Origin of the sequence: Stutzerimonas nitrititolerans, assembly GCF_003696285.1 — a bacterium.
Classification (GTDB): domain Bacteria; phylum Pseudomonadota; class Gammaproteobacteria; order Pseudomonadales; family Pseudomonadaceae; genus Stutzerimonas; species Stutzerimonas nitrititolerans.
On sequence record NZ_RFFL01000019.1, the window covers coordinates 1 to 43,099 of the forward strand.

At 62.5% G+C, this 43,099-nt stretch carries 50 protein-coding genes; 28 read left to right on the forward strand and 22 right to left on the reverse strand.

The genetic code is table 11. The annotated features are described in order from the left end of the window. The 12 genes from EA795_RS19130 to EA795_RS19180 form a co-directional block, all read left to right on the forward strand. A partial coding sequence (locus EA795_RS19130; protein WP_122078988.1) for a helix-turn-helix domain-containing protein occupies positions 1-296 on the forward strand: 296 nt, incomplete at its 5' end. 23 nt (positions 297-319) lie between these two features. Then, complete coding sequence (locus tag EA795_RS19135; protein WP_122078989.1) at positions 320-664, forward strand: hypothetical protein; 345 nt, start codon at positions 320-322, stop codon at positions 662-664. Between the two features lie 463 nt (positions 665-1,127). Beyond that, positions 1,128-1,520 (forward strand): hypothetical protein, encoded by a 393-nt coding sequence (locus tag EA795_RS19140; RefSeq protein WP_122078991.1) that lies wholly within the window; start codon positions 1,128-1,130, stop codon positions 1,518-1,520. Beyond that, positions 1,517-1,708 carry a hypothetical protein gene (locus tag EA795_RS19145; protein ID WP_122078992.1) on the forward strand — a complete coding sequence of 64 codons (192 nt, stop codon included), beginning with the start codon at positions 1,517-1,519 and terminating at the stop codon, positions 1,706-1,708. The genes EA795_RS19140 and EA795_RS19145 overlap by 4 nt, the downstream gene beginning before the upstream one ends. Next, positions 1,698-2,081 (forward strand): hypothetical protein, encoded by a 384-nt coding sequence (locus EA795_RS19150; RefSeq protein WP_122078994.1) that lies wholly within the window; start codon positions 1,698-1,700, stop codon positions 2,079-2,081. The genes EA795_RS19145 and EA795_RS19150 overlap by 11 nt, the downstream gene beginning before the upstream one ends. Next, positions 2,078-2,206 (forward strand): hypothetical protein, encoded by a 129-nt coding sequence (locus EA795_RS21545; protein ID WP_276310940.1) that lies wholly within the window; start codon positions 2,078-2,080, stop codon positions 2,204-2,206. Before EA795_RS19150 ends, EA795_RS21545 begins: the two co-directional genes overlap by 4 nt. A gap of 69 nt (positions 2,207-2,275) precedes the next feature. Next, positions 2,276-3,043: a recombinase RecT gene (locus EA795_RS19155; RefSeq protein WP_122078996.1), complete on the forward strand. Its 768-nt coding sequence runs from the start codon at positions 2,276-2,278 to the stop codon at positions 3,041-3,043. 2 nt (positions 3,044-3,045) lie between these two features. Further along, the gene (locus EA795_RS19160) at positions 3,046-4,764 is read left to right on the forward strand and encodes a YqaJ viral recombinase family protein (RefSeq protein WP_122079041.1); all 1,719 of its coding nucleotides are present in this window, start codon (positions 3,046-3,048) and stop codon (positions 4,762-4,764) included. A 56-nt stretch (positions 4,765-4,820) separates the two neighbouring features. Further along, a complete protein-coding gene (locus tag EA795_RS21470) occupies positions 4,821-5,186 on the forward strand; it encodes a hypothetical protein (protein ID WP_240645050.1) in 366 nt (121 codons plus the stop codon). A gap of 367 nt (positions 5,187-5,553) precedes the next feature. Then, the gene (locus EA795_RS19170) at positions 5,554-6,201 is read left to right on the forward strand and encodes an HNH endonuclease signature motif containing protein (RefSeq protein ID WP_122078998.1); all 648 of its coding nucleotides are present in this window, start codon (positions 5,554-5,556) and stop codon (positions 6,199-6,201) included. Further along, positions 6,185-6,421: a hypothetical protein gene (locus EA795_RS19175; RefSeq protein WP_122079000.1), complete on the forward strand. Its 237-nt coding sequence runs from the start codon at positions 6,185-6,187 to the stop codon at positions 6,419-6,421. The genes EA795_RS19170 and EA795_RS19175 overlap by 17 nt, the downstream gene beginning before the upstream one ends. Continuing rightward, the gene (locus tag EA795_RS19180; RefSeq protein WP_122079002.1) at positions 6,418-6,666 is read left to right on the forward strand and encodes a hypothetical protein; all 249 of its coding nucleotides are present in this window, start codon (positions 6,418-6,420) and stop codon (positions 6,664-6,666) included. Before EA795_RS19175 ends, EA795_RS19180 begins: the two co-directional genes overlap by 4 nt. Positions 6,667-7,703: 1,037 nt before the next feature. Here the strand turns inward: EA795_RS19180 and EA795_RS19190 are convergent. After that, entirely contained in the window at positions 7,704-7,928 is a 225-nt protein-coding gene (locus tag EA795_RS19190) for a hypothetical protein (RefSeq protein WP_122079006.1), read from the reverse strand. An 81-nt stretch (positions 7,929-8,009) separates the two neighbouring features. Between EA795_RS19190 and EA795_RS19195 the strand changes: the two genes are divergently transcribed. The 7 genes from EA795_RS19195 (at position 8,010) to EA795_RS19230 (ending at position 12,995) form a co-directional block, all read left to right on the forward strand. After that, positions 8,010-8,204, forward strand: coding sequence for a hypothetical protein (locus EA795_RS19195; protein ID WP_122079007.1), 195 nt, complete (start codon positions 8,010-8,012; stop codon positions 8,202-8,204). 87 nt (positions 8,205-8,291) lie between these two features. Beyond that, positions 8,292-9,149 carry a hypothetical protein gene (locus tag EA795_RS19200; protein ID WP_147456322.1) on the forward strand — a complete coding sequence of 286 codons (858 nt, stop codon included), beginning with the start codon at positions 8,292-8,294 and terminating at the stop codon, positions 9,147-9,149. Between the two features lie 301 nt (positions 9,150-9,450). Then, complete coding sequence (locus EA795_RS19205) at positions 9,451-9,948, forward strand: hypothetical protein (RefSeq protein WP_122079010.1); 498 nt, start codon at positions 9,451-9,453, stop codon at positions 9,946-9,948. Between the two features lie 343 nt (positions 9,949-10,291). Next, positions 10,292-10,612, forward strand: a complete 321-nt coding sequence (locus EA795_RS19215; RefSeq protein ID WP_122079014.1) for a hypothetical protein — start codon at positions 10,292-10,294, stop codon at positions 10,610-10,612. A gap of 24 nt (positions 10,613-10,636) precedes the next feature. Continuing rightward, positions 10,637-10,900, forward strand: a complete 264-nt coding sequence (locus tag EA795_RS19220; protein ID WP_122079015.1) for a phiTE_015 family protein — start codon at positions 10,637-10,639, stop codon at positions 10,898-10,900. Between the two features lie 194 nt (positions 10,901-11,094). Further along, complete coding sequence (locus EA795_RS19225) at positions 11,095-12,285, forward strand: tyrosine-type recombinase/integrase (RefSeq protein ID WP_122079017.1); 1,191 nt, start codon at positions 11,095-11,097, stop codon at positions 12,283-12,285. 77 nt (positions 12,286-12,362) lie between these two features. Continuing rightward, positions 12,363-12,995 (forward strand): TetR/AcrR family transcriptional regulator, encoded by a 633-nt coding sequence (locus EA795_RS19230; protein WP_058075364.1) that lies wholly within the window; start codon positions 12,363-12,365, stop codon positions 12,993-12,995. 33 nt (positions 12,996-13,028) lie between these two features. On the opposite strand, the gene EA795_RS19235 is transcribed toward EA795_RS19230, so the two are convergent. The 7 genes from EA795_RS19235 to ppc all read right to left on the reverse strand — a co-directional run bounded on the left by EA795_RS19235 (position 13,029) and on the right by ppc (position 20,980). Beyond that, on the reverse strand, positions 13,029-13,805 hold the full coding sequence (locus EA795_RS19235; protein WP_122079018.1) for a class I SAM-dependent methyltransferase: 777 nt from the start codon (positions 13,803-13,805) through the stop codon (positions 13,029-13,031). 123 nt (positions 13,806-13,928) lie between these two features. Further along, positions 13,929-14,621 (reverse strand): extensin-like domain-containing protein, encoded by a 693-nt coding sequence (locus EA795_RS19240; protein ID WP_122079020.1) that lies wholly within the window; start codon positions 14,619-14,621, stop codon positions 13,929-13,931. A gap of 55 nt (positions 14,622-14,676) precedes the next feature. After that, positions 14,677-15,534: a DUF72 domain-containing protein gene (locus tag EA795_RS19245; protein ID WP_177431836.1), complete on the reverse strand. Its 858-nt coding sequence runs from the start codon at positions 15,532-15,534 to the stop codon at positions 14,677-14,679. Positions 15,535-15,548: 14 nt separating this feature from the next. Further along, entirely contained in the window at positions 15,549-15,911 is a 363-nt protein-coding gene (locus EA795_RS19250) for a hypothetical protein (RefSeq protein WP_122079024.1), read from the reverse strand. A 64-nt stretch (positions 15,912-15,975) separates the two neighbouring features. After that, complete coding sequence (gene tsaB, locus EA795_RS19255) at positions 15,976-16,647, reverse strand: tRNA (adenosine(37)-N6)-threonylcarbamoyltransferase complex dimerization subunit type 1 TsaB (protein ID WP_122079025.1); 672 nt, start codon at positions 16,645-16,647, stop codon at positions 15,976-15,978. A gap of 790 nt (positions 16,648-17,437) precedes the next feature. Then, complete coding sequence (adk, locus tag EA795_RS19265; RefSeq protein WP_014853489.1) at positions 17,438-18,085, reverse strand: adenylate kinase; 648 nt, start codon at positions 18,083-18,085, stop codon at positions 17,438-17,440. Positions 18,086-18,343: 258 nt separating this feature from the next. Further along, positions 18,344-20,980 (reverse strand): phosphoenolpyruvate carboxylase, encoded by a 2,637-nt coding sequence (ppc, locus tag EA795_RS19270; RefSeq protein ID WP_122079027.1) that lies wholly within the window; start codon positions 20,978-20,980, stop codon positions 18,344-18,346. A gap of 312 nt (positions 20,981-21,292) precedes the next feature. Between ppc and EA795_RS19275 the strand changes: the two genes are divergently transcribed. After that, on the forward strand, positions 21,293-21,688 hold the full coding sequence (locus EA795_RS19275; RefSeq protein WP_181814015.1) for a DUF4398 domain-containing protein: 396 nt from the start codon (positions 21,293-21,295) through the stop codon (positions 21,686-21,688). Positions 21,689-21,728: 40 nt separating this feature from the next. After that, positions 21,729-22,511, forward strand: a complete 783-nt coding sequence (lptF, locus tag EA795_RS19280; protein ID WP_014853486.1) for a lipotoxin F family OmpA-related lipoprotein LptF — start codon at positions 21,729-21,731, stop codon at positions 22,509-22,511. Positions 22,512-22,580: 69 nt separating this feature from the next. Here the strand turns inward: lptF and EA795_RS19285 are convergent, their stop codons facing one another. The 3 genes from EA795_RS19285 to EA795_RS19295 form a co-directional block, all read right to left on the reverse strand. Further along, entirely contained in the window at positions 22,581-22,907 is a 327-nt protein-coding gene (locus tag EA795_RS19285; protein WP_014853485.1) for a PA3694 family proteiin, read from the reverse strand. Between the two features lie 76 nt (positions 22,908-22,983). Next, positions 22,984-23,730 (reverse strand): TIGR00266 family protein, encoded by a 747-nt coding sequence (locus EA795_RS19290; protein ID WP_122079029.1) that lies wholly within the window; start codon positions 23,728-23,730, stop codon positions 22,984-22,986. Positions 23,731-23,765: 35 nt separating this feature from the next. Next, positions 23,766-25,061: a flavohemoglobin expression-modulating QEGLA motif protein gene (locus tag EA795_RS19295; RefSeq protein WP_043942636.1), complete on the reverse strand. Its 1,296-nt coding sequence runs from the start codon at positions 25,059-25,061 to the stop codon at positions 23,766-23,768. A gap of 159 nt (positions 25,062-25,220) precedes the next feature. Between EA795_RS19295 and paeA the strand changes: the two genes are divergently transcribed. Then, complete coding sequence (paeA, locus tag EA795_RS19300) at positions 25,221-26,540, forward strand: polyamine export protein PaeA (RefSeq protein WP_122079030.1); 1,320 nt, start codon at positions 25,221-25,223, stop codon at positions 26,538-26,540. 81 nt (positions 26,541-26,621) lie between these two features. Here the strand turns inward: paeA and lysS are convergent, their stop codons facing one another. The 7 genes from lysS to EA795_RS19335 form a co-directional block, all read right to left on the reverse strand. After that, complete coding sequence (lysS, locus tag EA795_RS19305; RefSeq protein ID WP_122079032.1) at positions 26,622-28,124, reverse strand: lysine--tRNA ligase; 1,503 nt, start codon at positions 28,122-28,124, stop codon at positions 26,622-26,624. 179 nt (positions 28,125-28,303) lie between these two features. Next, a protein-coding gene (prfB, locus tag EA795_RS19310; protein WP_122079034.1) for a peptide chain release factor 2 occupies positions 28,304-29,399 on the reverse strand; the annotation gives its coding sequence in 2 pieces (ribosomal slippage) (positions 28,304-29,326 and positions 29,328-29,399; 1,095 coding nt in all). A 191-nt stretch (positions 29,400-29,590) separates the two neighbouring features. Beyond that, entirely contained in the window at positions 29,591-30,319 is a 729-nt protein-coding gene (locus tag EA795_RS19315; protein ID WP_122079035.1) for a tellurite resistance TerB family protein, read from the reverse strand. Between the two features lie 28 nt (positions 30,320-30,347). Then, positions 30,348-31,457 (reverse strand): NADH:flavin oxidoreductase/NADH oxidase, encoded by a 1,110-nt coding sequence (locus tag EA795_RS19320; protein ID WP_115028046.1) that lies wholly within the window; start codon positions 31,455-31,457, stop codon positions 30,348-30,350. A 106-nt stretch (positions 31,458-31,563) separates the two neighbouring features. Further along, complete coding sequence (recJ, locus tag EA795_RS19325) at positions 31,564-33,279, reverse strand: single-stranded-DNA-specific exonuclease RecJ (protein ID WP_115028048.1); 1,716 nt, start codon at positions 33,277-33,279, stop codon at positions 31,564-31,566. A gap of 33 nt (positions 33,280-33,312) precedes the next feature. Further along, positions 33,313-33,852 (reverse strand): YaeQ family protein, encoded by a 540-nt coding sequence (locus EA795_RS19330; protein ID WP_014853476.1) that lies wholly within the window; start codon positions 33,850-33,852, stop codon positions 33,313-33,315. A 60-nt stretch (positions 33,853-33,912) separates the two neighbouring features. Continuing rightward, positions 33,913-35,052 carry a GGDEF domain-containing protein gene (locus EA795_RS19335; protein WP_115028050.1) on the reverse strand — a complete coding sequence of 380 codons (1,140 nt, stop codon included), beginning with the start codon at positions 35,050-35,052 and terminating at the stop codon, positions 33,913-33,915. A 214-nt stretch (positions 35,053-35,266) separates the two neighbouring features. On the opposite strand from EA795_RS19335, the gene EA795_RS19340 reads away from it, so the two are divergent. Together EA795_RS19340 and bfr are read left to right on the forward strand one after the other, a co-directional pair. Beyond that, positions 35,267-35,485 carry a bacterioferritin-associated ferredoxin gene (locus EA795_RS19340; protein WP_014853474.1) on the forward strand — a complete coding sequence of 73 codons (219 nt, stop codon included), beginning with the start codon at positions 35,267-35,269 and terminating at the stop codon, positions 35,483-35,485. Between the two features lie 194 nt (positions 35,486-35,679). Beyond that, the gene (gene bfr / locus EA795_RS19345; protein WP_014853473.1) at positions 35,680-36,150 is read left to right on the forward strand and encodes a bacterioferritin; all 471 of its coding nucleotides are present in this window, start codon (positions 35,680-35,682) and stop codon (positions 36,148-36,150) included. Between the two features lie 59 nt (positions 36,151-36,209). Here bfr and grxD read toward each other — a convergent pair whose 3' ends face one another. Further along, the gene (grxD, locus tag EA795_RS19350; RefSeq protein WP_014853472.1) at positions 36,210-36,536 is read right to left on the reverse strand and encodes a Grx4 family monothiol glutaredoxin; all 327 of its coding nucleotides are present in this window, start codon (positions 36,534-36,536) and stop codon (positions 36,210-36,212) included. A 253-nt stretch (positions 36,537-36,789) separates the two neighbouring features. Here grxD and argF point away from each other — a divergent pair, with 253 nt between their 5' ends. Together argF and EA795_RS19360 are read left to right on the forward strand one after the other, a co-directional pair. Further along, a complete protein-coding gene (argF, locus tag EA795_RS19355) occupies positions 36,790-37,710 on the forward strand; it encodes an ornithine carbamoyltransferase (RefSeq protein ID WP_014853471.1) in 921 nt (306 codons plus the stop codon). Beyond that, a complete protein-coding gene (locus tag EA795_RS19360) occupies positions 37,707-38,813 on the forward strand; it encodes an ABC transporter ATP-binding protein (RefSeq protein WP_014853470.1) in 1,107 nt (368 codons plus the stop codon). Before argF ends, EA795_RS19360 begins: the two co-directional genes overlap by 4 nt. A 24-nt stretch (positions 38,814-38,837) precedes the next feature. Here EA795_RS19360 and tadA read toward each other — a convergent pair whose 3' ends face one another. Both tadA and EA795_RS19370 read right to left on the reverse strand, forming a co-directional pair. Beyond that, a complete protein-coding gene (tadA, locus tag EA795_RS19365; RefSeq protein ID WP_014853469.1) occupies positions 38,838-39,323 on the reverse strand; it encodes a tRNA adenosine(34) deaminase TadA in 486 nt (161 codons plus the stop codon). 42 nt (positions 39,324-39,365) lie between these two features. Then, positions 39,366-40,736 (reverse strand): multicopper oxidase family protein, encoded by a 1,371-nt coding sequence (locus EA795_RS19370; protein ID WP_122079037.1) that lies wholly within the window; start codon positions 40,734-40,736, stop codon positions 39,366-39,368. Here EA795_RS19370 and EA795_RS21475 point away from each other — a divergent pair. Beyond that, positions 40,735-41,493: a cupredoxin domain-containing protein gene (locus EA795_RS21475; protein ID WP_240645051.1), complete on the forward strand. Its 759-nt coding sequence runs from the start codon at positions 40,735-40,737 to the stop codon at positions 41,491-41,493. The two genes, EA795_RS19370 and EA795_RS21475, sit on opposite strands and share 2 nt — an antisense overlap. A 119-nt stretch (positions 41,494-41,612) precedes the next feature. Here the strand turns inward: EA795_RS21475 and EA795_RS19380 are convergent, their stop codons facing one another. Continuing rightward, positions 41,613-42,434: an AraC family transcriptional regulator gene (locus tag EA795_RS19380; RefSeq protein WP_122079039.1), complete on the reverse strand. Its 822-nt coding sequence runs from the start codon at positions 42,432-42,434 to the stop codon at positions 41,613-41,615. 118 nt (positions 42,435-42,552) lie between these two features. Here EA795_RS19380 and EA795_RS19385 point away from each other — a divergent pair, with 118 nt between their 5' ends. After that, positions 42,553-42,981 carry an organic hydroperoxide resistance protein gene (locus EA795_RS19385; RefSeq protein WP_058077350.1) on the forward strand — a complete coding sequence of 143 codons (429 nt, stop codon included), beginning with the start codon at positions 42,553-42,555 and terminating at the stop codon, positions 42,979-42,981. Positions 42,982-43,099: the final 118 nt, after the last annotated feature.

The window sequence follows — 43,099 nt, forward strand, 5'->3', positions numbered from 1 at the left end:
CGATCTACGCGGCGAAGGACATGACGGCGAAGGAGATAGCACGCCGCATGGATTGCAGCCCTTCGACGATCAAGAAGCAGCTGGACACGGCGCGCTTCAAGCTGGGCATGCAGCGCACCATTCGCGGCCTGTGCCTTGAGGCCATGCGACGCGGAATCATCGCCCCGCTGATGGTGGCCCTGCTGATCGGTGGCGGCAACGTCCAGCAGATTCAGCCAGTGCGCCGCCCGGACGCGCCGAGAGTGCAGACGGCTGTACGGATTCAGAGAATCCAAGACGGGCTGCTGGCCGCATGAGTCGGGACAGGAAGGAGCGCGATATGAGTGAAACCAAGACGATTTACGTTGTTTGGACGAACACCGACCTAACAGAAGGTCGCGGACACCAGGTACCGATTGCCTACGCCGATTCAGTGGCTACTGCGGCGCGCCTGGCAAAGAATCGAGGCGTCATGGGCAGCGATGCCGACTGCAGGCGTTTTGAGGCTGTAAAGCATGGCGGCCACTGGTGTGCGCCGGTCAGCATTGAGCCACCAAGCGAAGATGACAAGTTGAGAGACGAAGCGAACGCGCGCAAGGCAGCAGCTCTTGCGAAGGCACGCCAACTCGGCCTGACGGACGACGATCTTGAGGCCCTGCAAGCCAAGGGCTACCGAACCAAATAACGCATCACATCCGCGCGCGGCGGACCTTCGGGATACCCGCGACGAGGAATAGCCGGCAGTGCCTCGATTGCTCAAAACACCGGCAGCCGTTGGCGGGCTCTCACAGCTTGCCCGTTGAGATGGCCGTCTTGCCGCCGATAGCGGCCCATCTATCGAGGATCACATGCTCATTCTAATCCTGATCGGCGCTTCACTCGGGCACGAGCGGCCAGACACTGCTGTGCCCGAGCTAAGCGGCGCCGACTTACCGCCGTATCAGCCGTGGAAGCCGCGAATATCCTTCGGGGTCGTTTGAAGGTCTGGCTTCAGCTTCCCCGCCAAGAACCCCCGAAACATCGAAAGCCCGGCGATCGTCGGGCTTTCATCTGCACCCAGCACTCACCGCAAAGCCTCCCCTTGTAACCACTGGTCCTGCGATACAGGACGGGGGCTTTGCAGTGGGTGCCATATCGAGGAAATCCCCATGAACGCAGCGTTACGCAACGCCCGCGCCCTTTCGGCTGGGCAATTCGCGTGGGACAACGCCACGCCAGAGGACAGCATCGGCCCGAAAGAGCTGATCGAGGAATCCATCGTGGAGCAGATCGACAGTGGCGAGCCGGCAGTTATCGACGCCTGCGCCGAGCACTGCGTCCAGCACCTCGACGCAGCGATGGCATTCAAGCTCACGGCCGCGATGATTCTCCAGCTGAGCCTGACCGCAAACTGGGAGCGCCTGAGGGGTGATATCGCCAAGACAAACCCTCTGCTGGCCGATGCGCTACAGGACGTTGCCTGGATGATCGGCAAGCGTCAGCCGGAGTTCGTTGAACAGGAGGCCGCGCGGCGGCTGGAAAAGCAGGAGAAGGCGGCATGAGCACATCCCCCGTTAAATCACTCATCGACGAGCAGCTCGAAGAAATCATAACCCGCTTCCAAGCCTGCAACGTCGGGAACATGTGGCACATCCACGACAGGGTTACCGGCAAGACAGCGGGTTTCTGCGTCAGCCATAGGGCGGCGCTGGTTAGGGCACAGCAGCTGGAGGTGATGCATGGGCGTTGAATCTGACCGCGAACTGCTGGAGCTGGCTGCTAAGGCGGCTGGTAGGCCTATTCACGACTGGAATGGAGGCTGGCCGGTTGAGTACGTCGAGCACTGGAGCGGGAGTCCCAACGAGCCGCCAGAGCAGGAGGTTGTTTACTGGAATCCGCTTGAAGACGACGGCGATGCGCTAAGACTGGCCGTAACTCTAGGGTTAACGGTTGAGTGCGACTTCCATGATAGCGACACCTGCGCCGCATACCAGACAAGGGGCGAGATTGTTGCGGATGAGCAGAGCGGGATGCTTGGAGAAGTCATAGGTAGCCCCGAGTTCGCCGCCACCCGCCGCGCCATCGTCCGCGCCGCTGCGGAGATCGGGAGGGCGATGCCATGACAACCCAGCCAGAAGACCGCCACTCCTTCGCCGCCGCCTGGCTCGCCATGTTCGCATTCGGCGCCCTTGCCCTGTTCGGCCTCGCTATCGCAGCAATGTGGATGGTTGAACACCTGTTCGCCTGATCCATTCCTTCCCTTTCAATTCATACCGCTGCGCGCAGCCCGCAGGGCTCTGTGTGCCTGGAGAAACATATGACCGACCTCGCCGTATCGCCCAGCAAGGGCTTCAGCCTCACGCCTCAATCACTCGACGAGGCCATGCGCTTCGCCGACATCCTGGCCAAGTCCAGCATCGTGCCGAAGGACTTCAACGGCAATCCCGGCAATATTCTTGTGGCCATCCAATGGGGCCTGGAGCTTGGCCTGCAGCCCATGCAGGCCATGCAGAATATCGCGGTGATCAATGGTCGCCCAGCGCTCTGGGGTGATGCGGTGATCGCTCTCGTTCGAGGATCGCCGCTGTGTGAGTACATCTACGAAACGGACGATGGCCATACCGCTACCTGCCGGGTGAAGCGCCGCGGCGAGGACGAGCAGGTCCGCACTTACAGCATGGATGACGCAAAGCTCGCCGGCCTGCAAGGCAAGTCCGGTCCCTGGACGCAGCATCCCAAGCGTATGCGCCAAATGCGCGCCCGCGCCTTTGCTTTGCGCGACGTATTCCCTGACGTGCTGCGCGGCATGCCTGTGGCCGAGGAAGTGCAGGATATGGTCTCGGAGCGGGACATAGGGGCTGCGCATCGGCCGGATCCGCAGCAGCAAGCGTTGCCCACATCGCTGCCGGCCTACCCCGACGAGAAGCTGGCCGAGATGCTGCCGACCTGGCAGACCGCCATCGCCGAAGACAAAACCACCCCTGAGCGGATCATCAAGATGGTGCAGTCAAAGCACGTTCTGACTGATGAACAGCGCCAGAAGATCATGGAACTGCAGCCAGCCCTGGAGGGCCAGTCCGAATGAATATGACCATCCACGAAGTTGCCCAGGGCTCGCCCGAATGGCTCTCCCTGCGTACTACGCACTTCACCGCCTCCGAGGCGCCGGCCATGCTTGGCGTCTCTAAGTACCAGAGCCGCAGCGATCTGCTGCAGCAGAAAAAGACCGGCCTTGTGCCAGAGGTTGACGCCGCCACTCAGCGCCTGTTCTACAACGGCCACGCCACCGAGGCCGCAGCGCGCCCCATCGTCGAGCGGCTGATCGGCGAAGACCTCTACCCCGTGGTCGGCACTCTCGGCAACCTGCTGGCCAGCATGGATGGCATGACGATGCTGGGCGACACGCTGTTCGAGCACAAAGCGCTCAACCAGTCGCTGATTCAGCAGATCGATGCCGGTGAGCTGGAGGCGCATTACTGGGTACAGCTTGAGCAGCAGCTGCATGTCAGCGGCGCCGAGCGGGTGATCTTCGTTTGCTCGGACGGCACCGAGGAAAATTTCCATCACCTCGAATACCGCCCGGTACCAGGCCGCATTGAGCAGATTCTTGCCGGCTGGAAACAATTCGAGGAAGACCTGGCAGTGTTCGAGCCGGTCGCCCCCAAACTGCCGGAAGCAGTAGGCCGTGCTCCAGAAAACCTCCCCGCTCTTCGCATCGAAGTAACCGGTATGGTTACCGCGAGCAACCTGGCCGCTTTCAAGGAACATGCCCTGGCTGTCTTTGAGGGCATCAACCGCGACCTGCAGACCGACCAGGACTTTGCCAACGCCGAGTCGACGGTCAAGTGGTGCGGCGAGGTCGAGGACAAGCTGAAGGCGGCCAAGGCGCACGCCCTGAGCCAGACCGCCAGCATCGACGAACTGTTTCGCGCCATCGACGCCATAAGCGACAGCGCTCGGGCCACCCGCCTGGAGCTGGACAAGTTGGTTAAGGCTCGCAAGGAAAGCCGCCGCCTAGAGATCAAACAAGGCGCCGAGCAGGCCTTGGCTGCGCATATCGCCACAATCAACAAGCGTCTTGGCAAGGTTCAGCTGCCCCACATCGCCGCGGACTTTGCCGGTGCGATCAAGGGCAAGCGCACCATCAGCAGCCTGCAGGATGCCGCCGAGAGCGAGCTGGCACGTGCCAAGATTGAGGCGAACCGGATTGCCGAAAGTATCGAAACCAACCTAGCCAGCCTGCGCGAGCTGGCGAAGGATCACGCCTTCCTGTTCTCGGACGCCCAGCAGTTGGTGCTCAAGGACAACGAGGCGCTGGAGGCGATCATCAAGGGCCGCATCAATGAGCATGAGGCCGAGGAGAAGGCCAAGGCCGAAGCTCGCGCAGAAGCCGAGCGCGAGCGCATTCGCAACGAAGAACGCGAGCGTCTGGAGAAGGAGGCGAAGGCCGTACAGGCCCAGCCAGAAGCGGAGCCGGCGCCTGAGCCGGAGTCGCATGCCCAATCCCTGGCTTCCGCCCCGCTTCAAGCTCAAGCAAAAGAACTGGCAGGCAATCTGGTGCAAGTGGCACGCAGTCTCGACCAGGACGCCAAGTCCACGCCCGACGACGGCCAGCGCATCAAACTCGGCGACATCAATGCCCGCCTGGGCTTCGCGCTGACAGCTGAGTTCCTGCGCGGACTGGGCTTCGAGCCTGCCGGTCGCGACCGCGCCGCCGCGCTTTACCGGGCCATGGACTTTGCCGGTATCTGCGCGTCACTCATAGCGCACATAGGCCGCATCGACCAAGGCCAGCGAGCGGCATAAGCAACCTGCCCAGGGCCTTCTTGTGGAGGCCCTGGGCACTCTCCCCGGACAATCCCATGCAGAACTACGCCTACGACCGCGTTAACACGCTGGCCGCGCACGAGGCTGCGCGCCAAGAAATCGCCCGCAAGATGGAGGAGTTCGAGGCCGAGCACGGCCCTGTCGAAACTCTGCCAATCCTCAACCACGACAAGCGCGTTCCCTTCCGGTTGACCTGTCCCGAGAAGAAGCAGGCGCTGAGCGAGAACCAGGCCCAAGCCCGCTCCCGTACCAGGAACAACAGCCGGAACGCACAGATACGCGCCACCAATCGCGAGCGAGTCCTCGCCCTTGCCAAATGCACGCTGGGCGCCAAGGCCATCGCCGAGCGGACCGGAATCTCCGTGACGACTGTGCGCTCGATCTTGAAAGAGGCCACCTAGTGCTTTCTGCTTTTGCCTAACCCGTAGGCGCCGCCCGAAACCAGCAAGGGCTTCCGGCCTTTTCCCTTGCTTCTCCTCTTCTTCGGCCTTGCTTTGAGCCTTTCTCGCTCGATCGATTCGTAAAGCTTCGCTCGGTATTCAGGCTCCACGGCCGCCAGTTTGTCGGCCAAATACCTATACGGCGACCCCTCTGGTGCCCGTCCTGATTTACCCATGCTGCGAGATCCCTCTTCCGGCCCCATGCCGGCCCCTGACCGTATCCGATACCCGAACCAATGAACAGACCGACCTACTGCCGATCAAGCGGAAAGCTCATCGGCACCTGTACCTGTATGCGCTGCCAGCCTGCGGTTATCGTGAGGTGAGCATGACAAGCCCGCTAAAAGGCCGGCGGCGGCTGGTATATCGCCACTGGTCGCCCGAAGAGGACGCCCTGCTAACCGAGCTATATCGCACCAAGCCCATCACCGAGATATCGACAGCAATGGGGCGCGGTACAAGCTCAATCCATAACCGGGTGCAGAAGCTGGGCCTGAAGCGCACCGAAGAGTTCAAGGCCATCACCGGCAGCGGCAGGTTCAAGCCTGGCGACACGACATGGAACAAAGGCCTGAAGGGCTGGCAGGCCGGGGGCAGATCAAAAGACACGCAGTTCAAACTTGGCGGCAAGCCCTCGAACACTTGGCGGCCCATCGGCTCAGAGCGCACCACGCGAGACGGCACCCTAATGCGCAAGGTCTCCGACCACGGCGGCAAGCAGGACTGGAAGGCCGTGCCGCAGCTGATCTGGGAGGAACATAACGGCCCGCTGCCTGACGGCCACATCGTCGTCTTCAAGGATCGCAACCGGGAAAACCTAAGCCCGGAAAACCTGATCGCTATCACCCGCGCCGAGAACATGCGGCGAAATTCAATCGACCGCTACCCGCCAGAGTATCGGCAGGCCGCGATAACCCTCGGATGGTTCAGGCGCAAATTGAACAAACTGGAGAATGGAAATGCAAAACCTGACTGACCTTCGCGCCATCCTCGGCGAGACAATGCGCAAGGTGCTGGACGGCCAATGCTCGGTTGAGCAGGCCCGCGCAGTTGCCCAGGTTGCCGCCGAAGTGAATTCCACGGCACGGCTTGAGGTGGACATGGCCCGCGCGACCGATGGCGACTTCCGGGGCTCCGGCTTTATCGACGTCGAGCCGCGCATCCCGCAACGGCCTGCGCTGGTAGGGCGGAAATGACCGCCAAAACCCCGGCCGAGCGCAAGCGCGAGCAGCGACAGCGCGACAAGTTGACCGAAGAGGAGCGGCTGTCACGCCTGCTGTCACGCTCAATAAGGCTCGATCTGTACAGGGCGACCGACATGGCACTGATCCGCTGCATGGTCCGCGCCGGAATCGAAGAGCCGCAGGATCTGATTACCCGCCTCATTCACGGAGCCGACCGGCTCGATGACGAAACGCTGAATGAAATAACGAGAGCGTGACGCGCAGGCGTGACGCCAGAGTAAATCTAACAAGCCCAACGCCAGCGGAGCAGCGGGCTACTGTTGCCTGGAGAAGCATCATGACCAAGCGTCAGGCGATTGAGCTTTGGCGGTGCTGTGAGTGCGATGCAACTCACGATGATGAGGACGGCGCTCGAGAGTGTTGCCCGCCATCTATCGAAGAATCTACGGCTGCCCGGATTGCGACGAGGTCTACAGCAGCGAGCGCCAAGCGCTTGAGTGCTGTGAAGACAAAAGCTTTACGCGCTGCCCTTGCTGCGCCCGCGATTACAGCGAGCACGACATAAACCACTTCGCAGTGACGGCTGCAGGCCACTGCAACACCTGTAACCCACTGTATTCAGTTGAACAGCAGCTGGAAATTGAGGATCTGCACTGGCAGCACTCCCCATATCAGCCGCAGAGCTTGCTCGCATGAAGCCTCAGCCAGACAGCCCAAACTGGCACTGGGAGCGACTGGGTTACAACGTCGAGCGGGCGCCCGTGATTCACCCGCGAACCGGAGACCAACGCAGCACCGCCAGCGCGTCATTCGCCGGCCGGATAGTTCGGTGGTGGAGATAGATCAGCGGCCGGGTGAGGACTACGCGGCCGCTGAGGTGAGGGTGGCGGAAGACGAGCGGATGGAAAAAGAGCGCACTAGGAGTCGAGCGGAATAAGGTCTCCGAAGCCCCAAATCAAAGCCCCGACAACGACAAGGCACATCGCGGTCTTGTCGCATTTTCCAATGAAGCGGAAATACTTCGCATGAGTATCACTGTAATAGTTTCCAACAAACCCGCTGGGCCTAAGAACGCTTTCCATCGACTTTGCGTATCGTTCCGAAAGATATGCGAGCAGCGCCATTACTGCTCCGGACCTTGACACCCATGAGGTAGGAGCCTGGAAGAAATAGCACGCAGCCATAGCTAAAGCGGGAGTTGCTGTAGCCATTCCAGCGAATAGGAAGAACTTCCAGCGGCTCTTCAATATTTCCTGTTCGTAAGGGCAGATCTCGTCTGGCGCTCGGGTTGTCATCACAGCGTCCCCTCTCGGCTGATCCCTCCTCGGATCCGCTGGGCGATTTCTGCGATAGCAGAGCAGGCTGCGGACTTGTAGTCCGTTCCTCCGGCAATTTCGTCCAGCTTACCGCCGAGAATTTGGACGTTAGCACGCTGCACCAGATCATCCTGATGCACGCCGGATGCCTTGAGTAAGGCAGCAACCGCCAGTTCCAGAACAACTTCCCTTTTCACTTCCATCTGTAATTCCTCCTTTGGTCATAAGTGGCCAGACCCTACCCCAAATTAATTGCAAAACGCCACTAGGCGAAAGGATTTGCTATGCCCATTTACTACCCAAAGGGCGGACGTTGCAAAGGCTGCGCCAAGCGCCTGAATGATTGCAGCGCCCTGCCATTCCACACCATGCCTGTGCATCGCCGCGACGGCAGCGACGTCGTGGTGATCTGCACCGAATACCGGCAGGAAGATCATGCCGCCAGCCTGCGAGCAGATCCGCGCGTGCGCTACGCATGAACCGCCCCACCTACTGCCGCACCACCGGCCAGCTGATCGGCCAATGCACCTGTTACCGCTGCCAGCCACCAAAACAAGGAGCGAACGATGAACAAGCCAATCCACCCAGCGGTTGCTGAGCATGTGATGGAGGAGAACGCGAGGTTGCGCGAGGTGTTGCGCTGTATCGCAGACCTGCCGATGGACCGGTGCAGCACTGAAAACGACTATCGACTGTCTGCCGCGAAAGCAATCGCGCTCGGCGCCCTATCCCAGCAGGCCGAGCCGCTTTATGTCACACATCGCCCGCTTATTCGCAACGCCATAAATCTGCTCGGGATGCGGCGCCCGGTTGCGCCTGATGTTCAGCGCGTGATTGATGACCTGGAAGCGATGCTTTGCGGTCAATCGACCCCAGCGGGTGCGCCTAGCGAAGAATGGCTGCAGGTAGCTACGTTGGCCGAGCCAGCCCCGGCGCAGGATGAGCGGGAGGCGTTCGAGGCGCACATGCGCCTGGGAGGCTATAGCAATCCAGAAAAGCACCATGACGGTTCTTACGTCAGCTCTGCGATGGAGCTTTGGTGGCAGGGATGGAAGGCCCGAGCCACCCGCCCCGCGCAGACCGAGCAGCAGCCATCAACAACTCAGCAAGTTCTCGACCTGATCCTAGAGGAATGCCGGTACTGGCAGGGGCGCGATGAGGCACGGCGCGGAGGTTTTGCGTGCCTGTATGCCAAAGCCAAAGAGATAGCCGACAACGCCGCCCCCATCGCGCAGACCGCCCCGCAGCCGGAGCAGAGTGGGCTGGTGGAGGCGCTCGAAGAGATCGCAGCCGGTGAGAAAACCGTTTGGCGCGATGATCATTTCGAGGTCGAGAACGACATGGCTATAGACTATCCGGGCATCGCCAAAGCAGCACTGGACGCCTACCGCGCCACCCTATCCGCCCAAGGCGCTAGCAAGTGAAACGCAACGTCAGGCGCAACCGCGAAAACGAGCGCCCAGGAACACGTTACGGTAAGCGAACGGTGATCCAAGCTGAGCCCATGCTGATCGGAGAAGCGAAGTACGTCGGCCTTCGCGTGATCTGCGACTGCGGCCGCGTCGATCTGGTGCGCAAGTCGTACTTGGTCCGAGGCAGGGGGCTGCAATGCCCTGATTGCGAGGCGGACGAGCGCTCGGAAGCGATGCAAGGACACAAGCGCGGGCAGCCGTGGCGGAATGGACGAAGTGAACTAAACGCGCCATAGGGCGCAAGGGGAAAGGAATGAGCGAGAACAATATCAGCGTCGAGCGCGATTTCGTCGGGACGCTGCATATCAAGGTTGGTGATTTCGACTACGTGCAGATTCAGTATCAGCACCCGTTCACGGACAACGCCAGCACCCGCGCGCTGGCTGATCGGATCGTGGCGTTCCTCGCCCAGCCCGCAGAGGCGGAAGGGGTGGAGGCGGTGGCCTACGCATATATCGACGAAACCCCGGAAGACTACCTGCGCACGAAACCTTTCGTGCTGTTCGCCGGGCCAGACGGGGGCGCGCCTGGTCCGGCAATGGCGCACCAGCGACTTGAGCCGCTGGTCAGACTTGCCGCCCTGTCAGCCGTGACCGCCGAGCGGGATAGGCTCCGCGCCGAGGTTGAGGCGTTGCGGCCGATCCACATCATGATCCTGAACGCTCTGGACCGCGATGCAGAGGAAGGCAAGGCAGCGCGCGGCGAGATGGCAGCAGAACTACGCGCCGCCATGGCTGCGAGGGAGACGTGATATGTCTGTCATCCATACCAACTGCACATGCGGAAAAGCCGTAGAGATCAGGACCGGAAAGGACTCGGATAGCCGCTATCGGAAGGACGGCAAGCAAGCGGTCTACCCAGGCGAAGACGGCTACTGCATCTTCCGATGCGATCAGTGCCTCGAACCACTGAGCGAGACGGTTCCGGCCTTCGCTTACGAAAGCTGACACCCTGACCCCAAGTCTGGCGCTCACCCCGCTACACCCTTCGCAAAACCAGGCCTATAGCCAGGCCATCAGATTCTAGGCCCCTCATCGGGCGCTACAACACACATCACACAGCCTGCCGGCGAGAGTCGGCGGGGAGGTATTCGTATGGTTCTGATTCGAGACACAAAACACGTGCACCGCTACGACGTTGAGCAGGCTGTCGGAAAAGACGCATCCGGGAATCGGGTTCTTGATTACCTGTTTGGCGAATATCCCGACTTCTGCAAGGAGTCCGACTTTGTAATCCGTGAATGGGATGGCGACGAGAGAACTGTATTGCAGCGCCTCAACATGTTTTGGGCCTATCCGCTGACCCTGCTGCTTGCGCCTTTCCGGTACGTCATCAAAGGGCATATCGGCTGGGATACCAAGACCACATTCGGCCGCTGGATTCTCAAGGCAACGGGAAACCTGCGAGACGCCTAACCCCACACGCAGCAGGAGATAGACATGCAGCACACAGACAAGGCGATAGCAGAGTTCGAGGCGTGGTGGCAGCAGCAGCTTTGGCGCGAATGCTTCGAGGACGTGAAGGACCAGATGCGCAATGTGTGGCTGGCGTCGCGGCGGGAGCTGGTGGTTCAGCTTCCCGAAAAGCTGACGTGCGATGACGGTTATCCGAGCGACGACATGATGATGTGCAATGAGCACAACCGCGCAGTTGACAAATGCCGGGCCGCCATCGAAGCAGCCGGCGTAACGGTGAGGGGGTGAGAGATGGGCGCACGAGAGAAACCGCAGCCAATCGAAGGCCTGCCGGTCGACAAGGTGTACGAGAGGAAGTTGGCCGAACTGATCGGCACGACGCCGAAGGCCCTGGAAAGGAAGCGCCAGCGCGGGGTGTTGCCGCACGGCGTATGGGAGAAGGTTGACGGCTGTATCATGTACAGCCTGGAGAGGTACAACGAATGGGCAGAAAAGCAGTGGGGCTCCCCCAAGGCGTCGAAATCGCCGGAAGCTCCGTCCGCATCCGATTCACATGGAAGAAAGAGCGACGCTGCGAAACGCTCCCCTATCCTCAGACGCCCAAGGGATTTGCAGCAGCAGCAGGTTTACGTGCTCAGGTAACCCAGCTGATCAAACTCGGCATGCTCACGGACGACAAGTATGCCGAGCTGTTCCCCAACTCCCGCTACACCCTCGCCCGCATCACGCCGACCTTCGGCAACTTCACGCAGACATGGCTCGACAGCAAGCACATCGGCTTTCACACCCGGCGCAACTACCTGCGCGTGCTCAACAAGTACTGGATGCCGCATTGGGCCGCTCGCCGGCTGGATGAGATTCTGCCGTCCGACGTGCGCCTGCTGATGACCAAGCTTGACTGGTGCTCGATCACCGACCGCAACGCCGCGGTTCAGGCTGCCAAGGCCATCTTCGCCGCCGCGGTGCTGGACGGAATCATCGCGGAAAACCCGATGCGCTCGGTTGAGCGGGCTCGAGCTCCTGAGCGAGACATCGACCCGTTCACTCCGGCAGAGCGTGACGCGATACTGGCCGACCTGTACGCGCACCAGACCGGCGCTAGGCTGACCTATGCGTCGTTCTTCAAGCTGGCCTTCTTCACCGGCATGCGGACGGGAGAACAGCTGTCACTGCGCTGGGCTGACGTCGACCTGCCAGGCCGATCGATTCGCGTGCGCGCCACCCTAGAAAAGGGCGAGGTGCGCGAGAACACCAAGACCAAGCGCGTGCGCAAAGTGCTGCTGGTCGATCAGGCCGTTGAGGCATTGGAGGAAATGCAGCAGCTCACCCAGGGCGGAGAGTTCGTGTTCGCGCCTACCAGCGGCAAGGGAGGCCATATCACCAACGTGGTCAGTACGGCCTACCATTTCAAGCAGAGCATGAAGCGGCTGGGCATTCGTCAGCGTCGGCAGTACGATACCCGGCACACCTACGCGACGGTTTGTCTGTCTGCAGGGATGGCGCCGGCCTTCATCGCGCAGCAGCTTGGCAACAGCATCCAGACATTGCTAAAGCATTACGCCAAGTGGATCAGCTCAAGCGCGGACTGGGCCGAACTGGACAAGCTAAAAACACCGAATCGGTACGAAATTGGTACAGCGACGGCAAGCGAAGCGAGTGAGCCCGCGCAGTAGTAAGGCCGCAGCGATTCTTTTGGACTTCCGGGTATAGTAAAAATAGCCTACCGACCAGTCCAGTATTAAAAGTGACCATGAATCCCAGCCTTTCCGCACCCGGCCCAGGCCGCCCCAAAGACCCAGCCAAACGCGAGGCGATACTGGCCGCGGCGCAGGTGCTGTTCCTCGGCAACGGCTACGAGGGCAGCAGCATGGACGCCATCGCCGCCGAGGCCGGCGTCTCCAAGCTCACGCTGTACAGCCATTTCGGCGACAAGGAGGCGCTCTTCTGCGCCGCGGTGAAAGCCACTTGCGAGACCCGTTTGCCGCGCCGGCTGTTTCAGCTGGACGATGAGGCCTCGATCGAACAGGTATTGCTGGACATCACCCGAGCCTTCCATGCGCTCGTCAACAGCCCCGAGTCGATCGGTCTGCACCGGGTGATGGTGACCATGGCGACGCAGAACCCCGCGCTGGTGCGCTCGTTCTTCGACGCCGGCCCGCAGCAGTTGTTGCTCGACCTGCAACAGCTTTTCGGCCAGGCCAGTGCCCGTGGCCTGTTGCGGATACCCGAGCCGCTGCGCGCGGCCGAGCATTTCTGCTCGCTGATCAAGGGCGTCCAGCACTTTCGCCTCTTGATCGGTTACTCGGATGCGCCGGACGAAAGCGCCGCCGAGGCGCATGTGCAGGACGTGGTAGCGCTGTTCATGCGCGCCTACCAGCGCTGAAGACTGCAGTGTGTCGGCCGTTGTAGCGCGATCTCAGCGTTGCAGTTTCTTCAGTGGATAGATGTCGTAGCGGCTCGACTTTCCTTCCAGGCTGTAGCCGGGTTTCGGTCCCTCGATGCTCGGTGCCTTGCGCGGGCGTTTGACCACTACGCGGTGGCTCGCCAATTCCAGGGCGGCGGCGAGCAAGGCCGATGCATCCGGATCGTCGCCGACGAAGGGCCGGAACAGACGCATCTCCTTTTTCACCAGGGCGCTTTTTTCCCGGTGCGGGAACATCGGGTCGAGATAAGCCACCTGCGGCGGTTCGTCCTGCCAGTGCTGCATCAGCTCGATGGCGTTGCCCTGGCGCAACTGCATGCGCTGCACCACCGGTCCCACTTCGGCATCCGCCAGGCCGCGCGCGAGCCCATCCTCCAGCAACGCGGCGATCAACGGCTGACGCTCGATCAGAAGCATCTCGCAACCCAGGCTCGCCAGCACGAAAGCGTCACGCCCGAGGCCGGCGGTGGCATCCAGCACGCTGGGGCGGATGCCCGGCTGGATGCCGACCGCCTTGGCGATCATCTGTCCGCTGCCGCCACCGAACTGTCGACGATGGGCCGCGCTGCCTTCGACGAAATCCACCCGAACCGGCCCCGGGGCCTGCTCTTCTAGCAGCTGCAGTTGCAACCCGCCCTCGCCCAGTTGCAAGGCGAACTGCGCGTCATCCACGTCCAGCGGCAGGCCCAGTCGCGCTGCCCAGTCGCGCGCCTGATCGGCATATTGCGGCGCAAGGGCTTCGACACGAACCAGAGGGGATGCGGAATTCATACGGAGCTCGACGGCGGCAGCGGAAAACGCAGCATTCTGCCAGAGCCGCGGCCGCGCTGCCTCAGAGGTATTTACAAATGCAGCGAGCGATGACCATGCCACGGGCAGAGTTTGTAAACACTCTCAGCGACACATGCCGAAGCCACCCATGTCGACATGGAAGTGATCATGGTGAGCGGCGTTGTATACCGGGCTCAGGGTTACCCTGAAGGCGTCGCAGGCGGCCGCCTTGACCTGGCGCAGGAAGCGCGCGCTGTCGTCGTCGCCCTTCCAGTTACGGGCCACCGTGATGCGCGTGCCATCGGCCAGGCGAAAGCCAGCCAGGTCCAGCGCATTGGCCGAGGCGTGCTGACTGCGACGATTGCTGCGCGCGATATTGCGGCAGGCGAAGCTGCCGAAATGGTCGACCCGCACCACCGGCTGGCCGAACACCGCCTGCGCCGCCGGCTGCAACCCGTGGCGCTCGAACAAGGCGTAGGCTGCCGCCAGCGGACAGGTCGCCAGGAATGCACCGTTGAAACGTACCGCCGATGCCCTCACCCGCACGGCATTCTCCACCGGGCAACCCGCCTGCGGCGTGCTGTCCGGCACGGCCACGTAATCCAGGTCGGAAGTCGCCAGCGCCTGCTCGCAGAGATCACGATCATCCTGCAATCGACGTAGCTTGTAGGTCGTCAGGAAGTTGGGCGCCAGGCGGATATCCAGCGGCGCCCAAGGGTTCCACTGAGGCGGCACGTCGATATGTCCGCGCCAGACGCCGTAGGCGAAGCCGGCCAGCAACAGAAGCGACAGCAGAAAGAATCGTCCGAAGGTCATGCCTTATGGGCAACGCAACGGGACGGAAGTTGAATCCGATGCCTTACAAAACAGGTCAGTCGCCCAGCAGGGATAATTGCGGCGCACGCTCGAAGGGTGGCAACGGCGGCAGTCCCGGCAGGCGCCCGACCAGTTGCTCATGGAAGCGCTGCGCCAGTTCCGGCGCACGGTGGTTGTCGGGCGTGTGCAGGTAGACATGCGGTGATTTGCCGGCCTCGATCCAGCTCGCGACCTTTTCCAGCCAAGGGGTCATGAAGCCGTCGTTCGCCTCCAACTGAGGGTGGCCGATGAAGCGCAGCTGAGGTGAATCACTGAAGGCGGTCGGGCGTACCGGTACACGGGGCTTCTTGCTCTGCGCGTGCAGCAGCGCCGGATCCCGCGACCGGCAACTGAACAGCGCCCGTGAATCCAGGCAGATGCGCTCGACGCCCCGGTCGAGTAACAGGCGATTCAGTGCACGCTCCTCCTCGCCCCGTTCGAAGAACGCCCGATGCCGTACCTCCACTGCCAACGGCGCACCGAAGCCATCGATCAATGCCGCCAGTTCAGCGAGGCGTCCCGGCCCGAAGCTGGCCGGCAACTGCAACCAGAACGGCGTGACCCGCGCGCCCAGCGGCGTTAGCAACCGACGAAACGTCAGCGCCAGGTCCAGCACTTCGTGCAGGTTTTCCGCCTGGCTGATCTCGCGTGGCAACTTTGCGCAGAAACGGAATCCCTCGGGCATCAACTCGGCCCAACGCTCGATCTTCTGTTCCGAGGGCCAGGCGTAGAGCGTGGTGTTGCCTTCGACGCTGTTGAACATCGAGCAGTAGCGGGGCAGGAATTCCGTGGCGGGCGTTCCCGTCGGGTACAACGAGCCCAGCCAGGCGCTCTCATTCCAGGACGGACAACCTAGAAAATAGGGAAGCTTCAGCACGCCAGCTAGGGTCAAGCGTAGAGATCGAGGCCGAACACCTCGTAGGCGCCGAAATCGCTGTTGAAACTGGCGGTACTGGCATAGCTGGCCAACGCCTGGGCGACGTGGGCCGGAAGGGTACGCTCGGACTGGAACTGGGACTGGGACTGGTTATCACGAAACGCCGCGTAACGTTCGATCAACGCGCTTTCATTGACCCGCTGCTGCGGACGCGCGGCTTGCGGCTGGTAGTCCTGCCCGGTGGTTGCTCGGCTGTCGACCTGGCGATCGGCCTCGGCGATACGCTGGGTTTCGCCATAGCCGTCCCTCGCGCTGCCGGTACGGGCAGTACGATCCGTTGAATAGGGGACGGGAAAGGAACCTTCGACGCGCATCTTTCGACTCGTTCAGGAATTGGGCGACTCTAACGGCCCGCCCGGGCTTTGACAACGGTCGCCATCACTTCTTCGGCGTCGCCACGTTATCGCGTAGATAGACGGGCTGGGCCTGGTCCGCCTCGACCGCCTCGCCCCGCTGCCAGGCGAAGCTGGCCAGGCGCAGCAGGTCTTCGGCATGTGGCAGCAGCGAGGCGTTCGTCGCCGACACGGCCGTCGGGATTCGCGCGGCGTGGCACCAACCGGTACCGGCGCCGAACCATTCATCACTCACACCGCGCGGCAACTGTGCCTGCTCGGGCGGCAACACCGCTTCGAGGCCGGCCAGCTGCATCTCGCCCTGGCTGGCTCGGTAGCAGCCCCAGTAGACCTCATCCATTCGTGCATCGATGGCCACCGCCACCTGCTCGACCGCGTGCTCGCGGTAGGCGCGCTGGGCGATGGTGGCCAGCGTCGAGACCGGCAGCACCGGGCGTTCCAGAGCGAATGCGAGCCCCTGCACCACACCCACGGCGATGCGCACGCCAGTGAAGGCACCGGGCCCGCGTCCGAAGGCGATGGCGTCGACGGCAGACAGCGCGATGCCCGCTTCGGCGGTCAGGGTCTGGATCATCGGCAGCAGTCGCTGGGCATGCAGGCGCGGGATGACCTCGTAGTGGCTCAGGACCTCGCCGTCATGCAGCAGGGCGACGGAGCAGGCTTCGGTGGCGGTATCCAGGGCCAGCAGAGTGGTCATCGGTAGTTCCGGGATGGTTAAAAGGGGCGGATTCTAGCGTATTCGAGAGGTGGGTTCTTTGGGATGTTTAGTCTTGGGCATCGGTGTCCAACCTATTGCCGAGTTTGCTGACCCTTCTGGTTTCGCCCTGCTGGGCGAGTTTCTTTTGGCAGTCGCCCGGATGGCCGGCCCCGCCAAAAGAACTCAAAGAGTCTTGCCCCTCCATCCGGCCCCGGCTACGCCGGGGTTCCCTCGCTCCATCACTGCTCCGGCGGCCGGCGTACAAGGGCCATCCTTGGCCCTTTACGCCTCTCGCGGCATCCATGCCGCTCGCTCCCCTACACAGTGACTCCACTCGGCCTTCTGAAAGAGGCAGTTGGTGTCGCCTGTTGGTTTGTGCAAAAAAACGAAGCCAAAGCAACATCAACTATCTTCCAGGCGACTCGGACTCCGTTCCCCGTCAGTAGGCCGAGTGGAGGTGTTGCGCAGGGGGACGCGAGGCAGGACACCGAGCGAGGAACGAAGGGACAGGGACGTCCCTTCGTGACGGCCCCCGGAGCGGCACCGAAAGGAGGGAACCCCGGCGTAGCCGGGGCCGGATGTCGGGCGCGCTTTCTCTTTGGTTACTTTCTCTTTCGCGCGAGCAAAGAGAAAGTGACTCGGCCGGGAGGCCGAAACCAGAAGCATCAGCGCACTCGGTAATCGATTTTTAAAACCGATGGTCCAGCCCCACCAACCAACAGCACTCAAACAAAAATGCCCATATCTGCGATACGGGCATTTTCCACAACCACTACAACCTAAGAATCAATCAGCTCAACGCTGCAAACACCTTGGCCGTAATCTCTTCCACCGAACCAACCCCCTCGATCCGGCTGTACTTCGGCGTACCTTCGGCAGCCGCCAGGTTCTGGTAGAAATTCACCAGCGGCTTGGTCTGCGCATGGTAGACCGACAAACGATGACGCACGGTCTCTTCCTTGTCGTCATCACGCTGGATCAGCTCTTCACCGGTTTCATCATCCTTGCCCGCGACCTGCGGCGGCTTGTGCTCGGTGTGATAGACACGGCCCGAAGCCGGATGCACACGGCGACCGGCGATGCGGCCGACGATCTCTTCGTCGTCGACGGCGATTTCGATCACGTTGTCGATACGCACGCCCGCTTCCTGCAGCGCTTCAGCCTGCGGAATGGTGCGTGGGAAACCGTCGAACAGAAAGCCATTGGCGCAATCGGGCTGAGCGATGCGCTCCTTGACCAGGTTGATGATCAGGTCGTCGGAAACCAGGCCGCCGGCATCCATCACGCTCTTGGCTTGCAGGCCCAGCTCAGTGCCAGCCTTGACCGCCGCGCGCAGCATGTCGCCCGTGGAAATCTGCGGAATGCCGAATTTTTTGGTAATGAAGCCGGCCTGGGTACCTTTGCCAGCACCGGGCGCTCCCAGCAGAATCACGCGCATGGATGAATCCTCAAAGTTTTTTGCAAGGTGGCCTCGTCAGGGCCGATCGAGCGGGCCGAATTCTGACGAATCAAAATTTTTGCTTTGCCGCCATGCGACAAAAGGTGGAACACGATACACAGCGAGCAGAAGTCACACAAGCGGCGCGCAGGGCGGAAACGATGCTCGAAAAAAGCGGCGAGAAATGGCGAACGAGCCAGCCGGTCGTCGCCTCGGACAGAGGTGGATCTGACGCCCCACCCCTATCCGATGCAGGATTCAGCCGGTGTTGCGCAGGCCCGCAGCGATACCGGCCACACTGACCAGCAAGGCTTGTTCCAGCGGACTCTGCGCCGGATTTGGCTGATGCCGGGAGCGGGCCAGCAATTCGATCTGCATCAGATGCAGCGGATCGAGATAGGTATTGCGCAAGCTGAACGCTTCGAGGGTTTCGGGGCTGTGCATCAGCAGCTCGCTCTGCCCTGTCAGCGCCTGTACCGTCCGGATCGCATGCGACAATCTGTCACGCAAATCGGCGCCCAGCCGCTGCAGCGGCGCAGACACCAGGCGCTCGTCGTAACGCCGGGCGATCTCGTCATCCGTCTTGGCCAGCACCATCTCGAGCATGTCGATTCGCGTGGTGAAGAAAGGCCAGCCGGCGCGCATCGCCGCCAGTTGCTCGCCTTCGCCACGATCGAGCGCCTTCTGCAAGGCCTGCTCCCACCCCAGCCAGGCGGGCAGCATGAGGCGCGTCTGCGTCCAGGCGAATATCCAGGGGATCGCCCGCAGGCTTTCCACGCCACCCTCGCGGCGCTTGGCCGGGCGGCTGCCGAGCGGCAGTCGCCCCAGTTCCTGCTCCGGCGTCGCCTGGCGGAAGTACTCGACGAACTGCGGATGGTCGCGCACCACCCCGCGATACGCCGCGACGCCCTCCTCGGCCAGATGCTCCATCAGGTCACGCCAGCCCGGCTCGGGCATCGGCGGCGGCAGCAGCGTGGCTTCCAGGACGGCGGCCAGGTAGAGGTTGAGGTTCTGCTCGGCGATGTCCGGCAGGCCGAACTTGAAGCGAATCATTTCACCCTGTTCGGTGGTGCGGAAGCGCCCCGCGACCGAACCTGGCGGCTGCGACAGGATGGCCGCATGAGCCGGTCCGCCGCCACGGCCGACGGTGCCACCGCGCCCATGGAACAGCAGCAGTTCGACACCGTGCTCGCGACAGACGTCCACCAGATTTTCCTGGGCGCGGTACTGCGCCCAGGCCGCCGCCGTGGTGCCGGCGTCCTTGGCCGAATCGGAATAGCCGATCATCACTTCCTGCGGCCCGTGCAGGCGTTGCCGATAACCCGGCAGGGCCAGCAGCCGGCCCATGGTCGGCCCGGCATCGTTCAGGTCGGCGAGGGTTTCGAACAACGGCACCACGCGCATCGGGCGTTGCAGACCGGACTCTTTCAACAGCAGCTGGACCGCCAGCACATCGGACGCGCTGCGGGCCATGGAGATGACGTAGGACCCCAGGGACGCGGCGGGCGCGGCCGCAACCACCCGGCACGTGGCCAGCACCTCGGCCGTGTCTTCGGACGCCTGGTAATGGGGCGGCAGGAGCGGACGGCGGTTGTTCAATTCAGCCTGGAGGAAATCCAGGCGCTGCTGTTCGTCCCATGTATGGTAGTCGCCCAGGCCGAGGTAATCGGTGATCTCGCCAAGCGCCGCGGCATGCCTGGCCGCATCCTGGCGAATATCCAGGCGCACCAGGAACAGGCCGAAGGCGGCGGCGCGGCGCAAGGTATCAAGCAGCGCACCGTCGGCGATCACACCCATGCCGCAGGCGTGCAGGGACCGATAGCAGAGTTCCAGCGGCTGCCACAGCTCCCGGTTGTCGTGCAGTACCTTCGCCGGCGTCGCCTGCTGTGCCCCAGGCGCACCGCCGGCCCATTCCCGGGTGATCTGCAGGCGTTCGCGCAACGTCCGCAGCAAAGCGCGATAGGGCTCTGCGGTATCGCCCGTCTGGCGCAGCAGTTCGGGGCTGGCGGCCTGCATCGAGAGCGTGGTGATCAATCCCTCGACGTCATGCAGGAACAGGTCGGCCGCCACCCAGCGCGCCAGCCGCAGCACTTCGTGGGTCACACTGGCCGTCACGTTGGGATTGCCATCGCGGTCGCCGCCCATCCAGGAGGCGAAACGGATCGGGGCGACATCCAGTGGAAGGTGTAGACCGGTACTGCGCTGCAAGGCCTGATCGGCCTTGCGCAGCACGCGCGGCAGCGCCTGCCAGAGGGAGTTCTCGATCACTGCGAAGCCCCACTTCGCCTCCTCCAGCGGCGTCGGCCGGCTGCGGCGGATTTCCTCGGTATGCCAGGCTTCGGCGATCAGACGCTGCAGGCGCTGCTCGATCTGCGCCAACTCGGCCGCCGAGAGGTCGAGGTGATCGCGCGCCGCCAGTTGCCCGGCAATGGCGTCATATTTCTGGATCAGCGTCCGCCGCGACACTTCGGTGGGATGCGCGGTAAGCACCAGTTCGATATCCAGCCGACCGACCTGACGGGCGATGAACTCGGGGTCACGCCCTTCGCTTTTCAGGCGCTCGAGCAGCTCGGAGAAGACACCGTCCTCGAACGGCGGCGCATCGCCGGCATGCCGACGCCGCACCCGATGGTACTGCTCGGCGATATTGGCGAGGTTGAGGAACTGGCTGAAGGCGCGCGTCATCGGCAGCAGCTCGTCGTCGGTCAACCCGTCCAGGGTATCGCCCAGCAACTGTGCGCCATCGCTCGAACCGCGCCGGGCGGCCTTGGCGCCCTTGCGGATTCGCTCGATCTTCTCGAAGAAGACGTCGCCATGCTGCTCACGAATGGTCCTGCCGAGCAATTCGCCAAGCAGGTGGACGTTCTCGCGCAGACGCGCATCGATCTTGGCCATGCGGCCCTCCTCAACAGCGAAACGAAGCGTTCGATCCCTATTCGGCGGAACCGAACGACGATGATCCTCTTGCAGGCAGGGTGCCCAGCACGCCCGGTCATGGCAAGCCGAGAAGGCACTCCTGGAAGCGGCGGACGGCCCTACGAAGGCACCTTAGCACCATCCCGAGGCGGCATCGTCGGAACGATTGGCGCCAAAAAGCCTCACAAAAAATAGGCCGCTCGCACCGATCCTTACTCTCATGCGGTGTATCCGGGTCGGCGCAGACAGGTGTCCTGGCTCTTCAGGCAATGCCCTTTTGGAGAACTGACGATGAAAATGAACACCCTAGAAAAGCCCCTATCGCGCTTTCAGCTACCCAAGCTCGCAGCCATCGCACTGGGCGGCGTGCTGCTGGTCGGTTGCGCAGGCAATCCGCCAAACGAGCAGTTCGCGGTGACCGAATCGGCGGTACGCAGCGCAGTCAGTGCCGGTGGCACCGAATACGCGGCAGTGGAAATGCGCGCCGCCCAGGAGAAATGGAAGCAGGCCGAGCTGGCCATGCAGAAGGAAGACTACGACGAAGCCCGCAAGCTGGCCGAACAGGCCGAGTGGGACGCCCGGGTTGCGGAACGCAAGGCACAGGCGGCCAAGGCGCAGAAAGCGGTGGAGGACGCCCAGCGAGGCATCCAGGAACTGCGCGAAGAAAGCATGCGCGGAATTCAGTAACCGTTATTTCCGAAACGCTTCCAGAACAGGATGAATCGACATGCATAAGCTAGTGATCCTACCCACGGTGATGGCATTGAGCATCGGACTTGCCGCCTGCTCGTCCCAACCCAACATGCAGCTCGAGAAGGCTCGCGGCGATTACGCGCAACTGCAAAGCGATGCGCGCTCGGCGAAGCTGGCCGCGCTGGAAACCGAGGATGCCGGCAAGATGGTGGAGAAGGCCACGCGCGCCTACACCGATGACGCCGACAAGGAGAAGGTCGACCAGCTGGCGTATCTCGCCCAGCGCCGCATCGAGCTCGCCCAGCAGACCATCGCGTTGCGTACCGCCGAGCAGGATATCGAGAAGGCCTCCGCCCAGCGTGCCGAGGCGCGCCTGGAGTCCCGTGAAGCGCAGATCCGCAAGCTGCAGGAAGACCTGCAGGCCAAGCAGACCAAGCGCGGCACCCTGGTCACCTTCGGCGATGTGCTGTTCGACCACGACCGTGCGGATCTCAAGCCTGGCGGCATGCGTGACGTGCAGAAACTGGCCGACTTCCTCAACGAGAATCCTGATCGCAAGCTGATCGTAGAAGGCTATACCGACAGCACCGGCTCTGATACGTACAACCAGGGGCTGTCCGAGCGCCGGGCGGAAGCCGTACGCCGCGCGCTCACCCGCGCTGGAGTCGATCCGCAGCGGATCCAGACCGTCGGCTATGGCGAGGCCTATCCGGTGGCCAGCAATGACTCGGCATCGAGCCGGGCGATGAACCGCCGTGTGGAAGTGACCATCTCCCACGACGATCAGCAGGTGGCGCCACGCTCATCGATGCAATAAAGGCATCAACCGCAAACACCTGCACCGGAACACAGCAATGGAGTTTCCGGTGCAGGTGCATCCAGACGCTTACTGTGCGGGCGCGGAAGGAACACCCTGCTCCACGCAGCGCACCGCTCGTTTGCGGTCGTCCACCAGCACGCCCGTCAGTCCTTTCTGTTCGGTGTCGAACAGCACCAGCACGCCATCGATACACTGCGCCACCTGCGTCGCAGGTTTCAGCGATACCCGGTAATCCTCGCCGGGAACGGTCTTGAGCATGGTGTAATCGGCCAGCAACAGCGCATCCTCGGGTTTGGCGATGTGCAGATAGCCGTAGTAGCCCAGTACCGCAACCGTGCCCATCACGCTGCCGATGGCCGTGAGAATCAGGGGAATGGCGTTACGTTCGGACATGAAAGGTCTCGTCGAAGTGAAAGAAAGGCATTGTCGCAAATTATCGGCAATCTGATGCCAGCGACGTAGCGCCAGCTCACCGGCCACCCGCTCGCGTTTCGCCGCGCGCCTGATAGGTGGCCTCGTAAACCCGCTCGGCCAGTCGGGAGAACGGCAGGCTTTGAATCCATACGCTGCCGGTGCCTTTGAGAGTGGTAAGCAGAATGCCTTCGCCACCGAAAAGCATGCTCTTCAGGCTGCCGGCCAGTTGGATGTCGTAATCGATGCCCGAGGTGAAGGCCACCAGGCAGCCGGTATCCAGGCGCAAGGTTTCCTCGTTCAGTTCCTTGCGGATGACCGTGCCGCCGGCATGCACGAAGGCCAACCCGTCACCTTCCAGGCGCTGCAGGATGAAACCTTCGCCACCGAAGAAGCCGGCGCCCAGGCGCTTGCTGAAACTGATGCCGACCCGGGTGCCATATGCGGCGCAGAGAAAGCTGTCCTTCTGGCAGATCAGCCGGCCACCGACCGCTGCCAGGTCGACCGGAACCACGGTACCGGGGTAAGGCGCGGCGAAGGCCACGCGGGCCTTGCCCTTGCCCTGATTGGAGAAATGCGTCAGGAACAGCGATTCGCCGGTGAGCATGCGCTTACCCATGCCCCAGAGCTTGCTCAGCATGCCGTTGCTGGAACCATCCCCCATGCGCGCCTCGAAACGCACGCCTTCGGTCATGTAGTTCATCGCGCCGGCCTCGGCGATCACCGTCTCGCCCGGATCGAGAATGATCTCGACGCTCTGTGCGGAACCGCCGAGGATTTCGTATTCCAGCTCATGACTCGCCATGCAGAACCTCTTCACGTTGTGCCCGATCGCAGGCGTCAAAGAATATTGGCGTAATCCGCTTCGATCCGGTCCAGGCTCAGATGATTGAGGAAGTTGGAGAAGCACATCCACGCCGACAGCGCGTTGAGGTCCTGGAACTGCTGCGGCAGGTATCGGGGTGGCACCACCATGCCCTCGTCCACCAGCTGGCGCAGGGTGCGCATGTCCTCCAGGGTGGTCTTGCCGCAGAACAGCAGCGGGATCTGCTCCAGCTTGCCCTTGCGCACCGCGAGCTGGATGTAGTTGTAGATCATGATGAAACCCTTCAGGTAGGACAGGTCCTTGGTGAAGGGCAATCCGTTCGGGAGCGAGCCACGGAACACGCGGTTGGCGTTGCTGTAGCACTCGTCCTCGGTGTAGCCCTGTTCGCGGAAGAAGGCGAACACGTCGAGGAAATCCGCACCCTCCTCGGCCATGTGGATGGCCCGGGTGCGGTTGGTGAGCTTGCGCAGGCGCGTCGGGTAGGAGGCGAAGGCGATCACTTCCATGAGTATTGCAAGGCCTTCCTGGGTCACGGTGGACGACGGCGGCCCCTTGGCCAGGAAGGTGCAGATCGGCTGGTTCTGGCCATTGAGCGTGGTGCCGACATGCACCAGGCCCTCGTGTACCTCCAGCGCGCGCACGTCGCGCTCGTTGAACATCGCGTCGCTGCGGATCTTGATGTAGTCGGCGCCCGCCGCCGCATCCGCCAGGATGCCGTCGGACTCGAAGACGCGGATCACGCCCTCGCCTTCGCCGAAAACCTGATCCAGCCGCCGCTGCAGCATTTCTACCGCCTGCGGGGCATTCAGCGTCTTGGCTTCGTCCTTGAGGTCGCCGCGGTCGGCGATGTTGTTCAGGTAGTCGGAGAGCATCAGCCCCAGGTCGGACAGCGTCGGATCGCCGGCATGGAAGGCATCCGAAGCGGCGCCGTAGAGCTCCTGGGAGATCAGCCCGAAATCGGCGGTACCACGCGCTTCGAGCATGCGGATCACCATCCGGTATTCCTTGCACATGCGCCGCATGATCTGCCCGACCGGGTTGAACTGGCCCAGCTGACGGGTGATGTCACGCTCGATGTTCTGGAATTCTTCCTTCTTGGCGCTGGAGTCGAAGGCCAGTGGCCGGCCTTCGTAATAAGCGCGATCCACCTTCGGCAGCTCGCGCCCTCCGGCAGCGAAAAAGCCCTGACGGACATTGTCGTCCCACTTCACCGCATCGAGCACCCTTACCGGTGTCTGCGCCGTGACGATGCGATCGGACAACGCACGGATGGTCTGCTGATATTCGTCCAGTTGCATGCTTGTGTTCATCGATTTCCCGCTGGCGCTGATATCGGCCTCGTCGGAATCCTGCGGATGTTCGCCCGCCTTGTCCAGCGGAACAGCCTGTCCACCAACAGGGCGGGTTTCACCCTGCCCGGCTGACCCGCCGTGTTAATCTCCCGCCTCGCCCATTTCGATATACCCGCCATGAGTGTCACCCAAAGCCTGCTTCTGTTGTCACTGCTGATTCTTTTCAGCTCGTTCTTCGCCTTGGCTGAAATCGCCCTCGCCGCCTCGCGTCCGCTGAAGCTGCGACAGATGTCCGACGAAGGCAGCGACAAGGCGCAACGCGTGATCGAGGTGCAGAAGAATCCCGGCAACTACCTGACGGTGGTGCAGATCGGCATGAATGCCCTGGCGATTCTCGGCGGCATCGTCGGCGAAGGGGTACTCAGCCCGCCGCTGACCGAGCTACTGGCCAACTATCTACCCACCGCCCATGCTGCCACGCTGGGCTTCGTCATCTCGTTCGTCGTCACCACCTCGCTGTTCATCGTCATTACCGACCTGATTCCCAAGCAGGTGGCGATGGCGATACCTGAACATCTGGCCCTGCGGGTGATCGGCCCGATGCGGCTGCTCAACACGCTGCTCAAGCCGCTGGTGATGCTTTACGTCTGGCTAGCCAACAGCCTGATCAGATTGTTCAACCTACCCAACAGGCGCGAAGAGCTGATCACCCCGGGAGATATTCTGGCCATGACCGAGGCCGGTGCTCAGGCCGGCACCCTGGCCGCCAGTGAGCAGCAGGTCATCGAGAATATCTTCGAGCTGGAAACCCGCACCCTGCCCAGCGCCATGACCCACCGCGACAGCGTGGTGTTCTTTCTGCACGACGACCCTGACGAAGTGGTCCGCTCGCGCATTGCCAGTGAGCCGCATTCGGCGTATCCGGTCTGCGATGGCGACATCGATCACATCATCGGCTACGTCACCATCAAGGATCTGTTCCAGCGTGTGCTGAGCGACAAGCCCATCTCCCTTACTGACCCGACGCTGATCCATAAACCGCTGGTAGTACCGGATCGCTTGACCCTTGCCGAAGTGCTGAAGCAGTACCGTCAGGCCGGCGAGACCTTTGCGCTGATCCTTAACGAATACAGCATGCTGGTGGGCCTGATCACTCTCAACGACGTGATGAGTATCGTCATGGGTGATCTCGTATCACCCTGGTACGAGGAGCAGATTGTCCGCCGCGACGAACATTCCTGGCTGATCGATGGCATCACGCCGATTCAGGACGTCCGCAGGGCGCTGGAGATCGACAGCATCCCCCACGATGACGAATACGAGACGCTTGCCGGCTTCCTGATGACCATGCTCAGACGCGTACCCAAGCGCACCGACCGAGTGGTCTGGGGCGATTACACCTTTGAGGTGATGGACGTCGACAACTACCGGATCGATCAGGTCATGGCGACCCGCAACCAACGGCCAGGTGCCGAGGATGCCAAACTCGCGACTTGAGCCATTGCGCACGAGGCGGCACAAAAGAAAAGCCCGCACCTGGTGCGGGCCTTTTCGTTCAGTTCGTCAGCTTCGTCGAACTCAGACTTCCGGACGCATGTGCGGGAAGAGGATCACGTCGCGAATCGACGGCGAGTTGGTCAGCAGCATCACCAGACGGTCGATACCAATGCCCTCGCCAGCGGTGGGCGGCATGCCGTATTCCAGGGCGCGGACGAAGTCAGCATCGAAGTGCATGGCCTCGTCGTCGCCCGCATCCTTCTCCGCCACCTGGGCGTGGAAGCGCTCGGCCTGGTCCTCGGCATCGTTGAGCTCGGAATAGGCGTTGGCGATCTCGCGGCCACCGATGAACAGCTCGAAGCGGTCGGTGACGTTCGGGTTCTTGTCGTTGCGGCGGGCCAGCGGCGACACCTCGAAGGGGTATTCGGTGATGAAGGTCGGCTGCTCCAGGCGGTGCTCGACCAGTTCTTCGAAGATCATAACCTGCAGCTTGCCCAGGCCTTCATGGCCGAGCAGCTTGGCGCCGGCGCGCTTGGCGATCTCACGGGCTTTTTCCAGGTCGTTGAGGTCGGCGGCCGAGATATCGGGGTTGTACTGCAGGATCGAGTCGAACACCGACAGTCGCGCGAAGGGCTCGCCGAAGTGGAACACCTTGTCTCCGTAGGGCACGTCGGTGCTGCCGAGCACGGCCTGGGCCAACTCGCGGAACAGCTCCTCGGTGAGGTCCATGTTGTCTTCGTAGTCGGCGTAGGCCTGGTAGAACTCGAGCATGGTGAACTCGGGGTTGTGCCGTGTCGAGACGCCTTCGTTGCGGAAGTTGCGGTTGATCTCGAACACCCGCTCAAAGCCGCCGACCACCAGGCGCTTGAGATACAGCTCGGGCGCGATACGCAGGAACATCGGCAGGTCGAGGGCGTTGTGATGCGTCTCGAACGGCTTGGCCGCAGCACCGCCGGGAATGGTCTGCAGCATCGGCGTTTCGACTTCGAGGAAGTCGCGCTCGGCGAGGAACTTGCGGATATGCGCGATGACCTTGGAACGCACGCGGAAGGTGTGGCGGGTTTCCTCGTTGACGATCAGGTCGACGTAGCGCTGGCGGTAGCGCTGCTCGGTGTCGGTCAGACCGTGGTGCTTGTCCGGCAGCGGACGCAGGGATTTGGTCAGCAGCCGCACGGCGCTCATGTTGACGTACAGATCGCCCTTGCCCGAGCGCGCCAGGGTGCCTTCGGCAGCGATGATATCGCCCAGGTCCCAGGTTTTGATCGCTTCGAGCGTCTCGGCCGGCAGGCCCTTGCGGTCGACGTAGACTTGCAGGCGCCCGGTCATGTCCTGCAGCACCATGAAGGCCCCGCGGTTGAGCATGATGCGCCCGGCGATCTTCACCGGAATGGCCGCTGCCTCCAGCTCTTCCTTGCTCTTGTCGGCGTATTTCAACTGCAGGTCGTTGCAGTAGCTGTCGCGACGGAAGTCGTTGGGGAAAACGTTGCCCCTGGCGCGCTCGGCGGCCAGTTTTTCCTTGCGCTGAAGGATCAGGCTGTTTTCTTCCTCTTGGATGGCGTGCTGGTTCAGCGGTTGTTCGCTCATGGTCTTGATGAATCCTGATTAGGCTTTTCTTGCCTGTATGGAAACGGGCGGTGCAACAGGGTTGTAAAGCGTAGCGAGCGCAGGCCAAGCAAGGCGGAAATGGCGAGGACGCGGAGTTTACGAGTGTAAATGAGCCGTCCAAGCCATTTTCCAACGCAGCATGGCCAAGCGCAGTAGCTTTACAGCCCCTGCTTGAGGCTGGCTTCGAGATACTCGTCTATATCCCCATCCAACACCTTGTCGCAGTCGCTGCGTTCGATCCCGGTACGCAGGTCCTTGATGCGCGAGGCGTCGAGCACGTAGGAGCGGATCTGGTGGCCCCAGCCGATATCCGACTTGGTGTCTTCCAGAGCCTGGGACGCGGCATTTCGCTTCTGCATCTCCAGCTCGTACAACTTGGCCCGCAGCATCTTCATGGCGGTGTCCTTGTTGGCGTGCTGGGAGCGTTCGTTCTGGCACGCCACCACGGTATTGGTCGGCACGTGGGTGATCCGTACCGCCGAGTCGGTGGTGTTGACGTGCTGGCCGCCCGCGCCGGATGAACGGTAGGTATCGATGCGCAGGTCGGACGGGTTGATCTCGATCTCGATGTTGTCGTCAATTTCCGGCGAGACGAACACCGCTGTGAACGAGGTGTGACGACGGTTGCCGGAGTCGAACGGGCTCTTGCGCACCAGGCGGTGCACGCCGATCTCGGTACGCAGCCAGCCAAAGGCGTACTCGCCCTTGATATGCAGCGTCGCGCCCTTGATGCCGGCCACTTCGCCTTCGGACAGTTCGATGATGGTGGCGTCGAAGCCGTGCTTGTCGGACCAGCGCAGGTACATGCGCAGCAACATGTTGGCCCAGTCCTGGGCTTCGGTGCCGCCAGAACCGGCCTGGATGTCGAGGTAGCAATTGTTGGGGTCCATCTCGCCGCTGAACATGCGGCGGAACTCCAGCCCTTCGAGAATCTCGCGCAGGCGGTTCAGTTCGACGACGACATCGTCGACGGCGCCCTGGTCGTTTTCTTCGACGGCCATGTCGAGCAGGTCGCGCGAATCGGCCAGACCGCCTTCGAGCTCGTCGAGGGTCTCGACCACCTGCGCCAGCATGGCGCGCTCACGCCCCAGATTCTGGGCGTATTCGGGTTTGTTCCAGACGTTCGGGTCTTCGAGTTCGCGATTTACTTCGACGAGACGATCATGCTTCTGATCGTAGTCAAAGATACCCCCGAATCGACAGGGTGCGCTCGGACAGGTCCTTGATGCTGTTGAGGATCGGGTTGATTTCCATAGGTAGGCAGCTCTCAAGCGGACGTTTCGAAAAGCCGGGGATTATAAACCCAGCAGGCCATCACTGACAGCCCGGTTCGGATCGAGGGTGCAGTCTGCTAGGGGCCGGCGCGCTGAGTTTCCACGCGGCAGCATGGGAACCATCAACTTTAAATGATCGTGCCCACGCTCCTGCGCGGGCACGCCCGGTTGTCAGGCCGAAATACCACGAACCTGGCTTTCCAGCTCCGCCTTGAGCGCCTCGTCGAGCTTCAGCTGGCGAGCCAGCTCGTCCAGGTAGGCGCGCTCCATGAAGTGCTCCTCGTCCACCATCAGTACGCTGGCCAGGTACATCTCCGAAGCCATTTCTGGCGAGGTGGCGGCAGCGGCCACTTCCACCGGATCCAGCGGCTTGTTCAGCTCCGCGTCGAACCAACGATGCAGGTCCACATCGGTGGTCAGCTTGGCCAACTCCGCATCGATCATCTGGCGTTCCTGATCGTCCACATGACCGTCCGCCTTGGCCGCCGCGATCAGCGCCCGAAGGATGGCCTGGCTGTGCTCTTCGGCCTGTGCCGGAGGCAGGCGGTCGATAGTCATGGGCGTCCGCGTGGCTTGCGGCGACGCGCCGTCCTGCTGCGCCTGCCAGTTGCTGTAGGCCTTGTAGGCCAGCACGCCGAGCGCCGTCAGCCCGCCGTAGGTGATGACCTTGCCGCCGAACTTGCGGGCCTTGCGATTACCCAGCAGCAGCCCCATGGCCCCTGCGGCCAGCGCACCACCGCCTGCACCGGACAGCAGATTTCCCAGGCCACCTTTACCACCGCCGGACAGGAGATCGCCCAGGCCACCACCCGCACCGTCCATGGGGTTCGAGCCCTGATTCTTTTGTAGCAGGTCCTGACCGGACTTCAGAAGCTGATCGAGCAAACCGCTGGTTTTCATGGTGACTCCCGGAAAAGGAACGAAAGGATCAATCGGGCACGCCGGAGACCGGCCGAAGCGGCGTGTCCCGATGCGCGGCGCGCACATACTGCGGCGGCCAGGCGACCGCGCTCTCGCGCAAGTCTTCCGCCGCATGCAGCGGCCAGTAGGGATCGCGCAGCAGCTCGCGCGCCAGCAGGATCAGGTCGGCCTGGCCGGTGCGCAGGATGTGCTCGGCCTGCACGGCCTCGGTGATCATGCCCACGGTGCCGGTGGCAATGCCGGCTTCACGGCGTACGCGCTCGGCGAACTGCGTCTGGTAACCCGGCCCGACGGGGATCTCGGCGTTGGCGGCGGTGCCGCCGGAAGACACATCGATCAGGTCCACCCCGAGCGCCTTCAGGCGGCGCGCCAGTTCGACGGTTTCGTCGCTGTTCCAGCCATCCTCGACCCAGTCGGTCGCCGACAGCCGCACGAGCAGCGGCAGTTCTTCCGGCCATACGCCCCGCACCGCCTGGGCAACTTCCAGCAGCAGTCTGATGCGATTCTCGAACGAGCCGCCGTAGCCATCCTGACGCTGGTTTGAGAGCGGCGAGAGAAACTGATGCAGCAGATAACCATGCGCGGCGTGCACTTCGGCGACTTTGAAACCTGCCGCCAACGCACGCTCGGCGCCGCGCACGAAGGCCTGCACCACAGCGGCGATGCCGGCTTCGTCCAGCATCTCGGGAATGGCGTGCTGCGGATCGAAGGCGATGCTGGACGGCCCCACAGGCGTCCAGCCACCCTCGGCGATCGGCACACTGCCATGCTTGCCGAGCCAGGGCCGCCAGGTGCTGGCCTTGCGCCCGGCATGCGCCAGCTGGATGCCGGCCACCGATCCCTGCGCCTCGATGAAACGGGTGATGCGGCGTAGCGGTTCGACGTGCGCGTCGGACCAGATACCGAGGTCTTCGGGCGAGATGCGTCCGTTCGCCGACACGGCCGTGGCCTCGATGATCACCAGCCCGGCGCCACCCACCGCGCGGCTGCCCAGGTGCACCAGGTGCCAGTCGTTGGCCATACCTTCTTTCGCCGAGTACTGGCACATGGGCGAAACGGCGATACGGTTGGGCAAGGTGAGCTGGCGAAGGGTCAGTGGGGAGAACAGCTGGGTCATGGTCGGCCTCTTCTACTGCGTCGAATGCGATATGGACAGCTTGCAGTAAAGACCATTCACAGGCCAGCCGTGACGGACCAGCCATCACGACTGCCGGTGCTTGCCATCAACGCGCGGCGATATGCGCCACCAGCAACTGCACGCTCTCCCGACCGCGGAATTCATTGACGTCCAGCTTGTAGGCCAGATCGGCCCAGCGCACATTGGGGTTGGGCCAGGTTTCACGGTCGATATTGAAAGCGATGCCGTCGATCGTCAGCGCGCCGCATTCGCTCTTGAGCACCATTTTCAGATGCTTTTCGCCCACCAGGCGCTGCTGCACCAGCTGGAACACGCCGTGAAACATCGGCTCAGGAAAGTGTTGCCCCCAGGGCCCGGCGTTGCGCAGCGCCCTGGCCAGCTCGAGATGGAATTCCTCGACGCCGAGCTGACCGTCGGTGAGCAAGCGGCCGGTAAGATCGTCCTCGCACAGCTGGCGGCGCACCTCGGCGTCGAACGCCACGGCGAAGGCGCCGAAATTCTCCTGCGGCAGCGACAGGCCCGCCGCCATCGCATGCCCGCCGAACTTGCTGATCAACCCCGGATGACGTGCCGCCACGGCATCCAGCGCATCGCGGATATGAAAGCCCGGCACCGAGCGCGCCGATCCCTTCAGCAGCCCATCGCCGGCATCGGCAAAAGCGATGGTCGGCCGGTGATAGCGCTCCTTGAGGCGCGAAGCGAGGATGCCGATGACACCCTGATGCCAGTCCGGCTCGAACAGGCAGAGCCCGAACGGCATGTTGTCCAGCGACAGGTCCTTGAGCTGCGCCAGGGCTTCGCGCTGCATGCCCTGCTCGATGCCCTTGCGGTCCTGGTTGAGCTGGTCGAGCTGCACCGCCATGTCGCGCGCCAGCGCCTCGTCCTCGCAGAGCAGGCACTCGATGCCCAGCGCCATGTCGTCCAGGCGCCCCGCCGCGTTCAGCCGTGGCCCGAGTATGAAGCCCAGATCGGTGGAGGTGATGCGCTTGTGGTCGCGACCGGCTACTTCGAGGATCGCACGCAAGCCGGGCCGCGCTCGCCCCGCACGAATCCGCGCCAGTCCCTGGTGCACCAGGATCCGGTTGTTGGCGTCCAGCGGCACCACATCGGCGACGCTGCCCAGCGCCACCAGGTCCAGCAGTTCGGCCAGGTTCGGCTCGGCCCAGCCGTTACGGGCGAACCAGTCCAGCTCGCGCAACCGCGCGCGCAAGGCCAGCAACACATAGAAAATCACCCCGACACCGGCGATGCACTTGCTGGGAAAGGTGCATTCGGGCTGGTTCGGATTGACGATCGCATCGGCTGCCGGCAGCTCCGGACCCGGCAGGTGATGGTCGGTCACCAGTACCTGGACCCCGGCAGCCTTGGCCGCCGCGACGCCCTCGACGCTGGAGATGCCGTTATCCACAGTCACCAGCAGATCCGGCTGGCGCTGCAAGGCCACGGCAACGATCTCGGGTGTCAGGCCGTAGCCATATTCGAAACGGTTGGGTACCAGATAATCCACATGCGCAGCGCCGAGCTGACGCAAACCCAGCACGCCCACCGTACTGGCGGTGGCACCGTCGGCATCGAAATCGCCGACGAAGAGGATGCGCTGACGCCGCTCCAAAGCCGCGACCAGGAGTTCGACCGCCGCCTCGATGCCCTTGAGCTGACCGTAAGGAATCAGCCGCGCCAGCCCCTTGTCCAGTTCCGCTGCCGACTGCACGCCACGCGCCGCATACAGGCGTGTCAACAGCGGCGGCAGATCACCCAGGTCAGGCAGGGTCGCGGGCAATGGACGGGGTTCTATACGCATGGTCGGTCAACAAAATCGGAAGGATAGGAAAACTCAACGCTCGCCGAGCAGCCACTGCAACGACACTTCGAACTGGCCACGCTCGTCGGTGATGAACAGCGTGCCGTCGCTGATCATCACACCCCACTGGATGCTGCGCGGCAGGTCCTTGACCAGTTCGGCGAGGCTATCCGACTCGATAGCGGCGATGGACAGGTTCTTCAGCCCCTTCACCGCATCCACCACCTTGCCCTGCCAGACTCGCAGATTGCCGTAGGCCACCAGGCTGACACGCTCGGCACGACGCGAGCACCAGGTCAGGCGCTCGGCATCCGGCTGGCCCACCTCGATCCAGTGCAGCACGCGACCATCCAGGCTCTTTTCCCACAGCGCCGGCTCGTCGACATCGGACAGGCCCCGGCCGAAGGCCAGCTGCTCGCTGTACCACAGTGCATAGGCGATCAGTCGGATGCCCAGGCGCTCCTCGGTTTCGGACGGATGACGCGCCACGGTGAAGCGCAGGTTTTCATAAACGCCGCGATCGAGGTCGGTGAGATTGAGTTCGACCTTATAGGGAGTCGCTTGCAGGGCCATGAGAGCGTCACCTGGAAAAAAGGGGCGCAGTCTAGCAAACCGGGACAGCAGGCTGCTGGCTTATCCCGCCACCCGGACACAATTGCGCCCCGCCGCCTTGGCCTCATATAGAGCCCGATCCGCCTCGCCCATCAGCCGATCGAGGTTGTAGTCGACCCGCGCCGTATCGCTCATGCCAATGCTGACGCTGAGCACCCCGGACGGGCTGAAAGGCAGATTGGCGAACTCGCTGCGGATACGCTCGGCCACATCCTGAGCGACCCGCGCGTCGGCATCCGCCAACAGGCAGGCGAATTCTTCGCCGCCGATTCGCCCGAAGACGTCCTGCCGGCGCATGCGCGACTTCATCACCTGGCCGAAACTGATCAGCGCATGGTCGCCGGCCTTGTGGCCAAGGGTGTCATTGAGGCGCTTGAACTGATCCAGATCGCAGAGCAACAGCGTGACCTGCTGTCCGGCATTGCGGCACCGCAGCAGCAACCGCTCGCCATGTTCGACGAAGGCCCGCCGGTTGCCGATACCGGTCAACGGGTCGCTGAGCGACGCCTGGCGGTACTCCAGTTCGGCCCGTTCGCGCACCATCGCCAGGGTCACGAAGGCGATGCCGACCGCGTAGAGCATGGTCTCGAAGATCACCAGGGCGAAGAAGTCGAATTCCCCGGACACTTCGAAGGGTTGGCCGTGGTCGAGTGGAATGCGCAGGGTGTAGACCGCAATATGAACCGCCATCAGCGCCAGGGCCGGACGCAGGGAGACCTGGATCACCTGCCGGCTGCGCCACAGCTCCACCATGGCCAGGCCGATGTAGGCCACGGTGAAGACCGACATCGTCGCGATCCGCAGCCACAGCGCGTCCGCAGCGAAGAATGCCGGAAACAGGCAGAGACCCGCCCAGACCAGCGGCGCGACAACGATCCCGCGCCAGTGCGGCGGGCGACCGGCGAACACGCGCATCGCCGTCCAGTTGAAGGCCAGCGCCAATACCAGCAGCGAGTTCCCCAGCACGATGGGCACCCAGTCGATGCCCATGTTGCGCAGCGCGCCCAGCACCGTGGCGACGACGCCCAGAGCCAGCGACAGACAGAGATAGCCGAGCGTCGGCTCGCGGCGCCCGCTACGCCAGGCCAGGAACATCAGAAGCGCCACCAGCGACATCACATAGACGTCGGCGACGATGAGGGTTGGGACGCTTAGCTGCATGAGGGGTACCGACCTGCGCGCCCACCCGGTTGATCGACTCGGGTTCTGAAAGCGCCAAGAGCATCACAACTTTAGCGACTCGTCAGCGCAATGTCCTGCGTTCCGAGACGCAAAAAGCCGACCGCTCAGGAAAACCGTTCAGCCAGGAGTTTTGACAATCATTCTCATTATGTTTAGCATCGCCGACATCAAACAGGCTCAACGGGTAGTTCTTATGTACGTCTGTCTTTGCCAGGGTGTCACCGACGGTCAGATTCGCGAAGCCATCTATGAAGGCTGCTGCAGCTATCGGGAAGTTCGTGAAGCAACCGGTGTCGCCACTCAGTGCGGCAAATGCGCGTGCGTAGCCAAGCAGGTCGTCAGGGAAACGCTGGGGGATATCCAGTCGGCCCAGGCCACCCTCGCCTACCCCGCGAGCTTTGCCATCGCATAGGCCTGAAGAATCCGAACGAGCCGGGCATAGCCCGGCTTTTTTATGCCTGCAAATCAAGGCCTTGGCCGCAACCGTGGAACGGAAGCATTCTTATTCAGTTTTACCTTTTGCATTCAATGACTTAGGTTTGACAGAGCTGTTCTTCGTGGCCAGACTTCTCAGTCAACACAGTCGTTCGAAGACAGGACACAGACATGAAAGGCGACAAGTTAGTCATTCAGCATCTCAACAAGATTCTTGGTAACGAGCTGGTCGCTATCAACCAGTACTTCCTGCATGCACGCATGTACGAGGACTGGGGCCTGGGCAAGCTCGGCAAGCACGAGTACGAGGAATCCATCGATGAAATGAAACACGCGGACAAGCTGATCAAGCGCATCCTCTTCCTCGAAGGGCTGCCCAATTTGCAGGACCTGGGCAAGTTGCTGATCGGCGAGAACACCCGCGAAATGCTCGATTGCGATCTCAAACTGGAACAGAGCGGCGTACAGGACCTCAAGGTTGCCATCGCCTACTGCGAAAGCGTCGGCGACTACGGTAGTCGCGAATTGCTGGAAGACATCCTCGAGGCCGAGGAAGAACACATCGACTGGCTGGAAACCCAGCTGAGCCTGATCGACAAGGTAGGTATCGAAAATTACCTGCAGTCGCAGATGGATGACTGATCGGCATGCATCATGAAAAAGCCCCGCAATCGCGGGGCTTTTTCATATCAGGGTCAGTCTCAGGCGTCGGTCTTGCCGACCGCCGACTTGATCAGTGTCTGCAGCTCGCCCTTTTCGAACATCTCGAGAATGATGTCGCTGCCCCCGACCAGCTCGCCGTTGACCCACAATTGCGGGAAGGTCGGCCAGTTGGCGTATTTCGGCAGGTTGGCGCGAATTTCCGGATTCTGCAGGATGTCGACGTAGGCGAATTTCTCGCCGCAGCCCATCACGGCCTGGGTGGCGCGGGCGGAAAAGCCGCACTGCGGCGCGTTGGGCGAGCCTTTCATGTACAGCAGCACCGGGTTGTTTTCGATCTGCTCTTTGATGGTTTCGATGATATCCATGGTGCCCCTCGGCTAGTCACGATTGCCGCGTATTGTACCGGAAAGAAGGCGCAAAAGCCGAGTGGCCAGCTCGGCTTTTGATTCCGGCAAGGCACTTATCCCGGCCAGTCCAGCCGATTTGCGCCCGTCGAGACTTTCTGGATAAGATCGCGCCTTTCCCCGTTTCGTCGCCTCCCACGCGACCCCCTGTCGCAAGCCCTTCTTCTGTCGAAATCCTTCGGGCCTGCGACCAGCGGCAATAAAGGTAGTTGATATGAGCGCAAGGCATTTTCTCTCGTTGCTTGACTGCACGCCCCAGGAGCTCGAGAGCCTGGTTCGTCGCGGTAGCGAACTGAAGGATCTGCGCAAGCGCGGCGTTCTGTTCGAGCCGCTGAAGAGTCGCGTGCTGGGGATGATTTTCGAGAAAGCCTCGACCCGCACTCGGCTGTCGTTCGAAGCCGGCATGATCCAGCTCGGCGGCCAGGCGATATTCCTCTCGCCACGCGACACCCAGCTCGGCCGTGGCGAGCCGATCAGCGACTCGGCCATCGTTATGTCGCGCATGCTCGATGCGGTGATGATCCGCACCTTCGCTCATTCGACGCTGACCGATTTCGCCGCCCACTCCAGCGTGCCGGTGATCAACGGCCTGTCCGATGACCTGCACCCTTGCCAGCTGCTGGCCGACATGCAGACCTTCCATGAACATCGCGGCAGCATCGCCGGCAAGACCGTGGCCTGGATCGGCGACGGCAACAACATGTGCAACTCCTACATGGAAGCGGCCATGCAGTTCGATTTCCAGCTGAGGATTGCCTGCCCCGAAGGCTACGAGCCGAACGCCGCGCTGCTGGCGCAGGCTGGCGATCGCGTCATGCTGCTGCGTGACCCGCGCGAGGCTGCAGCCGGCGCGCACCTGATCAGCACAGACGTCTGGGCCTCCATGGGCCAGGAAGACGAAGTCGCCGCCCGAATGGCCACTTTCCGCGCTTATCAGGTCGACCGCGCGCTGCTCGACAGCGCGGCAGATGACGTGCTGTTCATGCACTGCCTGCCCGCCCACCGCGGCGAGGAAATCAGTGAAGACCTGCTCGACGATCCGCGCTCCGTCGCCTGGGACCAGGCGGAAAATCGCCTGCATGCACAGAAGGCGCTGCTCGAGTTTCTGGTCGCACCGGCCTCTAACAACGCATGAGCCACCAACCGCTGCTGCAGTTACGCAACCTCGCCTGCGGCTATGGCGAGCAAAGCGTCGTGCAACACCTGAACCTGCATCTGAACCGTGGCGACATCGGTTGCCTGCTCGGTCCTTCCGGCTGCGGCAAGACCACCACGCTGCGGGCCATAGCCGGCTTCGAGCCAGTCCACGAAGGCGAGATTCAGCTGGGCGATGCCGTGCTGTCCCGCGCCGGGTTCACCCTGGCGCCCGAGAAACGGCGCATCGGCATGGTGTTTCAGGACTACGCCCTGTTCCCGCACCTGACAGTGGCAGATAACGTTGCCTTCGGCATTCGCAAGCATCCCCAGGCCCAGCGCATCGTTGACGAGATGCTGTCGCTGGTGAACCTGTCGCATCTGGGCAAACGCTACCCCCATGAGCTGTCTGGCGGGCAGCAGCAGCGTGTCGCCCTGGCGCGCGCGCTGGCGCCTGAGCCGGAGCTGTTACTGCTCGACGAACCCTTCTCCAATCTCGACGTCGACCTGCGCCGGCGCCTCAGCCATGAGGTGCGGGTCATTCTCAAATCCCGTGGCATCAGCGCCATCCTGGTCACCCATGACCAGGAAGAAGCCTTTGCCGTCAGCGATCAGGTCGGTGTGTTCAAGGACGGCCGGCTGGAGCAATGGGACACGCCGTTCAACCTCTACCACGAGCCGCTGACGCCCTTCGTCGCCAGTTTCATCGGCCAGGGTTATTTCATTCGCGGCCAACTGATCGCCCCGGAAACCGTCCAGACCGAACTGGGCGTCATCCGCGGCAACCGCGCCTACAACTGGCCGGCCGGCAGCTCGGTGGATGTCCTGTTGCGCCCGGACGACATCGTTTACGCGCCGCAGAGCCCGCTCAAGGCGCTGATCGTCGGCAAGACCTTCCTTGGTGCCTCGACGCTGTATCGCCTGCAGCTGCCTACCGGCAACCAGCTCGAAGGCATCTTCGCCAGCCACGCCGATTACCCGATGGGACAGGAAGTGGGCATCGCCATCGCCGCGGATCACCTTGTCGTGTTTCCCGCGCAAGGCAGTGTTGCCGCACACGAGAAGCTGCCCGAGTCGGGTGTGCGGCGCTATAGCGGAAACTGAACGTCCGGCGCGCAACGCGGGCGATCAGTCTCGCGCCGCCCGCCGCTGACGGAAGAAATCGACCAGGACCGCCCCGCACTCCTCCATCAGCACCCCGCCCTCGACCAGTACGCGATGGTTGAGAAAATCCTGCGTGAAGAACTGCCCACGGCTGACCACCACGCCGGCCTTGGGCTCGCGAGCGCCGTAGACCACACGGGCGATGCGCGAATGGACGATCAGCCCGGCGCACATGCTGCAAGGCTCCAGCGTGACGTACAGCGTACTGCCGGGCAGCCGGTAGTTTTCCACCGCCAATGCCGCGGCACGTATCGCCACCATCTCGGCGTGGGCGCTGGGGTCGTGCTGCGAGATCGGGCAGTTGAATCCACGCCCGATGACCTCTCCATCCTTGACCAGCACCGCGCCGACCGGCACCTCGCCCAAGGCCGCACCCTGCGCCGCCAGCGCCAGCGCCTCGCGCATGAAATGCTCGTCACGCGAGCGATCGATGATTTGAAGTTTCTTCATTATTCAGACCTGGTGCCGGAAGCGGGTTGAAACCGCTTCAAGCTATACCACCTCGATCGCCGCCATCAGCCCGGTTTCCATGTGATCGATCACATGACAATGAAACATCCACACACCGGGATTATCCGCCACCAGGGCGATGCGGGCGGTTTCGTTCTTGCCCAGCAGGTAGGTGTCGGTGTACCAGGGCTCGATCTGGCGACGGTTGGACGAGATCACCTTGAAGGTCATGCCGTGCAGGTGGATCGGATGCTGGTATTGGCTGAGGTTGCGCAACTCGAAGATGTAGTGCCCGTTCTTCTTCAGCGTGGCGATCGGCCGATCCGCACAGGTCTTGTCGTTGATATCCCAGGCCTGGCCGTTGACCTGCCAGAAGCTGTAGGCGCCACCCTGTTCGATATTTTGCGACAGCGCGCCGGCCCATTCGAAATTGAAACGCAGCGTCTCGGCGCGCTGCAGATCGGGCTCGGCAATTGGGTTGGCCGGTAAGGCAGCGGGCCAGCTTCCAGCCGTTTCGCCGCTCGCCACCGAGGCGAGGGTCGCCAGTCGCAACGGTCCGTTGCGCAAAGACAACTGCTCGCCGGCAGCCGGCACCTTCAGCGCCAGATCGATGCGCATGCCCGGCCCCAACCAGTAATCCTTGCCCAATGGCCGTGGTACCACCGGATTACCGTCCAGGGCATAGATGCGCGCCTCCCCCCCTGACAGGTTGAGACGGTAGGTCAGGGTGTTGTCCAGATTGAGAATGCGCAGCCGCACGATCTGTCCGGCCGGCAGTTCCAGCGTCGGCGCATGCTCGCCATTGACCGTCGACAGCACGCCCGGCGTACCGCCACGCGCCGCCTCGCGGGGCACGCTGAAATCGGTGAAGGCGCCCTGCTTGTCGACGTGCCAGCTTTTCAGGCTCAGGGTGCGTTCATGCTGGAAGCCGCTGGGCTCGCGCTCCTCGACGATCAGCGGCCCCACCAGCCCGCGCCCGAGTTGCTCGGCGCTGGCGGTATGCGGGTGATACCAGAAGCTGCCGGCATCGTGCACGATGAAGTCGTAATCGAAATACTCGCCAGGCAAGACCGGCAGCTGCGACACATAGGGCACGCCATCCATCGCCAGCGGCAGGCGGATGCCATGCCAGTGGATGGTGGTCGGCACCTCCAGATGATTGATGAAACGCACCCGCAGGCGTTCGCCCTGACGCGCTCGCAACTCCAGACCGGGCGCCTGCCCGCCATAGGCCCAGGCGGGCGTCTTGTGCCCGGCCACCAGCTCGACGTCGAGCGGCGCGGCAATCAGCTCGTAGTCATGGCGGGCCATGTCCTGTGGTCGCCCCAGCCAGTAGCGGGCGCCACCGACGCCGAGGCCGACCACGCCGAGGCCTGCTAGCCCGACAAGGATTTGTCTACGAGAGAAGGTCATGAGTTACCAGTTCGCCGAACCAAAAAAGATGAGAGATTTTCTCACTTGCGGGCAACTTCCGCGAGCCGGCTTTCGCCCTGATAGAAAACTGGCTTGCGACATAATGTCTCGCCGGATGTCTTGTCGCGGCGGTTCCACCCAGCAGAGGCCCCGCCAGGTGAGCTCTGCGGCGCGGCAGGCGACGAAGCATGAGCGAATCGTGGGGGGAACCGGTTCGCTTTGTCATTCAGCCCAGCGTTATGCTTCGCCACATATTCAGCCCGAGGGCATTTCCATGTACCGCAAGCCTTTGAACGGACTTCTGTTTTCCTTCCTGCTCGGCAGCGTGCCGGCATTGGCCCTGGCCAACGCAGGACATGCCCACGACCATCAGACGTCACATGGTCATGAGCATGCCTCACCGACCAGGCACGCCGCCGTCGACCGCACGATACAGGTGAGCATGGATGATCGCATGCGTTTCGAGCCTGCCTACATCGAGGTCAAGGCCGGCGAGACGGTGCGTTTTCGGGTGCGAAACGACGGTCAGTTGCCCCATGAGATGGTCATAGGCACGCTCGATGAGTTGCAGGCGCATGCCGAACAGATGCGTGACATGTCCGGTATGCTGCACGATGAACCCAATGCCGTGGCACTCGACGCCGGACAGCAAGGCGACCTGCTCTGGCATTTCAGCCAACCCGCCACGCTGGACTTCGCCTGCCTTATCGCCGGCCACCTCGAAGCGGGGATGAAAGGCAGCATCGAGGTCCGTTAAAAACCGCACACTACATGCCCCGGCGGCCTGCATCAGCGGGTCGCCCTGGAAGGATGCCTCCATTCCGCCAGAACGGCATAGCTGGCGAAGGCGGTCCTGGCACCTTCGGTTTTCTGGTTCTAGGGATGGCTGGCTTTCCACTGCCGAGGTGACTGCCCCGATTGCGCCTTGAACGCACGGGAAAGCGCCGCTTCGCTGCCGTAGCCAACCTCGATCGCGATCACCTTCAAGGAGCGTCCGCGCCGCAAGGCCTTCTGTGCCAGCCGCACGCGCCAACCTTGCAGATACTGCCCCGGCGTAGTGCCGACCGTCTCGCGGAACGTCGTGGCGAATACGCTGCGCGACATACCGGCGACATTGGCCAGCTCATCCAGCGTCCACTCCTGCGCCGGCGCCTCATGTATCGCCACCAGCGCGTTGCGTAGCCGCGGATGCGACAACCCGGAAAGCAGCCCGCCCTGCACATCGCCGCTTTCCATCAGCTGACGCAACACCTGGATCATCACCACCTCGAACAGGCGTTCAACCAGGGCCACACGCCCACATCGCTCTTCGAAGGCCTCCTCGAACAGCAACGCCAGCACCGGCTCGGCGCCGTCAATGGCTGCCAGTGGCAGACAGACAAGGTCCGGTAATGCCGATGCGATGGGATTGCCGGTCCCGCCCTGGAAGGACAGGTTCGCGCAAACCATGTCCGCACCGCGCTCGGGGTCGGTGATGAAGCGGTGCGTCAGCGGTCGCGGGAACAGCAGCAGGCTCGGCCGTTCGACCTGCAGTGTCTCCCGGCCGTAGCGCACCTCTACCGCGCCGCTGCGTACCAGGTGCAGCTGGCCATGTACGCCATCGCTCTGCAGCGTATTGATGCCACACAGCGCACCTGCATTGAACACCTGCGCGCTCACCGGGAAATGCACCATCAACGCCGCAAGCCGGTCTGCCATTTTGATACTCCCGATCAAGTTTTAAGTACTTTACATCACCAACAGTATTTCAATACACGCAGAATACATCTCACCGGACAACACCAACCGGCCACTCAACTGAACAGGAACTACCGCCATGTCCATCGAGAAAATCCTCTACACCGCCACTGCTACTGCCACCGGTGGTCGCGAAGGCCGCGCCAGCTCTTCCGACCGCGTGCTCGACGTGCAGCTGTCCACCCCGCGCGAACTGGGCGGCGCAGGCGGCGCCGGCACCAACCCCGAGCAGCTGTTCGCTGCCGGCTACTCGGCCTGCTTCCTTGGTGCGCTGAAGTATGTCGCCGGCAAGCAGAAAGTCGCGCTGCCTGCAGACACCAAGGTCACCGGCAAGGTTGGCATCGGCCAGATTCCCACCGGCTTCGGCATCGAGGCCGAACTGACCATCGCCGCGCCCGGCATCGACCGCGAGCTGCTGCAGACGCTGGTCGACCAGGCCCACGTCGTCTGCCCCTATTCCAACGCGACGCGCGGAAACATCGACGTGACGCTGCTCATCGCCGACTGATTGCACCTGAATTTTCTTTCTTCGATCGACCACGGAGACATCGCCATGAACAACATCACCCGCACTTTCGCTGCCAGCATGCTCGCCATCACCCTGCAGGCCGGCGTCACCGCCCATG

Coding starts and splice junctions, on each gene's coding strand:
- EA795_RS19135 (WP_122078989.1), top strand. CDS start 320: ATGAGTGAAACCAAGACGATTTACGTTGTTTGGACGAACACCGACCTA.
- EA795_RS19140 (WP_122078991.1), top strand. CDS start 1,128: ATGAACGCAGCGTTACGCAACGCCCGCGCCCTTTCGGCTGGGCAATTC.
- EA795_RS19145 (WP_122078992.1), top strand. CDS start 1,517: ATGAGCACATCCCCCGTTAAATCACTCATCGACGAGCAGCTCGAAGAA.
- EA795_RS19150 (WP_122078994.1), top strand. CDS start 1,698: ATGGGCGTTGAATCTGACCGCGAACTGCTGGAGCTGGCTGCTAAGGCG.
- EA795_RS21545 (WP_276310940.1), top strand. CDS start 2,078: ATGACAACCCAGCCAGAAGACCGCCACTCCTTCGCCGCCGCCTGGCTC.
- EA795_RS19155 (WP_122078996.1), top strand. CDS start 2,276: ATGACCGACCTCGCCGTATCGCCCAGCAAGGGCTTCAGCCTCACGCCT.
- EA795_RS19160 (WP_122079041.1), top strand. CDS start 3,046: ATGACCATCCACGAAGTTGCCCAGGGCTCGCCCGAATGGCTCTCCCTG.
- EA795_RS21470 (WP_240645050.1), top strand. CDS start 4,821: ATGCAGAACTACGCCTACGACCGCGTTAACACGCTGGCCGCGCACGAG.
- EA795_RS19170 (WP_122078998.1), top strand. CDS start 5,554: ATGACAAGCCCGCTAAAAGGCCGGCGGCGGCTGGTATATCGCCACTGG.
- EA795_RS19175 (WP_122079000.1), top strand. CDS start 6,185: ATGCAAAACCTGACTGACCTTCGCGCCATCCTCGGCGAGACAATGCGC.
- EA795_RS19180 (WP_122079002.1), top strand. CDS start 6,418: ATGACCGCCAAAACCCCGGCCGAGCGCAAGCGCGAGCAGCGACAGCGC.
- EA795_RS19190 (WP_122079006.1), bottom strand. CDS start 7,928: ATGGAAGTGAAAAGGGAAGTTGTTCTGGAACTGGCGGTTGCTGCCTTA.
- EA795_RS19195 (WP_122079007.1), top strand. CDS start 8,010: ATGCCCATTTACTACCCAAAGGGCGGACGTTGCAAAGGCTGCGCCAAG.
- EA795_RS19200 (WP_147456322.1), top strand. CDS start 8,292: ATGAACAAGCCAATCCACCCAGCGGTTGCTGAGCATGTGATGGAGGAG.
- EA795_RS19205 (WP_122079010.1), top strand. CDS start 9,451: ATGAGCGAGAACAATATCAGCGTCGAGCGCGATTTCGTCGGGACGCTG.
- EA795_RS19215 (WP_122079014.1), top strand. CDS start 10,292: ATGGTTCTGATTCGAGACACAAAACACGTGCACCGCTACGACGTTGAG.
- EA795_RS19220 (WP_122079015.1), top strand. CDS start 10,637: ATGCAGCACACAGACAAGGCGATAGCAGAGTTCGAGGCGTGGTGGCAG.
- EA795_RS19225 (WP_122079017.1), top strand. CDS start 11,095: ATGGGCAGAAAAGCAGTGGGGCTCCCCCAAGGCGTCGAAATCGCCGGA.
- EA795_RS19230 (WP_058075364.1), top strand. CDS start 12,363: ATGAATCCCAGCCTTTCCGCACCCGGCCCAGGCCGCCCCAAAGACCCA.
- EA795_RS19235 (WP_122079018.1), bottom strand. CDS start 13,805: ATGAATTCCGCATCCCCTCTGGTTCGTGTCGAAGCCCTTGCGCCGCAA.
- EA795_RS19240 (WP_122079020.1), bottom strand. CDS start 14,621: ATGACCTTCGGACGATTCTTTCTGCTGTCGCTTCTGTTGCTGGCCGGC.
- EA795_RS19250 (WP_122079024.1), bottom strand. CDS start 15,911: ATGCGCGTCGAAGGTTCCTTTCCCGTCCCCTATTCAACGGATCGTACT.
- tsaB (WP_122079025.1), bottom strand. CDS start 16,647: ATGACCACTCTGCTGGCCCTGGATACCGCCACCGAAGCCTGCTCCGTC.
- adk (WP_014853489.1), bottom strand. CDS start 18,085: ATGCGCGTGATTCTGCTGGGAGCGCCCGGTGCTGGCAAAGGTACCCAG.
- ppc (WP_122079027.1), bottom strand. CDS start 20,980: ATGGCCAAGATCGATGCGCGTCTGCGCGAGAACGTCCACCTGCTTGGC.
- EA795_RS19275 (WP_181814015.1), top strand. CDS start 21,293: ATGAAAATGAACACCCTAGAAAAGCCCCTATCGCGCTTTCAGCTACCC.
- lptF (WP_014853486.1), top strand. CDS start 21,729: ATGCATAAGCTAGTGATCCTACCCACGGTGATGGCATTGAGCATCGGA.
- EA795_RS19285 (WP_014853485.1), bottom strand. CDS start 22,907: ATGTCCGAACGTAACGCCATTCCCCTGATTCTCACGGCCATCGGCAGC.
- EA795_RS19290 (WP_122079029.1), bottom strand. CDS start 23,730: ATGGCGAGTCATGAGCTGGAATACGAAATCCTCGGCGGTTCCGCACAG.
- EA795_RS19295 (WP_043942636.1), bottom strand. CDS start 25,061: ATGAACACAAGCATGCAACTGGACGAATATCAGCAGACCATCCGTGCG.
- paeA (WP_122079030.1), top strand. CDS start 25,221: ATGAGTGTCACCCAAAGCCTGCTTCTGTTGTCACTGCTGATTCTTTTC.
- lysS (WP_122079032.1), bottom strand. CDS start 28,124: ATGAGCGAACAACCGCTGAACCAGCACGCCATCCAAGAGGAAGAAAAC.
- EA795_RS19315 (WP_122079035.1), bottom strand. CDS start 30,319: ATGAAAACCAGCGGTTTGCTCGATCAGCTTCTGAAGTCCGGTCAGGAC.
- EA795_RS19320 (WP_115028046.1), bottom strand. CDS start 31,457: ATGACCCAGCTGTTCTCCCCACTGACCCTTCGCCAGCTCACCTTGCCC.
- recJ (WP_115028048.1), bottom strand. CDS start 33,279: ATGCGTATAGAACCCCGTCCATTGCCCGCGACCCTGCCTGACCTGGGT.
- EA795_RS19330 (WP_014853476.1), bottom strand. CDS start 33,852: ATGGCCCTGCAAGCGACTCCCTATAAGGTCGAACTCAATCTCACCGAC.
- EA795_RS19335 (WP_115028050.1), bottom strand. CDS start 35,052: ATGCAGCTAAGCGTCCCAACCCTCATCGTCGCCGACGTCTATGTGATG.
- EA795_RS19340 (WP_014853474.1), top strand. CDS start 35,267: ATGTACGTCTGTCTTTGCCAGGGTGTCACCGACGGTCAGATTCGCGAA.
- bfr (WP_014853473.1), top strand. CDS start 35,680: ATGAAAGGCGACAAGTTAGTCATTCAGCATCTCAACAAGATTCTTGGT.
- grxD (WP_014853472.1), bottom strand. CDS start 36,536: ATGGATATCATCGAAACCATCAAAGAGCAGATCGAAAACAACCCGGTG.
- argF (WP_014853471.1), top strand. CDS start 36,790: ATGAGCGCAAGGCATTTTCTCTCGTTGCTTGACTGCACGCCCCAGGAG.
- EA795_RS19360 (WP_014853470.1), top strand. CDS start 37,707: ATGAGCCACCAACCGCTGCTGCAGTTACGCAACCTCGCCTGCGGCTAT.
- tadA (WP_014853469.1), bottom strand. CDS start 39,323: ATGAAGAAACTTCAAATCATCGATCGCTCGCGTGACGAGCATTTCATG.
- EA795_RS21475 (WP_240645051.1), top strand. CDS start 40,735: ATGAGTTACCAGTTCGCCGAACCAAAAAAGATGAGAGATTTTCTCACT.
- EA795_RS19370 (WP_122079037.1), bottom strand. CDS start 40,736: ATGACCTTCTCTCGTAGACAAATCCTTGTCGGGCTAGCAGGCCTCGGC.
- EA795_RS19380 (WP_122079039.1), bottom strand. CDS start 42,434: ATGGCAGACCGGCTTGCGGCGTTGATGGTGCATTTCCCGGTGAGCGCG.
- EA795_RS19385 (WP_058077350.1), top strand. CDS start 42,553: ATGTCCATCGAGAAAATCCTCTACACCGCCACTGCTACTGCCACCGGT.